The sequence below is a fragment of the Streptomyces spinoverrucosus genome, from assembly GCF_006539505.1.
GTDB classification, from domain to species: Bacteria; Actinomycetota; Actinomycetes; order Streptomycetales; family Streptomycetaceae; genus Streptomyces; species Streptomyces spinoverrucosus.
Genome location: NZ_BJND01000012.1, coordinates 1 through 57,671 on the forward strand (window position 1 = coordinate 1; position 57,671 = coordinate 57,671).

General features: G+C 70.7%; 45 protein-coding genes and 2 pseudogenes. 31 read left to right on the plus strand and 16 right to left on the minus strand.

The genetic code is table 11. From position 1 onward, the window contains the following. The 3 genes and pseudogenes from SSP24_RS43940 to SSP24_RS08305 form a co-directional block, all read left to right on the plus strand. Nucleotides 1-98 (plus strand): annotated as a pseudogene (locus tag SSP24_RS43940) (thiamine phosphate synthase); the annotation flags it as partial. A gap of 124 nt (nucleotides 99-222) precedes the next feature. Beyond that, nucleotides 223-1,146: a methylenetetrahydrofolate reductase [NAD(P)H] gene (metF, locus tag SSP24_RS08300; RefSeq protein WP_141308430.1), complete on the plus strand. Its 924-nt coding sequence runs from the start codon at nucleotides 223-225 to the stop codon at nucleotides 1,144-1,146. Between the two features lie 56 nt (nucleotides 1,147-1,202). Continuing rightward, a complete protein-coding gene (locus SSP24_RS08305; protein WP_141308433.1) occupies nucleotides 1,203-2,141 on the plus strand; it encodes an SCO2102 family sporulation regulator in 939 nt (312 codons plus the stop codon). Between the two features lie 36 nt (nucleotides 2,142-2,177). On the opposite strand, the gene SSP24_RS08310 is transcribed toward SSP24_RS08305, so the two are convergent. The 5 genes from SSP24_RS08310 to SSP24_RS08330 form a co-directional block, all read right to left on the minus strand. Then, on the minus strand, nucleotides 2,178-3,668 hold the full coding sequence (locus SSP24_RS08310) for a phytoene desaturase family protein (RefSeq protein WP_141308435.1): 1,491 nt from the start codon (nucleotides 3,666-3,668) through the stop codon (nucleotides 2,178-2,180). A 102-nt stretch (nucleotides 3,669-3,770) separates the two neighbouring features. After that, a complete protein-coding gene (locus SSP24_RS08315; RefSeq protein WP_141308437.1) occupies nucleotides 3,771-4,388 on the minus strand; it encodes a DUF4126 domain-containing protein in 618 nt (205 codons plus the stop codon). A gap of 441 nt (nucleotides 4,389-4,829) precedes the next feature. Then, on the minus strand, nucleotides 4,830-5,459 hold the full coding sequence (locus SSP24_RS08320) for a TetR/AcrR family transcriptional regulator (RefSeq protein WP_141308439.1): 630 nt from the start codon (nucleotides 5,457-5,459) through the stop codon (nucleotides 4,830-4,832). A 49-nt stretch (nucleotides 5,460-5,508) separates the two neighbouring features. Beyond that, complete coding sequence (locus SSP24_RS08325) at nucleotides 5,509-7,593, minus strand: YhgE/Pip domain-containing protein (protein WP_141308441.1); 2,085 nt, start codon at nucleotides 7,591-7,593, stop codon at nucleotides 5,509-5,511. Next, complete coding sequence (locus SSP24_RS08330; protein ID WP_141308443.1) at nucleotides 7,565-8,431, minus strand: ABC transporter ATP-binding protein; 867 nt, start codon at nucleotides 8,429-8,431, stop codon at nucleotides 7,565-7,567. Before SSP24_RS08330 ends, SSP24_RS08325 begins: the two co-directional genes overlap by 29 nt. Before the next feature lie 195 nt (nucleotides 8,432-8,626). Between SSP24_RS08330 and SSP24_RS08335 the strand changes: the two genes are divergently transcribed. The 3 genes from SSP24_RS08335 to SSP24_RS08345 all read left to right on the plus strand — a co-directional run bounded on the left by SSP24_RS08335 (nucleotide 8,627) and on the right by SSP24_RS08345 (nucleotide 10,894). Beyond that, the gene (locus SSP24_RS08335; RefSeq protein WP_141308445.1) at nucleotides 8,627-9,202 is read left to right on the plus strand and encodes an SAV_6107 family HEPN domain-containing protein; all 576 of its coding nucleotides are present in this window, start codon (nucleotides 8,627-8,629) and stop codon (nucleotides 9,200-9,202) included. Between the two features lie 249 nt (nucleotides 9,203-9,451). Then, nucleotides 9,452-10,222 carry a methyltransferase gene (locus SSP24_RS08340; protein WP_141308447.1) on the plus strand — a complete coding sequence of 257 codons (771 nt, stop codon included), beginning with the start codon at nucleotides 9,452-9,454 and terminating at the stop codon, nucleotides 10,220-10,222. Nucleotides 10,223-10,498: 276 nt separating this feature from the next. Then, complete coding sequence (locus SSP24_RS08345; RefSeq protein WP_141308449.1) at nucleotides 10,499-10,894, plus strand: SCO2097 family morphological protein; 396 nt, start codon at nucleotides 10,499-10,501, stop codon at nucleotides 10,892-10,894. An 88-nt stretch (nucleotides 10,895-10,982) separates the two neighbouring features. On the opposite strand, the gene SSP24_RS08350 is transcribed toward SSP24_RS08345, so the two are convergent. The 4 genes from SSP24_RS08350 to SSP24_RS08365 all read right to left on the minus strand — a co-directional run bounded on the left by SSP24_RS08350 (nucleotide 10,983) and on the right by SSP24_RS08365 (nucleotide 16,675). Continuing rightward, nucleotides 10,983-13,481, minus strand: a complete 2,499-nt coding sequence (locus tag SSP24_RS08350) for a transglutaminase TgpA family protein (RefSeq protein ID WP_141308451.1) — start codon at nucleotides 13,479-13,481, stop codon at nucleotides 10,983-10,985. Next, complete coding sequence (locus SSP24_RS08355; RefSeq protein ID WP_141308453.1) at nucleotides 13,478-14,854, minus strand: DUF58 domain-containing protein; 1,377 nt, start codon at nucleotides 14,852-14,854, stop codon at nucleotides 13,478-13,480. Before SSP24_RS08355 ends, SSP24_RS08350 begins: the two co-directional genes overlap by 4 nt. Then, a complete protein-coding gene (locus tag SSP24_RS08360) occupies nucleotides 14,854-15,891 on the minus strand; it encodes an AAA family ATPase (RefSeq protein WP_141308455.1) in 1,038 nt (345 codons plus the stop codon). The genes SSP24_RS08355 and SSP24_RS08360 overlap by 1 nt, the downstream gene beginning before the upstream one ends. 235 nt (nucleotides 15,892-16,126) lie before the next feature. Then, entirely contained in the window at nucleotides 16,127-16,675 is a 549-nt protein-coding gene (locus tag SSP24_RS08365; protein WP_141308457.1) for a beta-class carbonic anhydrase, read from the minus strand. Nucleotides 16,676-17,092: 417 nt separating this feature from the next. Here SSP24_RS08365 and rsmH point away from each other — a divergent pair, with 417 nt between their 5' ends. From rsmH to SSP24_RS08445, 16 genes are all read left to right on the plus strand, one after another. After that, nucleotides 17,093-18,049: a 16S rRNA (cytosine(1402)-N(4))-methyltransferase RsmH gene (gene rsmH / locus SSP24_RS08370; RefSeq protein ID WP_141308459.1), complete on the plus strand. Its 957-nt coding sequence runs from the start codon at nucleotides 17,093-17,095 to the stop codon at nucleotides 18,047-18,049. A 65-nt stretch (nucleotides 18,050-18,114) separates the two neighbouring features. Further along, a complete protein-coding gene (ftsL, locus tag SSP24_RS08375; protein WP_141308461.1) occupies nucleotides 18,115-18,735 on the plus strand; it encodes a cell division protein FtsL in 621 nt (206 codons plus the stop codon). Further along, the gene (locus SSP24_RS08380) at nucleotides 18,732-20,699 is read left to right on the plus strand and encodes a peptidoglycan D,D-transpeptidase FtsI family protein (RefSeq protein WP_141308463.1); all 1,968 of its coding nucleotides are present in this window, start codon (nucleotides 18,732-18,734) and stop codon (nucleotides 20,697-20,699) included. The genes ftsL and SSP24_RS08380 overlap by 4 nt, the downstream gene beginning before the upstream one ends. Before the next feature lie 242 nt (nucleotides 20,700-20,941). After that, nucleotides 20,942-22,462: a UDP-N-acetylmuramoyl-L-alanyl-D-glutamate--2,6-diaminopimelate ligase gene (locus SSP24_RS08385; protein ID WP_141308940.1), complete on the plus strand. Its 1,521-nt coding sequence runs from the start codon at nucleotides 20,942-20,944 to the stop codon at nucleotides 22,460-22,462. 29 nt (nucleotides 22,463-22,491) lie between these two features. Further along, nucleotides 22,492-23,898, plus strand: a complete 1,407-nt coding sequence (locus SSP24_RS08390) for a UDP-N-acetylmuramoyl-tripeptide--D-alanyl-D-alanine ligase (protein WP_141308465.1) — start codon at nucleotides 22,492-22,494, stop codon at nucleotides 23,896-23,898. Continuing rightward, nucleotides 23,898-24,989 (plus strand): phospho-N-acetylmuramoyl-pentapeptide-transferase, encoded by a 1,092-nt coding sequence (gene mraY, locus SSP24_RS08395; RefSeq protein WP_141308942.1) that lies wholly within the window; start codon nucleotides 23,898-23,900, stop codon nucleotides 24,987-24,989. Before SSP24_RS08390 ends, mraY begins: the two co-directional genes overlap by 1 nt. After that, nucleotides 24,971-26,410, plus strand: a complete 1,440-nt coding sequence (gene murD, locus SSP24_RS08400) for a UDP-N-acetylmuramoyl-L-alanine--D-glutamate ligase (protein WP_141308467.1) — start codon at nucleotides 24,971-24,973, stop codon at nucleotides 26,408-26,410. Before mraY ends, murD begins: the two co-directional genes overlap by 19 nt. Nucleotides 26,411-26,514: 104 nt before the next feature. Further along, nucleotides 26,515-27,873 carry a putative lipid II flippase FtsW gene (ftsW, locus tag SSP24_RS08405; protein ID WP_141308469.1) on the plus strand — a complete coding sequence of 453 codons (1,359 nt, stop codon included), beginning with the start codon at nucleotides 26,515-26,517 and terminating at the stop codon, nucleotides 27,871-27,873. A gap of 6 nt (nucleotides 27,874-27,879) precedes the next feature. Continuing rightward, on the plus strand, nucleotides 27,880-28,977 hold the full coding sequence (gene murG, locus SSP24_RS08410; RefSeq protein ID WP_141308471.1) for an undecaprenyldiphospho-muramoylpentapeptide beta-N-acetylglucosaminyltransferase: 1,098 nt from the start codon (nucleotides 27,880-27,882) through the stop codon (nucleotides 28,975-28,977). 26 nt (nucleotides 28,978-29,003) lie between these two features. Beyond that, nucleotides 29,004-29,798, plus strand: a complete 795-nt coding sequence (locus tag SSP24_RS08415; RefSeq protein ID WP_141308473.1) for a cell division protein FtsQ/DivIB — start codon at nucleotides 29,004-29,006, stop codon at nucleotides 29,796-29,798. 278 nt (nucleotides 29,799-30,076) lie between these two features. Next, nucleotides 30,077-31,267: a cell division protein FtsZ gene (gene ftsZ / locus SSP24_RS08420; RefSeq protein WP_141308475.1), complete on the plus strand. Its 1,191-nt coding sequence runs from the start codon at nucleotides 30,077-30,079 to the stop codon at nucleotides 31,265-31,267. Beyond that, the gene (pgeF, locus tag SSP24_RS08425) at nucleotides 31,264-31,995 is read left to right on the plus strand and encodes a peptidoglycan editing factor PgeF (RefSeq protein ID WP_141308477.1); all 732 of its coding nucleotides are present in this window, start codon (nucleotides 31,264-31,266) and stop codon (nucleotides 31,993-31,995) included. The genes ftsZ and pgeF overlap by 4 nt, the downstream gene beginning before the upstream one ends. A gap of 6 nt (nucleotides 31,996-32,001) precedes the next feature. Beyond that, nucleotides 32,002-32,721, plus strand: coding sequence for a YggS family pyridoxal phosphate-dependent enzyme (locus tag SSP24_RS08430; protein ID WP_141308479.1), 720 nt, complete (start codon nucleotides 32,002-32,004; stop codon nucleotides 32,719-32,721). A 125-nt stretch (nucleotides 32,722-32,846) separates the two neighbouring features. Further along, nucleotides 32,847-33,488 (plus strand): cell division protein SepF, encoded by a 642-nt coding sequence (locus SSP24_RS08435; protein WP_141308481.1) that lies wholly within the window; start codon nucleotides 32,847-32,849, stop codon nucleotides 33,486-33,488. An 80-nt stretch (nucleotides 33,489-33,568) separates the two neighbouring features. After that, entirely contained in the window at nucleotides 33,569-33,853 is a 285-nt protein-coding gene (locus SSP24_RS08440) for a YggT family protein (protein ID WP_007448661.1), read from the plus strand. Between the two features lie 53 nt (nucleotides 33,854-33,906). After that, the gene (locus SSP24_RS08445) at nucleotides 33,907-35,043 is read left to right on the plus strand and encodes a DivIVA domain-containing protein (RefSeq protein ID WP_141308483.1); all 1,137 of its coding nucleotides are present in this window, start codon (nucleotides 33,907-33,909) and stop codon (nucleotides 35,041-35,043) included. Between the two features lie 203 nt (nucleotides 35,044-35,246). Here SSP24_RS08445 and ileS read toward each other — a convergent pair whose 3' ends face one another. After that, on the minus strand, nucleotides 35,247-38,384 hold the full coding sequence (gene ileS / locus SSP24_RS08450) for an isoleucine--tRNA ligase (RefSeq protein ID WP_141308485.1): 3,138 nt from the start codon (nucleotides 38,382-38,384) through the stop codon (nucleotides 35,247-35,249). Between the two features lie 712 nt (nucleotides 38,385-39,096). Between ileS and SSP24_RS45555 the strand changes: the two are divergent. From SSP24_RS45555 to SSP24_RS08485, 6 genes and pseudogenes are all read left to right on the plus strand, one after another. Then, nucleotides 39,097-40,128, plus strand: a pseudogene (locus SSP24_RS45555) (hypothetical protein); the annotation flags it as partial. Between the two features lie 306 nt (nucleotides 40,129-40,434). Beyond that, the gene (locus SSP24_RS45560) at nucleotides 40,435-41,529 is read left to right on the plus strand and encodes a TraR/DksA family transcriptional regulator (protein ID WP_141308944.1); all 1,095 of its coding nucleotides are present in this window, start codon (nucleotides 40,435-40,437) and stop codon (nucleotides 41,527-41,529) included. A gap of 76 nt (nucleotides 41,530-41,605) precedes the next feature. Continuing rightward, nucleotides 41,606-42,268 carry a signal peptidase II gene (gene lspA, locus SSP24_RS08470; protein WP_141308487.1) on the plus strand — a complete coding sequence of 221 codons (663 nt, stop codon included), beginning with the start codon at nucleotides 41,606-41,608 and terminating at the stop codon, nucleotides 42,266-42,268. Nucleotides 42,269-42,343: 75 nt separating this feature from the next. Beyond that, complete coding sequence (locus tag SSP24_RS08475) at nucleotides 42,344-43,288, plus strand: RluA family pseudouridine synthase (protein WP_141308488.1); 945 nt, start codon at nucleotides 42,344-42,346, stop codon at nucleotides 43,286-43,288. Then, complete coding sequence (locus SSP24_RS08480) at nucleotides 43,285-43,752, plus strand: GNAT family N-acetyltransferase (protein ID WP_141308491.1); 468 nt, start codon at nucleotides 43,285-43,287, stop codon at nucleotides 43,750-43,752. The genes SSP24_RS08475 and SSP24_RS08480 overlap by 4 nt, the downstream gene beginning before the upstream one ends. A 62-nt stretch (nucleotides 43,753-43,814) precedes the next feature. Then, on the plus strand, nucleotides 43,815-45,401 hold the full coding sequence (locus tag SSP24_RS08485; protein ID WP_141308493.1) for a Na+/H+ antiporter: 1,587 nt from the start codon (nucleotides 43,815-43,817) through the stop codon (nucleotides 45,399-45,401). A 108-nt stretch (nucleotides 45,402-45,509) separates the two neighbouring features. On the opposite strand, the gene SSP24_RS08490 is transcribed toward SSP24_RS08485, so the two are convergent. Continuing rightward, nucleotides 45,510-46,628 carry a mechanosensitive ion channel family protein gene (locus SSP24_RS08490; RefSeq protein ID WP_141308495.1) on the minus strand — a complete coding sequence of 373 codons (1,119 nt, stop codon included), beginning with the start codon at nucleotides 46,626-46,628 and terminating at the stop codon, nucleotides 45,510-45,512. Nucleotides 46,629-46,736: 108 nt separating this feature from the next. On the opposite strand from SSP24_RS08490, the gene SSP24_RS08495 reads away from it, so the two are divergent. Continuing rightward, nucleotides 46,737-47,306, plus strand: coding sequence for a dienelactone hydrolase family protein (locus SSP24_RS08495; RefSeq protein ID WP_141308497.1), 570 nt, complete (start codon nucleotides 46,737-46,739; stop codon nucleotides 47,304-47,306). Nucleotides 47,307-47,313: 7 nt separating this feature from the next. On the opposite strand, the gene SSP24_RS08500 is transcribed toward SSP24_RS08495, so the two are convergent. The 4 genes from SSP24_RS08500 to SSP24_RS08515 all read right to left on the minus strand — a co-directional run bounded on the left by SSP24_RS08500 (nucleotide 47,314) and on the right by SSP24_RS08515 (nucleotide 52,112). Then, entirely contained in the window at nucleotides 47,314-48,975 is a 1,662-nt protein-coding gene (locus tag SSP24_RS08500; RefSeq protein WP_141308499.1) for an alkaline phosphatase D family protein, read from the minus strand. Between the two features lie 126 nt (nucleotides 48,976-49,101). After that, nucleotides 49,102-49,902, minus strand: coding sequence for a DsbA family protein (locus SSP24_RS08505; protein WP_141308501.1), 801 nt, complete (start codon nucleotides 49,900-49,902; stop codon nucleotides 49,102-49,104). A gap of 85 nt (nucleotides 49,903-49,987) precedes the next feature. Continuing rightward, nucleotides 49,988-50,680, minus strand: coding sequence for a hypothetical protein (locus SSP24_RS08510; RefSeq protein ID WP_141308503.1), 693 nt, complete (start codon nucleotides 50,678-50,680; stop codon nucleotides 49,988-49,990). Between the two features lie 79 nt (nucleotides 50,681-50,759). Beyond that, nucleotides 50,760-52,112 carry a DUF2252 domain-containing protein gene (locus tag SSP24_RS08515; protein WP_141308505.1) on the minus strand — a complete coding sequence of 451 codons (1,353 nt, stop codon included), beginning with the start codon at nucleotides 52,110-52,112 and terminating at the stop codon, nucleotides 50,760-50,762. Nucleotides 52,113-52,328: 216 nt separating this feature from the next. Between SSP24_RS08515 and dnaE the strand changes: the two genes are divergently transcribed. Further along, nucleotides 52,329-55,868, plus strand: coding sequence for a DNA polymerase III subunit alpha (gene dnaE, locus SSP24_RS08520; RefSeq protein ID WP_141308507.1), 3,540 nt, complete (start codon nucleotides 52,329-52,331; stop codon nucleotides 55,866-55,868). A gap of 92 nt (nucleotides 55,869-55,960) precedes the next feature. On the opposite strand, the gene SSP24_RS42780 is transcribed toward dnaE, so the two are convergent. Continuing rightward, nucleotides 55,961-56,125 (minus strand): hypothetical protein, encoded by a 165-nt coding sequence (locus SSP24_RS42780; RefSeq protein ID WP_167529541.1) that lies wholly within the window; start codon nucleotides 56,123-56,125, stop codon nucleotides 55,961-55,963. Nucleotides 56,126-56,360: 235 nt separating this feature from the next. Between SSP24_RS42780 and SSP24_RS08525 the strand changes: the two genes are divergently transcribed. Beyond that, nucleotides 56,361-57,578, plus strand: coding sequence for an NYN domain-containing protein (locus tag SSP24_RS08525; protein WP_141308509.1), 1,218 nt, complete (start codon nucleotides 56,361-56,363; stop codon nucleotides 57,576-57,578). Nucleotides 57,579-57,671: the final 93 nt, after the last annotated feature.

The following is a 57,671-nucleotide window of genomic DNA, read 5'->3' on the forward strand; positions in this document are numbered from 1 at the left end:
CGGGCGCCCGCCGGGTGGTCGTCGTCCGCGCGATCACGGAGGCGGACGACCCGGGCGCGGCGGCGGCGGAGTTCGCGAAGCGGCTGCGGGGGGTGTGAGGCCCGTCTGGGCCAAGGGTTGTCCAAGGGATGGATTGTCCAAGGGATGGACAGCAACCCGACAATTCGGGCAAATTTCCGGCATCCGGTTGGGGGACCGACAGCCCCTGGCTAACCTGCCCGTATGGCCCTCGGAACCGCATCCACCAGGACTGATCGCGCACGCACCGTGCGCGACATGCTCGCCACCGGCAAGACGACGTACTCGTTCGAGTTCTACGCGCCGAAGACCGCCAAGGGCGAGCGCAGCCTGTGGAACGCGCTGCGCAGGGTCGAGGCGGTGGCCCCCGACTTCGTCTCCGTGACCTATGGCGCCGGCGGCTCCACGCGCGCCAGCACGGTCAAGGAGACGCAGCAGATCGTCGCCGACACCACACTCACCCCGGTCGCCCACCTCACCGCCGTCGACCACTCGATCGGCGAGCTGCGCAATGTGATCGGCCAGTTCGCCGACGCCGGCATCCGCAACATGCTCGCCCTGCGCGGCGACCCGCCCGGCGACCCCATGGGCGAGTGGGTGCCGCACCCCAAGGGCCTGACCTATGCCGCCGAGCTCGTCCGGCTCATCAAGGAGTCGGGCGACTTCTGCGTCGGCGTCGCGGCCTTCCCCGAGATGCACCCGCGCTCCGCCGACTGGGACACGGACGTCGAGCACTTCGTCGACAAGTGCCGGGCCGGCGCCGACTACGCGATCACACAAATGTTCTTCCAGCCGGAGTCCTACCTTCGACTGCGTGACCGAGTGGCCGCCGCGGGCTGCGAGACCCCGGTCATCCCCGAGGTCATGCCTGTGACCAGCGTCCGGATGCTGGAGCGGCTGCCGCAGCTCAGCAACGCTCACATTCCGTCCACCTTGAAAGAGCGGATCCTCACAGCGAAAGACAATCCGTCCGCTGTACGCTCCATTGGGATCGAGTTCGCCACGGAGTTCTGCGCACGGCTGCTGGCGGAGGGAGTGCCGGGTCTGCACTTCATCACGCTGAACAACTCCACGGCGACCCTGGAAATCTACGAGAACCTGGGTCTGCACCACCCACCGCGGGCCTAGACCGGTCGCACGCTCATACGACACACTGCGTAGCGGCCACTGGGAGAGGGGCGTACATGGGCTGGACGGTCCTCTACATCGCGTTCGGCATCGTCGCGCTGTGGCTGCTCGGTGAGGTGCTGCTGCAGTACAAGGCACGGCTTCGCTGGCGGCTGCTGGCGTTCGTCGGCTTCCTCGGTGTCGTCGTCGGTGTACTGATCCCGTCCGTCATCGTGATCGGACTGGGCGCGGCCGCCTTCGCGGTCGGGCAGACATACGTGACGCTGTCGTTCCGCCGTGGCTTCGCCGAGGGCTGGGCGGTGACCGGCCGTCCGAGCCTGGGCGGCAGCAAGCGCCGCCGCGGTGAGCCGGACCGCCAGGACCCGACCCTGGAGATCTCCGACCTCGAAGCGGCCGACCACGGCGACGGCGGCGCCGCCCACGGCCAGGACGACTACGACCGCGACGACGTCTTCACGCCCGCCCGCCCCGCCCCCGCGGCCGCCGAGACCACCGCCGTGTACGCACCGCAGCCCATGCCCGACGACACCGGCTCGTACGGCGTGTACGGCGACACCGGCGCCTACGCCACCCAGGGCCAGGCCCAGGACCAGTACGCGGCGGCCGCCCAGACCGCCGACCAGAACTACGCCTACGACGGCTACTCCGCCTACGGCCAGCAGCAGTACGGCTACGACACCACCGGTCAGCAGCAGTACGCCGCCTACTCCGACCCGTACATCGGCACCCAGACCTACAGCGGTGGGTCGTACGACACCGGCTATGACCAGCAGTACGGTCAGCAGGGCTACGGCCAGGACCAGTACGGCACCGGTGCCACAGCTGCCACCGGCGGCTACGGCGGCGAGACCCCGGCCGGGGGTGTGTGGGTGCCGCAGCAGCGCAACGCCGACGATCCCTACGGCGCCGAGCTGCCGCCGGAGCAGCCGTATCCCTATCAGGGGGACGGCCAAGGGCAGCAGGGGAACGAGTACGACGAGCGGTACCGGTTCTGAGCGCCCGCTCTCACTGAGAGGCCGCGGAACTCGGGCTCACTGAGAGCCGCGGAAGTCCGGACCCTCCACGATCAGCCCCGCGACCAGGGTGCCCGACATGCCCGCGTGCGGGAGGCCGCCGCCCGGATGGGACCAGCCGCCGACGGTGAACAGGCCGGGCAGTGCCGTGCTGTTGGACGGGTGCAGCAGCCTGCCCTCGGCCGCCGCCAGTGCCGGGGCGGGGACCGCTCCGCCCTGCGCGCCGGTCGCCTCGGCGATGTCCGCCGGGGTGTACGGCTCGTGCCAAAGGAGGCGGGCGCGGAGGTCGGGTATCGCGCGTTCGGCGGCGGTGAGCATGGCTTCGGCGCGGTCGGCGCAGGTCTCCGAGGTGGTCGAGGCCGGGACGGTGGTCGTGAGGGTGACCGCCTCGTGGTCGGCGTCCGGGACCAGTCGTGGGTCGTCGGGGCGCAGGACGGTGACCGTGGGGTGCGGTGTCGTCGTCCCGGTCCCGCCACCGAACAGCGACTCCAACTCCCCGTCCCGGTCCTCGGTGTGCACGACTGTCCGGTGCGGTGTCCCCTTCGGGCGGGGGCCGCGCAGGGCCAGCAGCACCGTCAGGCGGCTGGGCAGCCCGCGCTGGGGCGGGACCTCGCCGGTGGCGCGTGGCGGCATGTCCGGCAGTGCGCCGGGCGCGACACCGGCGACCACGAAGTCCGCCTCCGCCACTGTGCCGTCGGCGAGCTCAACGCCCGCCGCGCGGCCGTCCTTCTCCAGCAGCCCGGTGACCTCGGCGCCGAAGATGAACTCGACCCGGCGGGAGAGGCAACGCTCGTACACCGCCCGGGCCAGCTCCCGGATGCCGCCGCGCACGTACCAGGTGCCGAAGGCGTGCTCCATGTACGGCAGTACGGCCGCGCTCGCCGGGGCGACGCGCGGGTCCAGGCCGTACGCCAGCGCGTGGCTCTCCAGAAGGGCGATCAGCCGGGGCTCGCGCAGCTCCCAGGCGCCGACCTCGGCGAGCGTGCCGGCCCGACGGGTGCGCAGCAGCCGTTTGTGCGGGACGGCCGGGTAGGGCTCGCGCTCGCCCAGCACCGGCCAGTTGGGCCACAGCGGCTCCTCCAGGAGCGGCCGGCGAGTCCGGTCCCAGGCCTCACGGGCCCGCACCAGGAAGTCGCCCCAGCGGGCGCCCGCACCCGCGCCCAGCGCGTCGTCGAGGGCGGCGACCACGCCCGCGCGCGAGGCGTTCGGCAGGGACACTTCGGTGCCGTCCGCGAAGACATGCCGCGCCGACGGATCGACCTGCGTCAGCTCGACACACGCCTCCAGCGGCTCCTTGCCGGTCTTGAGGAACAGGTCCCGCCAGACCGCGGGCAACGGCAGCACACGGGGACCGGTGTCGAAGGCGAACCCGTCCCGCTCCCGCCGCCGCACCGCCCCGCCGTACGTCTCCGTACGCTCGTACACCACCACCCGGTGCCCCGCCACGGCCAGCCGCGCAGCAGCCGCCATGGCACCCATCCCCGCACCGATCACCGCAATCCGTCCCATGCGTGCGACTTTATCGGCAGCCACTGACAGCCCGTGCCCGGGCCTGTGACCAGCGCGGTTGGGCGCGGGAGGGGAGGTAGTCTCGCGCCGCACAGGCAGACCTCAGCCCGGCGGCGGCGACCCCGTTCGCCCCGCCAGTCGTCGTTCCTCGCGGCGTTGGGCTCTGCGGCGCAGGAAGCGGCGGATGCGGGAGGCTAGGAAGTACAAGGCGGCCAGGCCCATGACCAGCAGGGTCGCCGCGATGATCGCCGCTGCCTCCGGGTGGAAGATCGCGAACGTCACCAGTCCCCCGACGCCCAGATCCTCGGCCAGGCTGATGATCACGTTGCTGAAGGGCTCGGGCGACGAGTTGACCGCCATCCGCGTGCCCGCCTTGACCGCATGGCTGGCCAGCGCCGTCGAACCCCCGATCGCGCCCGCCGCCAGATCGGAGAGCGAACCGCTCTGCCCGGCGAGCAGCGCCCCGACCCACGCGCCCGCGGCGGGCCGGATCACCGTGTGCACGGAGTCCCATACGGAGTCGACGTAGGGGATCTTGTCGGCGACCGCCTCGCACAGGAACAGCACGCCCGCCGGGATGAGCACCTCGGGCCGTTGCAGCGCCTCCGGGACCTCGTCGCTCAGTCCCGTCGCACCGAAGAAGCCGAGCAGCAGCACCACGGCGTACGCGTTGACGCCGCTGGCCCAGCCGCTGGTGAAGACGAGGGGGAGTACGGACACGGACGCGATCGTATCCAGGGCGCGGCTGAGCGGCCTGGGGGCGAGCGCGGACGGCTGAGTATCCGTACCTAGGCAGGGAGATGAGTACGCGCGCGGATGGGGCGCGACCTGCGCGAACGAGAGAGTGGAGGCACGGAAAGGGGCCCCGCGCCGGCACCGCCGACACGGGGCGGCGGAACGGCGCGGCCCTGGACCGCTCCTTCCGCCGGCTCAGGTCGGCGGGAGCGAGGCACGGGGGAACCCGGGGGAGGGACGACCGAACGGGGGCCCAATGGGGGATCCCAATGGGGGAATCCCACAGGGAATGGGGAAACGGGGGGCACGGGGGAGTACGGGGGAACGGGGGGTACGGGGAAACGGGGGAGCACAAGGAAGCGCCGGTCCGGCGTGGCCCGCGGGGGACGCGGCCACCATCCGGACCGGCGTTTTCCTTTTCCGGGCTCACGGACGCCCACTCACCCGCCCCTGCAACAACCGCGACAACGCCGCGTGCACATCGTCCAGCGAGCGCTCCGGCTGGAACGCCTGCCAGTCCAGCGCGGCCACCAGCACCATGCCGACCAGCGCCGCAGCCGTCAGCGGCACATCGATCTCCTCGCTGAACTCACCGTTCTCGATCCCCCCGCGCAGCACGTCCTCGACGACCGCCACCGCCTCCTGCCGGACCACCAGCAGCGTGGACTGCCAGGCCCGGTTGGTGCGCCACAGCTCGGCCACGTACAGCTGCGTGAAGGCCGGATATCGGTCGATGAACACGAGCCCGGCCCGGATCATCGCGTCCAGCGCGGCCACCTTGGTGCCGCCGTCCTTCTCCGTCCGCTCGGCCGCCTCCCTCAGGGAAGCGGTGAGGAGGCCCACGCCGTGCCGCAGCAGCTCCTCGAAGAGGACGGACTTGCTGGCGAAGTTGTAGTACACCGTGCCCTTGGCGACCCCGGCCCGCTCGGCGATCTCGTCCACTGTCGTGGCCGAGAAGCCCTGCTCCGCGATGAGCGTGACGGCCGCCTCGTAGAGCTTCTGCCGGGTCGCCTCGCGGCGCGTACTCGCCCCCGACGTGGCGCTGCTGCTTTCCATGGCCTTGATTGTCACAGGAACGGCACCACCGGAGGGCACCAGTGGGGGCTCACAGGCTCAGCTCGGGATGCAGCCGGTCCAGCGTCCACACCTGGCGGCGGCGGGCCGACACCGCGGTCAGCGCGAGAGCGCCCACCGTGAACGCGGCGAGCACCACGCACGCGTGCCACACGGGAGTGAGACCACCACCCGTGATGAGCCTCCTGAGCGCCTCGACGATGTAGCTCATCGGCAGGTAGGGGTGCAGCGCGTTGAAGAAGCCCGGGCTGGTCTGCACGGGGTACGTGCCGCCCGCGGACGTCAGTTGCAGCATCAGCAACGCGAGCACCAGGATCCGGCCGGCGGCGCCGAAGCGCGCGTTCAGCCACTGGACGATCGCCGCGAAGCACGCCGTCACCAGGAACAGGAAGCCCACCGTCCCGGCCGCCCGCGCCATCTGAAGGCCGACCGCCCAGTGCAGCACCGCCATCAGGGCCACCGTCTGGAGCACGCCGATCGCCAGCACCGGCAACCAGCCCGCCAGCGCGATCCGCCAGGCCGACGCACCGGCGGCCAGCGCCCGCCGGTTGAGCGGCGGAACCAGCATGTACGCCACCATCGCGCCCACCCACAGGGACAGCGGGATGAAGTACGGGGCGAAGCCGGTGCCGTAATTGGGCGCCTTGTGCAGGGACTTGGACGCCAGCTGGACCGGGTCCGCCATGACCTCCGTACGCGCGTCGCGCTCCTGCTTGTCGTAGTCGGGAATCTGCTCGGCGCCGTCGTGCAGCCCGTCCGCGAGCCTCACGGAGCCGTCGACGAGCTTGTACATGCCCCCACTGAGGTCGTCCGCGCCGGTCTTGAGCTCACCGACGCCCTCGTCGAGGTCCACCGCACCCGTCCGGGCGGTGCCCAGCCCCGAGTGCAGTGCCTTGGCGCCTTGGGCGACCTTCCCGGCACCCTCGTTCAGTTTGTTGATCTTCGTGACGGCCTCGTCGAGGTCCTCCGAGAGGTGCGGCGCGTCCTGGGCGAGCGCCCGGGCCTGCTCCTCCAGGGTGGCGAGATGCCCGTCGAGCTTGTCCATGTCGCCGTCGTAGTTGCTGAGCACCGTGTTGAGGTCGTCCGCGATCGTCGCCACGTCGGCGGCCGAGTCCCTGGCCTTCTCCAGGTCGGAGCAGACCGCGTCGGGCAGTACGGGGGTCTCGCAGCGCCTCTTGTGGATGTCGGTCAGCGCGTCGGAGGCCAGGTGGGCTCCCTCGGCGGCGGCCGGGGCCCGCTTCACCAGCGCGTCGAGGTTGTCGCGGATCGCCGCCGACGAGTCGGCGACCAGCCGCGCCGTGTCACCGATGGTCTTCTCGTTGTCATCGAGGAAGGGCCCCAGCTTGTCCGCGATCCCGTTGACCTGGTCGGCGAGCGCCTGCGTACCCTCCGCGACCCGCGCCGAACCGTCCTCCAGATCACTCGCGCCCTTGGTGAGCTTCGTCAGCCCCGAGGACAGGTCCCCGCTGCCGTCCTTGGCGTCCTTCAGCCCGTCGGCGAGGTCCTTGGAGCCCTTCTCGGCCGTACCGATGCCGCTCTTGAGCTTGTCCGCCCCGTCGGCCGCCTTCACCGTCTCGCCGTGGATGTCGGAGAACGAGATGAAGATCCGGTCCAGGAACGACCGCGACGCCTTGGTGGACGCCGCCGTACGCACCTCGCTGAACACCGTCCGCGAGATCTGCCCGACGATGTAGTTGTTCGCGTCGTTCGTACGGACCTGAAGGGCGCCCGTCTCGGGGGAGTCGCCCGAGCTGGAGGCGATGCGCTCGCTGAAGTCGGCGGGCATGGTCAGGGACAGGTAGTACGTGCCGTCCTCGACCCCCGCGCGCGCCTCCTCGGCGCTCACCTCGTGCCAGTCGAAGACCTCACTGTCCCGCAGCCCCGCCACGATGTCGTCGCCCGCCTCGACCCTCTTCCCGTCGGCGGTCGCGCCCTTGTCGTCGTTCACCAGCGCCACGGGGAGCCGGTCGAGGCGGCCGTACGGGTCCCAGAAGGACCACAGGTACAGCGCGCCGTACAGCAGCGGCAGCAGCAGAAGCGCCACCAGGGCGGCCCGGGGCAGCTTCCCCCGGCCGAACCGCCGCAGCTCAAGCGCGGCCAGCCTCGGCGAACGCATCCGCCGCCTCCTTCGCATCGTCACGGGCCGCCTGACCGTCCCGGCCGTCCCGCTCATCCGGTACGTCGCTGTCGGCGCCCTCAGGGTCTTCGGGTACGTCGTCGGCGGCACCGTCGCCGCCGGGCTCGGGCGCCTCGGGTACGTCGCCGCCGCCCCGCTCGGTGGACACCACCACGGCGTCCCCGGGAGCCTCGCTGCACACCGCCACCACCGTCGTCCCGCCCTCGGTGAGCGACCTCAGCAGCGCCCACACCTCGGCCCGCTCGGCGTCGGAGAGCTTGAGGTCGGTGTCGTCGACCCCGAGCAGCCGCGGGCGCCCGACGAGCGCCAGCGCGATGGACAGCCGCAGCGCCTCGACGCGCTCCAGATCGCGTACGGAGGTCCGCGAGCCCTTGGGCAGGGCCTGACGGTCCAGTCCGGCGGCGGTCAGGGCGGCGTCGATCCGCAGCCGCGCCTCCCGCGCGCGTTCGGCGCGCGGACGCAGCAGCCCCCGCAGCGAGACGCCGAACCGGCGCTCCAGCAGCGCCCGTTCGCGCAGATGCTCCCCGACGGTCAGGGCCGGATCGAGGTCGGTGACACCGGGCACGTGGGCGAGCGCGCTGACCCGGCGCAGGGCCGCCATCTGCTTCGGCAGCCGGGCGTCGCCGACCACCGCCGTCCCCTCGGTCGCCTTCATCCGCCCGGTGAGCGCGAGCAGCAGGCTCGTACGGCCCGACCCCGACGGGCCCTCGACGGCGATCAGCGAGCCGGGCTCCGCGGCGAAGGAAATGCCGCGGAAGGCCCAGCCGCGGGGTCCCTCCAGCCCGAAGTCGCGGGCGGTGACGGCGAGTCCCGCCACGGTTCCCCCCACAGTGCCCCCAGGTGTTTCCGAACCGAACTATTTGAACTGACTGGTCAGTGCAAAAACTAGCCCGAACTCGCGATCGAAGCAAAGTCGCAGGTCAGAACGGATTGTCAGTGCCATACCTCACGATGGGCACATACGGCACCCCGTGTGAGGGCGTGCCGTCACACAGACGACAGGAGGTTCGTCATGGCCAACTCATCCGCAGCCGCCGCCCGTCGGCGCCGCGCCACCGGCCCTGCCCCCTCACTGACCGGTCCGGCGGGCGACGTGCACCCCGTGCTCCGCCGGGCCACGGCCCCGCCCGCCGCCCTCGACCTGCTCGCCCAGGCACGTGCCGGGCTCGACGAGGCAGCAGTCCTCGAAACGCCGAACGAGCGCTACGCCACCGCCCACCTCGCCGCCCTGCGCACCGCCGCCGCCGTGCTGGCCGCTCGGGGCCGCCCGGAGCCCAACCCCCGGCGCCGGGCCCGGATCCGCAGCGCCTGGGAAGTGCTCCCCGAAATCGCGCCCGAGCTCACCGAGTGGAGCGCCCTGTTCGCCTCCGGTGCCCGGCGCCGCGCCCGGGCCGAGGCGGGCATCCAGGGCGCGGCCAGCCGCCGGGACGCCGACGACCTGATACGCGATGTGGCGATGTTCATCCGCCTCGTCGAGCGGATGCTGGTGCTCCAGCCGGTCCTCCCACAGCCCCGCCCGGACGCGGACGAGGCGGAGGACCGCGGCCCCGGCGCGGGCCACGACCGCGAGATGCCCGACGCGGGCTGACGCACACGACGCGCATGACCTGGCGTGCCTGACGCACCTGAGGTGCCTGACGCGTCTGACGCCGAAACCACCCATGGTCAGGAGGGAATGGTCAGCAGGGATACGCAGTCACCGCAATGACCGGTCGGCGCACCGGAGGCAATAGGGTGGAGAGCGCCTGAAGCCTTCCACCCGTATCCCCGGGCCGGGGAGGCACCCCGTTCGCTCCGCCCCGCATAGGGGCGGTGCCGCGCCGAGGAGTCAACTGCCGTGTCGGACCCGTCGAGCCCCCGCGCCGCTCTCCGTACCGCCGTGGTGTGGGAGGTCCTCCGGGACGCCCTGGACCGCCGGGTCAAGGCCACGGGCCGGGAGTCGCTGGACGTCCTCGACACCGGAGGCGGCAGCGGCAAGTTCGCCGTGCCCGTCGCCGGCCTCGGCCACCGGGTCACCGTCGTCGACCCCAGCCCGAACGCGCTCTTCGCCCTGGAGCGCCGCGCAGCCGAGGCCGGCGTCGCCGACCGGGTGAAGGGCGTGCAGGGCGACGCCCACGGCCTGTTCGACGTGGTCGAGCGCGGCGGCTACGACGCGGTGCTGTGCCATGGCGTCCTGGAGTACGTGGACGACCCGGCCGAGGGCATCCGCAACGCGGTGGCCGCCCTGCGGCCCGAGGGTGTCCTCAGCCTGCTCGCCGCCGGGCTCGGCGGTGCCGTGCTCGCGCGTGCTCTCGCGGGCCACTTCAAGGAGGCCAAGCAGGCCCTCGACGACCCGAACGGCCGCTGGGGCTCGGGTGACCCGATGCCGCGCCGTTTCACCGCCGAGCAGCTCACCGACCTGGTCGAGGGCGCCGGCCTCGCCGTCACGGCCGTGCACGGCGTCCGGGTCTTCGCCGACCTCGTGCCCGGCGTGCTGGTGGACACCGAGCCCGGCGCCATGGACGCCCTGCTCAAGCTGGAGGCCGCCGCGGCCGAGCTGCCCGCGTTCCACGCGGTGTCCACGCAGCTTCATGTGCTCGGTGAGACCGGAGCGTCTGCCGGGGCCTGAGCGACAGCAGTGGCGCGCCGCTGATCAGCGGCTTGGTGGCGGATGGAGTACGCCACAGGCCCCCCGATCGGGGGCTTCCCGCCGTATGATCGAGGGAGACCGCCCGGCATGACGGGTCGGCTGCCGGGGAATGTGATTCTCGGCGGACCGGTCCGGCCATGGCGGGTTCCGGTTGGCCAATTGGCGCAGAGGGGCGGGTTTCACGGGGGCGATTCCCTGCCTATCCTGAAGAGACCCCCCGGGTCGCCCCGGCGACTGCACGATGAGGAGGACTCCGTGCCGCTCTCAGAGCACGAGCAGCGCATGCTCGAGCAGATGGAGCGAGCGCTGTACGCCGAAGATCCCAAGTTCGCGACAGCGCTTGAGGGAAGCGGGCTGCGTACGTACACCCGGCGACGGGTCTACCAGGCGGTCGCGGGCTTCCTCGTAGGTATCGCGCTCCTCATGGCCGGAATGGTCGCCAAGCAGGTCTGGCTCAGCGTGGTGGGCTTCCTCGTCATGCTGGGGTGCGCGGTACTCGCCGTGACCGGTTGGCGCAAGGCCCCCAAGCCGGGCGAGCAGCCCGCCGCGGGTGGTCCCCCCGCCGGCCGTCAGGTACGTCAGCGGCGCTCGATGATGGACCGCATCGAACAGCGCTGGCAGCGACGCCGCGACGAGCAACAGGGCCACTGATTCCCACCCACAGCTCCCACCGACGTACGTGAGGGGTTACCGCCCGGCGGGCGGTAACCCCTCACGCATGCCCTGACCGACCCCGGCCTCAGCCGCTCTGCTGACCCGACGGTCGGCGCACCAGAGTCGCCCAGCCGCTCGCCGCGCGGGCCTTCGCTGCCGACCAGCGGTCATTGAGGTCCCACACGGCCCGGATGGCCGAGCGTGGTGCGACCACGGCCCGGATCCGGGTCCGCCAGCCCGCCCGGGAGCGCAGCGCCGCCCGCATCCGGCGTACGTCGTCGGCCAGCCCCGTCTCCGCGCGTGGGTTCGGTGCGAACAGCACCTGCTCCACGGCACCGGCCACCCGGTGCACCGACTGGGCCGTCGGCTCGTCCAGATGCCCCAGCCGCACGATCCGCTCGGCCGCCTTGCGCGGGGTCAGCGCGTCGTCCGGCACGATGCCGTAGTCCCAGGCGGTGTCGGTCAGTTCCCGCCAGACGGCCAGCACATGCCCGGCGGCCACCTCGGCGGCATACCGCTCGTCCAGCTGCACGTCGAGGGTGGTCACCTCGACGCCGTCGCTGCGGCCTTCACCGCCGCGTCCCCGGCCGAGCACACCCGGTGCCGCCGAGCCGGTGTGCCGGGCCGAGGCCAGCCGCACCGACCGCCGTCTGACCCGCCACAGCATGGGCAGCAGCGGCAGGAGGATCACCGCGACGGCGAGCAGCGTCCAGCCCGCCGTCTGGTACCAGGGCGGGCCCCCGTCGTCCGAGGCGCCCGGGTCCAGCGGCAGCGCCCCGCCGCACGCCTCGAGCCGCCTGTCCTGCGCCGAGCAGCTCGCGCTCGTGGACGGCTCGGCCGACGGAGCCGGTTCCGCCGGACGCGAGGCCTCCGGCAGCTCGGGGATGCTGCTGCCCGGCACCTCGGGCTGGGTGTACGTGGGCGCCGAGCCCCGGTTCGGGGTCGGCTCGAAACGGGTCCAGCCCACGCCCTCGAAGTACAGCTCGGGCCACGCGTGCGCGTCCCGGAGCCCCACCGTCACCGTGCCGTCCCCCTGCGCCGTACCGGGCGCGAAGCCCACCGCGACCCGGGCCGGTATGCCGAGCGTGCGGGCCATCGACGCCATCGCGAAGGAGAAGTGCACACAGAAGCCCCGCTTGTCCCGCAGGAAGCGGGCGATCGCCTGGGAGCCGCCACCGACCTCCACCTCGGTGTCGTACTGGAACCCGCCGGTCAGGGCGAAGTACTCCTGGAGCTTGACCGCCTGCTCGTACGGGTTCCTCGCGCCTGCCGTGATCTCGCGGGCCTGCCGCGACACCACCTGCGGCAGTGAGTCAGGTACCTCGGTGAACTCGCGCTCGATCGCGGCGGGCGGCTCCGGCGCCGAGGCGAGCTGATCCGCCGTCGGCTGCACATCGAGGCTGGTCACCTCGTAGGTGGCGTCGCGGGTGGTCTGGCCGTGATCGCCGACGAGTGTCATGCCGACCGGTTCGTACCGCCAGTTGCCGTCGATCCGCACGTCGCTCGGCGGGTACGGCATGGGCAGCCAGTCCTGCGCGTACCAGTCCGCCGCGGCGATCCGGGTGCGGACCTCGGCGCGCCGGACCTCCGGGCCCAGTCCGACGGGTGTCGGGAACTCGTCCGGCACCGCGACGATGTTCCGCCGGGAGGGCTTCCACGTGGTGCCGTCGAAGTCGTCCAGGGACACGATGCGCAGGTACATGTTCGACAGGTCGTCCGTGCTGCTGCGCAGCGTCATGACCGTGCGGTCCTCGTCCACGTTCAGGCTGTCGCGCAGCGACACCAGCGGGTTCACCGCGGAGATCGTGCCGCCGCCCCCGCTGCCCGTGCCGACGCCCGTCCCGGCGCCGTCCAGCAGGCCGCCGTTCATCGCGGGCAGGGTCAGCGGCACGACCAGGGCTATGCCCAGCGCGACCACGCCGATCCGCCGCCCCGTGCGCACCGGCGCCACTGGACCGCGGCCGGGCTCGCCGCCCGGGCCGCGTGGCGTCCCGCCGAACACCCGGCCCCACTGCGACAGCCGGTCCCGTCCCTCGGCGAGCAGCAGCATCAGATAGCCGACCGCCGCTATCAGGAACCACACCCAGCCACCGCTGCCGTCGGACAGGCCCGCGGCGACCGAGTACAGCGCGAGCAGCGGCAGCCCGGCCGGGGCCGCGCTGCGGAAGGTCACCGCGATCAGGTCGACCGCCAGCCCGATCACCAGGACACCGCCGATGAGCATCAGCTTGATGCCGGGGGACAGGGGCGCCGGGATCGCGTACCGCCCGACGTCCTGGGTGCCCTGCTGGAGCAGGTCGGCGAAGTGCAGGAAAGCCTCGGGGCCGGGGATCAGCCCGATGAACGCGTACTCCCGGGCGAAGACCAGGGTCAGCAGTATCAGCGTGACCAGGGCCTGCACGGTCACCGTCAGCGGACGGGCCAGCGGCACCCGCCGGGCCGCCGTGCCCACCCCCGTCTGGATGGCCAGCAGGATGGCCGCCTGCAGAAACCATGTGGCCGGGTCGACCAGCGGCAGCAGGGCGCACGCGGCCATCAGCGTCGCCGCAGTGGCGCACAGAGCCATCCGCGCCTGTCCGCTCATGACCGCCCCTCCCCGCCCGTCGTGCCCCCCGCCGCCACGACACCCGTGCGCTCATGCTCCGCCTGGCGCCACAGGTCGTGCAGCGAGGCGCCCCGCGGCACGCGCACGACCGTCCAACCGGCCTCGCGCAGCATCCGCAGGCGCTCCTCCTTCCCGTCCAACGGCCGGGCCACATCGGTCGGTTCCCGCACCCAGTCCTCGCTGTCCAGGACGAAGGCGAGCGCGCCGCCGGTGCGCTGACGCATCCTCGCGGCCACCGCGCCCTGCTCCTCGTCGAGGTCGCCGAAGAAGGCCACCAGCAGCCCCTCGTGTCCGCCGCGCAGCACGTCGTACGCCCGCGACAGGCCCGTACCGTCGGAGTGGTCGATCACCGCGAGGGTGTCCATCATCAGCCCGGCCGCGTCCGCCGACTCCTGGCTGGCGCCGGCGAAGCCGTCCGCGCCCTCGCCGGGCACCGAGCTGCCGGTGTCCGTCAACAGCCGTACCGAAAAGCCACGTTCGAGCATGTGCACCAGCACGGAGGCGGTGCCCGCCACGGCCCACTCGAAGGCCGAGTCGGGGCCCGCGCCCTCGAAGGCGACGCCCCGGGTGTCGAGCAGCACCGTGCAGCGGGAGCGCTGCGGCTGCTCCTCGCGACGCACCATCAGCTCGCCGTAGCGCGCGGTGGAGCGCCAGTGGACACGGCGCAGGTCGTCGCCGTAGCGGTACCCGCGCGGGATGACGTCGTCCTCGCCGGCCAGCGCGAGCGAGCGCAGCCGCCCGTCGCCGTACCCCTTGGCCTCGCCGGTCAGCCGCACCGGCGGCAGCGGCTCCACGCGCGGGATCACCGTCAGGGTGTCGTACGTCGAGAAGGACCGGGTCAGCTCGCACATCCCGAACGGGTCGGTCAGGCGCAGCTGCAGCGGGCCCAGCGGATAGCGGCCGCGCAGGTCGGAGCGGACGCGGTAGGACACCTCGCGGCGGCCGCCCGGCTCGACGCGGTCGAGCACGAAGCGGGGGCGGGGGCCGAGCACGTACGGCACCCGGTCCTGGAGCATGAGCAGGCCGGTGGGCAGCCGCGAGACGTTGTCGATCCGCAGATGGACCCGGGCCTCCGCACCGGCGGGCACGCGCGCGGGGGAGAGCCTGCGGCTGCCGGCCACCCGGTACCGCGTGCGGTACAGCACGGTCGCGCACACCAGGGGCAGCACCGCCAGCAGCAGTCCGACCCGGAGCAGGTCGCTCTGGCCGAGGACGTAGGCGCAGACGGCGGCGGCGACTCCGGCGGCCAGGAACGAGCGACCGCGGGTGGTCAGACCGGCCAGGGCCGTACGCACGCCGCCCTTGTCGCCCCGGTCGGCGTCGGCGGGCGCGGGCCCCGCCGGAGTGGTCATCACAGCCTCCGGGGCGGCTGCTGGCCGAACGCCGGGGTGCCCTGGCCCAGTCCGCCGAAAGCGTTCTGCTGGGGCGTCGCAGGCACCGGCGTGTGCTGCAGGATCTCCTGGACGACCTGCTCCGCCGTACGGCGGTTGAGCTGGGCCTGGGCGGTGGGCAGCAGGCGGTGGGCCAGCACGGCCACGGCGAGGGCCTGCACGTCGTCCGGCAGGGCGTACTCCCGGCCGCTGAGGGCCGCTGCCGCCTTCGCCGCGCGCAGCAGGTGCAGCGTCGCGCGCGGGGAGGCGCCGAGTCTGAGATCGGGGTGGGTGCGGGTGGCGGCGACCAGGTCGACCGCGTACCGCCGGACGGTGTCGGCGACGTGGACGCCGCGCACCGCCTCGATCAACTTCACGATCTCGTGCGCGTGTGCCACCGGCTGGAGGTCGTCCAGCGGGCTCACCCCGCCGTGCACGTCGAGCATCTGCAGCTCGGCCTCCGGGCTCGGGTAGCCGATGGAGACGCGGGCCATGAAGCGGTCGCGTTGGGCCTCGGGGAGCGGGTAGGTGCCCTCCATTTCGACCGGGTTCTGCGTGGCGACCACCATGAAGGGGCTGGGCAGCTCGTAGGTCTGCCCGTCGATGGTGACCTGGCGCTCCTCCATCGACTCCAGCAGCGCGGACTGAGTCTTGGGCGAGGCTCGGTTGATCTCGTCGCCGATCACGATCTGGGCGAAGATCGCGCCCGGCTTGAACTCGAAGTCCCGGCGCTGCTGGTCCCAGATGGACACACCGGTGATGTCCGAGGGCAGCAGGTCGGGCGTGAACTGGATCCGCCGCACCGAACAGTCGATGGACCGCGCCAGCGTCTTGGCCAGCATTGTCTTGCCCACTCCGGGGACGTCCTCGATCAGGAGGTGTCCCTCGGCGAGCAGCACGGTCAGCGAAAGCCGCACGACCTCGGGCTTGCCCTCGATCACTTCTTCCACCGAACTGCGGACCCGCTCCACGGTGGCAGTCAGATCAGTAAGGCTCGCTCGATCGTCATAGGTCGTCACCCGGCCCTCCTCGGCCCGTTCTTTCATACGGGCCGACGCTCTGTGATGCGGACCGGCCCACCCCGAAACACGGACACCACGCGAGGTTCCGCGTGACGCCACCACCCGCATTCTTGCTGCCGTTACCGATTCGTGTCACTCGCCTGTGGACAACTGCCAGCGATATGTCGGCTTTAACGCTTTTCGCGGGCCTCGGTGCTCGAATTGATAGCGAAACGACAGCTCCACCGCCCGGTTACGCCGGGTCGATCTCACGCAGCAGACCGGTCCGCACGTCGAAGACGAAGCCGCGCACGTCATCCGTGTGCTGCAGGAACGGCGAGGTGCGCACGCGCTGCATCGACTGCCGTACGTCCTGGTCGACGTCCCGGAAGGACTCCACCGCCCAGGCCGGGCGCTGGCCCACTTCCAGCTCCAGTTCGGTGCGGAAGTCCTCGGTGAGGCTCTCCAGACCGCAGCCGGTGTGGTGGATCAGGACGATGCTGCGCGTGCCGAGCTTGCGCTGGCTGATGGTGAGCGAGCGGATCACGTCGTCGGTGACCACGCCGCCCGCGTTGCGGATGGTGTGACAGTCGCCGAGCTGCAGGCCGAGCGCGGCGTGCAGGTCGAGCCGGGCGTCCATGCAGGCCACGACGGCCACCTGGAGCACCGGACGGGCGTCCATGCCGGGGTCGGTGAAGGCGGCCGCGTACCGCTGGTTCGCCTCGACGAGGCGGTCGGTGACGGTGCCGACCCGGGCTATGGCGTCCTCGGAGCCGGCGGGAACCGATGCAGAAGTCGTCATGGTGACGACGGTACTGGTCACGGGCGCTCGGGTCCTGTTGTGAGGCAGGACAAAGAAGTCATCGGGCCGTGATGTGAGCTAACCCACAAGCGTGGCGCGTATACGCCCTTGCGGGTGATCCTCGCCGGTTCGCGGGTTGATTTCCGTACCCCGCCGCGACGCGCAGGCCGGTTGATTGACCGCGACTGAGGGTGGACTAAAGTGACGCGAAGCGGGAGGCGAGGCTCTCCCCGCTGCATCGAATTCCCCCAGGATCCCGGCCCAGACGCCGGGGATCCCCCACGTGCGCGGCGCGTACGTACGGCTCGGCCTCCACCCGCTCCGGCCGGCTGACGCTTCCGGCGCCGGCAGGCCTCCCCTTCACGAGCGGGCGGGGACCCGGCGGTGCGTACCGCCCGCCGGACCTGAGAGGGCCCCTTGAGCCAGAGTCGACACGTCCCGGTGATGCTCCAGCGGTGCCTGGACCTGTTGGCACCCGCGCTGGAGCGGCCCGGAGCCGTGGTCGTCGACTGCACGCTCGGCCTCGGCGGCCACAGCGAGGCACTGCTCGCGCGCTTCCCCGAGGCCCGCCTCGTCGCCCTCGACCGGGACAAGGAGGCGCTGCGCCTGTCCGGCGAGCGGCTCGCGCCGTACGGGGAGCGCGCCACCCTGGTGCACGCCGTGTACGACGAGCTGCCCGAGGTGCTGGACCGGCTCCGCATCGCGCGCGTGCAGGGCGTGCTGTTCGACCTCGGGGTCTCCTCCATGCAGCTCGACGAGGCCGACCGCGGCTTCGCCTACGCGCAGGACGCCCCGCTCGACATGCGTATGGACCAGACGACCGGCATCAGCGCCGCAGAGGTCCTCAACACCTACCCGGCCGGCGAGCTGGTGCGGATCCTGCGCGCGTACGGCGAGGAGAAGCAGGCCAAGCGGATCGTGGCCGCCATCGTGCGCGAGCGCGAGAAGGAGCCGTTCAGCAACAGCGCGCGGCTCGTGGAGCTGATCCGGGACGCGCTGCCGCAGGCCGCCAAGCGCACCGGCGGCAACCCGGCCAAGCGCACCTTCCAGGCCCTGCGTATCGAGGTCAACGGCGAGCTGTCCGTGCTGGAGCGGGCGATCCCGGCGGCGGTGAAGGCGCTGGACGTGGGCGGGCGGATCGCCGTGCTGTCGTACCACTCGCTGGAGGACCGGCTGGTCAAGCAGGTGTTCGCGGCGGGCGCCGCAAGCACCGCGCCGCCCGGGCTGCCGGTGGTGCCGGAGCAGTACCAGCCCCGGCTCAAGCTGCTCACCCGCGGTGCCGAACTTCCCACCGAGGAAGAGGTCGCCGAGAACCGCCGTGCGGCCCCGGCGCGCCTGCGCGGGGCGCAGCGGATCAGGGAGGACGTCGAGTGAGGCAGCCGACGGGGCGGGGGGCTCACAACACACGCGGGTTGGACATCCGGACTGGGGGAGGGTGAGTGAGTAGGAAACCCGAACTGAGGGGGAGGGCCGCACGGCTCGCGCAGCTCTTGCCGACCGGGCGGGCGCAGGCCGCCCGGACGCCCTTCGTCCTCCTCGTCGTCCTGCTCCTCGGCGGCGGACTCATCGGCCTGCTCGTGCTGAACTCGGCGCTCAGCGAAGGGTCGTTCCAACTCGACGACCTGCAGAAGGAGACCAAGAACCTCACCGACGAGGAACAGGCCCTCCAGCGCGACATCGACGCCTACTCCGCCCCCGGCGCCCTCCAGCGCCGCGCCCGCGAACTCGGCATGGTCCCCGGCTCGGACCCCGCCTTCCTCAACCCCGACGGCACCATCAACGGCGTCCCGTCCCCCGCCGACGCCGAACCGGCCTCCGCTCGCCGCCCCCTCGTCCTCGCCCCCGAGGCGATGTCCACCGCGCCCGTGCACATCCCCTCCGCGGCCATCCCGTCCGCGGCCCTCCACCCCATGCCGGCGCCCGTCACACCGGCCACCCCCACGGCAGCCCCGGCCACCCCCACGGCACCCCCGACCACCACGACCACCCCCACGGCCCCCGCTCCCCGCCCGCTCGCCAGCACGCCCGCCCCCCTCCCGACCACACCCTCCGGCAGGTGACGGAAGTGACCGACAGGGAATCGCCGCGTCGCCGCGTGCCCGGACCCGCGCGGCCCGATCGCTCCGGCGGCCAGCGGCGCCCCGGCCCCGGCGCTCGCCCGGCGCGCCGCTCCGCCCAGCCCCGTCCGGCGGCCCCGGGCGCGATCCGGCTCGGCAGCCCCCGCCCCCGGCTGCGCATGATCGGCTTCGCGCTGACCCTCGTCCTGCTGGTCTTCGTCGTACGACTGCTCCAGGTGCAGGCCGTCGACGCGAGCGCCTACGCCGCCAAGGCCGAGCGGAACCGCTACGTCGTGCACACCCTCGCCGCCCAGCGCGGCGAGATCACCGACCGCACCGGCGTGGCCCTGGCGACCAGTGTCGACGCGTACGACATCACCGCCGACCCCACGCTGTTCACCCGCGAGCAGCTGAAGATCGACGACGGGCCCGAGCAGGCGGCGGCGCTGCTCGCGCCGATCCTCGGCACGGACCAGCAAGAGCTCGTCGCCAAGCTCCGGCCCAAGGACAAGACGCTCCGCTACGTCAAGCTCGCCGGGCGGCAGACCCCGCAGGTCTGGAAGCAGATCAAGGACCTGAGGACCGCGCTCGTCACCAAGGCGAAGACCGACAAGAGCACCGTCAACGTCCTGGCCGGCGTCCTCGCCGAACCCAGCAGCAAACGCGTGTACCCCAACGGCGATCTGGCCGCCGGGATACTGGGCTGGGTCAACGCCGACGGCAAGGGCGGCGGCGGCATCGAGCAGCAGCTGAACGGGCAGCTGGCCGGCGAGGACGGCAAGATCCGCTACGCCCAGTCCGGCGGCATGCAGGTGCCGACCGTCGGCTCCACCGAGACGCCCGCGGTGCCCGGCTCCGACATCGAGCTGACCATCGACCGCGACATCCAGTGGGCCGCGCAGAACGCCATCACCGAGCAGGTGGAGAAGTCCGCGGCGGACCGCGGCTATGTGATCGTGCAGGACACCCGCACCGGCGAGATCCTCGCCATGGCCAACTCGCCCGGCTTCGACCCCAACGACCTCACCTCGGCCGACGCGGCGGCCATGGGCAACGCGGCCCTCCAGGACGCCTACGAGCCCGGCTCCACCGCCAAGGTCATGTCGATGGCCGCCGTGCTGGAGGAGAACGTCGCCACCCCGCTGACGCACGTCACCGTGCCCAACCGGCTGCACCGGGGCGACCGGCTCTTCCAGGACGACATCGACCACCCGACCTGGTACCTGACCCTCAACGGCGTGCTCGCCAAGTCCAGCAACATCGGCACCATCCTGGCCACCGGACAGCTCGGCAAGACGCAGGCCGAGGCCAACCGGGTGCTCTACACGTACCTGCGCAAGTTCGGGCTCGGCAGCTACACCGGGCTCGACTTCCCCGGCGAGACCAAGGGCATCCTCGCGCCGCCGGACCAGTGGTCGACATCGCAGCAGTACACGATTCCTTTCGGCCAGGGCGTGTCCATCAACGCGATGCAGGCGGCGTCCGTCTACTCGACCATCGCCAACGGCGGCGTACGCGTCGAGCCCACGCTGGTGCGCGGCACGCAGGGACCCGACGGCGTCTTCACGCCCGCCCCGAAGCCGAAGAAGACGCGGGTCGTGAGCGAGAAGACGGCCAGGACGCTCGCCCAGATGCTGGAGTCGGTCGTCGACGACCGGGAGGGCACCGGCACCAAGGCGCGCATCTCCGGCTACCGGGTCGCGGGCAAGACGGGCACCGCGAACCGCGTGGATCCGGACACCGGCAAGTACCGCGGCTACACGTCGTCGTTCGCCGGATTCGCACCCGCGGACAAGCCGCGCGTCACCGTCTACTGCGCCATCCAGAACGCCACCAAGGGCAGCTACTTCGGTGGCCAGATCTGCGGACCCGTCTACAAGCAGGTGATGGAGTTCGCCCTGAAGACCCTCCAGGTCCCGCCGACCGGAGCGAAGCCCGCGAACCTCCCGGTCACCTTCAAGCCCTGATCAGCAGCGAGCCGCCAGAGCCCCCATCCGCACAGCCCCCGACCCGCACCGAGCCGCCCGTACCCGATCCGCACGCCCGATCAGCACCGAGCACCCAGGAACCATCCGTGACAACGATCACCCCCCATCCCGGGAACCAGAGCACCCCCCGCCCCTCACTTCGCTCCGGAGCGGGTGCGCCCGGTACGCTCACCGCCGTGCCACACGCTGATCAGTCCCACATCACCCAGAAGGACGCTCCCGTGACATATCCGGGACCGCCCAGGCCGGAACGGGTCTCCGCCACACCCCTCGCGGACCTCGCCGACCAGCTGGGTGTCACCGCCCCGGAGGCGGCCACCGAGGTCACGGGCATCACCCATGACTCGCGCGCCGTCCGCCCCGGCGACCTGTACGCCGCCCTGCCCGGCGCCCGCGCGCACGGCGCCGACTTCGTCGCCCAGGCCGTCGGTCTCGGCGCCGCCGCCGTACTGACCGACCCGGCCGGCACCGAACGCGCCGCTGCCACGGGCCTGCCGGTGCTCACCGTCGACGACCCGCGCGCACGGATGGGCGAGCTGGCGGCGACGATCTACGGTCGGCCCGGCCGCGAGCTGCTCCAGATCGGCATCACCGGCACCTCCGGCAAGACCACCACCGCCTATCTCGTCGAGGGTGGCCTCCAGACAGCCCACAGCAGTGGTCTGATCGGCACGGTCGAGACCCGGATCGGCGACGAGCGCATCAAGTCCGAGCGCACCACACCCGAAGCCACCGACCTCCAGGCGCTGTTCGCGGTGATGCGCGAGCGCGGGGTCGAGGCGGTCGCCATGGAGGTCTCCAGCCACGCGCTGGTCCTCGGCCGGGTCGACGGCTGCGTCTTCGACGTCGCTGTGTTCACCAACCTCAGCCCGGAACACATGGAGTTCCACTCCGACATGGAGGACTACTTCCGGGCCAAGGCGCAGCTGTTCACGCCGAAACGCAGCAAACTCGGCGTGGTCAACGTCGACGACGAGTACGGCCGCAGGCTCGCCCGCGAGGCCACCGTCCCGGTCGTCACCTACTCCGCCGAGGGCCACCCGGACGCCGACTGGCGCGCCGAGGACGTCGAGGTCGGCCCGCTGGACTCGCCGTTCACCGTGCTCGGCCCCAAGGGCGAGCGGATCAGCGCCAGGTCGCCGCTGCCGGGCCCGTTCAACGTGGCGAACACCCTCGCCGCGATCGTCGCCCTCGCCGCCGCCGGCCTCGATGCGCAGACCGCCGCCGACGGCATCGCCGCCGTGCCGGGCGTGCCGGGCCGCCTGGAGCGCGTGGACGCCGGTCAGGACTATCTCGCGGTCGTCGACTACGCCCACAAGACGGACGCCGTCGAATCCGTCCTCAAGGCGCTGCGCAAGGTCACCAAGGGCCGGGTGCACGTCGTGCTCGGCTGCGGAGGTGACCGGGACACCACCAAGCGGGGCCCCATGGGCGCCGCCGCGGCCCGGCTCGCCGACACGGCCGTACTGACCTCCGACAACCCCCGCTCCGAGGACCCGCTCGCGATCCTCGCCACCATGCTGCAGGGCGCGGCGACGGTGCCCGCGCACGAACGCGGCGAGGTGCTGCTCTTCGAGGACCGCGCCGCCGCCATCGCCGCCGCCGTCGGCCGGGCGCGCCCCGGGGACACCGTGCTGGTCGCGGGCAAGGGCCATGAGCAGGGCCAGGACATCGCCGGGGTGGTCCGTCCGTTCGACGACCGCCAGGTGCTGCGCGAAGCAATCCAGAAAACCCAGGGATGAAAATCCGTAAAGACCCAGGGGATGAACTTGTGATCGCCCTCTCTCTCGCCGAGATCGCGGAAATCGTCGGCGGGCAGACGCACGACATACCGGATCCGTCGGCTCAGGTGACCGGACCGGTCGTCCGGGACTCCCGCGAGGTCGTGCCCGGCAGCCTGTTCGCCGCCTTCGTCGGCGAACGCGTGGACGGCCACGACTTCGCGGCACAGGTCGTCGAGGCGGGCGCGGTCGCGGTGCTCGCGTCGCGTCCCGTCGGCGTACCCGCGATCGTCGTGGACGACGTCCAGACGGCCCTCGGCGCCCTCGCCCGGCATGTCGTGGGCAAGCTCGGCACCACCCTCGTGGCGCTCACCGGCTCCGCGGGCAAGACCAGCACCAAGGACCTGATCGCGCAGGTGCTCCAGCGCAAGGGGCCGACGGTGTGGACGCCCGGATCGTTCAACAACGAGATCGGGCTGCCGCTGACCGCGCTCAGCGCCACCGCGGACACCAGGTTCCTGGTGCTGGAGATGGGCGCCCGCGGCATCGGCCACATCCGGTACCTCACCGACCTGACGCCCCCGAAGATCGGCCTGGTGCTCAACGTCGGTACCGCGCACATCGGCGAGTTCGGCGGCCGGGAGCAGATCGCGCAGGCCAAGGGCGAACTCGTAGAGGCCCTTCCGGAAGACGGCGCCGCGATCCTCAACGCCGACGATCCCCTCGTACGGGCCATGGCGTCCCGTACGAAGGCGAAGGTGATCCTTTTCGGAGAGTCCGACGAAGCGGACGTACGCGCCGACAACGTGCGACTCACGGACAGCGGACAGCCTTCCTTCATGCTTCACACACCCTCCGGGTGCAGCGATGTGACCATGCGCCTGTACGGTGAGCACCACGTGTCGAACGCGCTCGCCGCGGCCGCCGTCGCCCATGAGCTGGGCATGTCCGCGGAAGAGATCGCCACCGCGCTCTCCGAGGCGGGCTCCCTCTCCCGCTGGCGTATGGAGGTCACCGAGCGCCCGGACGGCGTGACGATCGTCAACGACGCCTACAACGCGAACCCCGAGTCCATGCGGGCCGCCCTGCGCGCTCTGGTGGCTATGGGCAAGGGGCGCCGTACGTGGGCGGTGCTCGGCAAGATGGCCGAGCTCGGGGACGAGGCGCTCGCCGAGCACGACGCGGTCGGACGGCTCGCCGTCCGGCTCAACGTCAGCAAGCTCGTCGCGGTCGGGGGCAGGGAAGCGTCCTGGCTGCAACTGGGCGCATATAACGAGGGTTCGTGGGGTGAGGAGTCGGTGCACGTGTCCGACGCACAGGCGGCGGTCGACCTGTTGCGCAGCGAGTTGCGCCCGGGAGACGTCGTACTCGTGAAGGCGTCCCGTTCGGTCGGACTCGAGAGCGTTGCCCAGGCGCTGCTCGAGACCGGTGCCGAGGGTGAGGTTGCCGCCCGATGATGAAGCAGATCCTGTTCGCAGGAGTCATTGGCCTCTTCCTGACGCTGATCGGCACCCCGTTGCTGATCAAGCTCCTGGCCCGCAAGGGCTACGGCCAGTACATCCGCGACGACGGCCCGCGCGAGCACCACAGCAAGCGCGGTACGCCGACCATGGGCGGTATCGCCTTCATCCTGGCGACGATCGCCGCGTACTTCCTGGCCAAGGTCGTCACGAGCGCCCTGGACGAGGAGGCCAACGCGGCCCCGACCTTCTCGGGCGTACTGGTCCTCGGGCTGATGGCCGGCATGGGTCTGGTCGGCTTCCTGGACGACTACATCAAGATCGTCAAGCGGCGTTCGCTGGGTCTGCGGGCCAAGGCCAAGATGGCCGGCCAGCTCATCGTCGGCATCGCCTTCGCGGTGCTCTCCCTGCAGTTCGCGGACAGCCGGGGCCAGACGCCGGCCTCCACCAAGCTGTCGTTCATCACCGACTTCGGCTGGACGATCGGCCCGGTGCTGTTCGTGGTCTGGGCGCTGTTCATGATCCTCGCGATGTCGAACGGCGTGAACCTCACCGACGGCCTCGACGGCCTCGCCACCGGCGCGTCCGTGCTGGTCTTCGGCGCCTACACGTTCATTGGCGTCTGGCAGTTCCAGGAGTCGTGCGCCAACGCGCTGGATCTGACCAACCCGGGCGCCTGTTACGAGGTGCGCGATCCGCTCGACCTCGCGGTGGTCGCCTCCGCGTTGATGGGCGCCTGCCTCGGCTTCCTGTGGTGGAACACCTCGCCGGCCAAGATCTTCATGGGTGACACCGGTTCGCTGGCGCTCGGCGGTGTGCTCGCCGGTCTGGCCATCTGCTCCCGTACGGAGCTGCTGCTGGCCATCCTCGGCGGCCTGTTCGTACTGATCACCATGTCGGTGGTCATCCAGGTCGGCTCCTTCCGGCTCACCGGCAAGCGCGTCTTCCGGATGGCACCACTGCAGCACCACTTCGAACTCAAGGGCTGGTCCGAAGTCCTTGTCGTGGTCCGCTTCTGGATCATTCAGGGCATCTGTGTGATTGTCGGACTGGGCCTCTTCTATGCGGGATGGGCAGCGGAAAAGTGACCTCCACGGTGTCCTCGATGGTCAAGGGCAAGCACATCACCGTCGCCGGGCTCGGCGTCTCCGGCGTCCCGGCGGCCAAGGTGCTGCACGGCCTCGGCGCACACGTCACCGTCGTCAACGACGGCGCCGACGAGCGCGCCCGGGCCCAGGCCGCCGAGCTGGAGGCGCTCGGGATCACCGTCCGCCTCGGCGACGGCGCGACGCTGCCCGAGGGCACCGAGCTGATCGTCACCGCGCCCGGCTGGAAGCCGGACAAGCCGCTGTTCACGGCGGCCCGTGAGGCAGGTGTGGAGATCTGGGGCGACGTCGAACTGGCCTGGAGGCTGCGCGGCCCGGACGCGGCCCCCTGGCTCGCCGTCACCGGCACCAACGGCAAGACGACCACCGTTCAGATGCTGGCCTCGATGCTGCGCGCGGCCGGTCTGCGCACCGCCGCCGTCGGCAATATCGGCGTCTCCCTGCTGGACGCGGTGCTCGGCGAGGAGCGCTACGACGTCCTCGCCGTAGAGCTGTCCAGCTACCAGCTCCACTGGGCGCCCTCCCTGCGCGCCCACTCCGCCGCCGTGCTGAACCTCGCCCCCGACCACCTCGACTGGCACGGCTCCATGGAGGCGTACGCCGCCGACAAGGGCCGTATCTACGAAGGAAATCGCGTCGCCTGCGTGTACAACGCGGCCGACAAGGCCACCGAGGACCTGGTGCGCGAGGCCGACGTCGAGGAGGGCTGCCGGGCCATCGGCTTCACACTGGGCACGCCGGCGCCGTCCCAACTCGGAGTGGTGGACGGCATCCTGGTCGACCGCGCCTTCGTCGAGGACCGGCACCAGAACGCCCAGGAACTCGCCGAGGTCTCCGACGTCAACCCGCCGGCCCCGCACAACATCGCCAACGCCCTTGCGGCAGCGGCCCTCGCGCGTGCCTTCGGCGTGCCCCCCACGGCCGTACGGGACGGGCTGCGGGCCTTCACTCCGGACGCCCACCGCATCGCGCACGTCGCCGACGTGGACGGGGTCGCCTACGTCAACGACTCCAAGGCCACCAACACCCATGCCGCCGAGGCCTCGTTGGCGGCGTACGACTCCATCGTGTGGATCGCGGGCGGACTGGCCAAGGGCGCGACCTTCGACGAACTGGTCGCCAAGTCGGCGAAGCGACTTCGCGGGGTCGTGCTCATCGGCGCCGACCGCGCCCTGATCCGGGACGCCCTTGCGCGACACGCCCCGGAAGTACCCGTCGTCGACCTCGACCGGACCGACACTGGGGCGATGCTCGCGGCTGTCCGCGAGGCACGGCGACTCGCCGTCACCGGAGACACGGTGCTCTTGGCACCTGCCTGTGCCTCTATGGACATGTTCGCCAACTACAACAAGCGAGGGGACGCGTTCACGGAGGCGGTGCGCGAACTCGGCGCGGGCGCCTGACGGCGGGTCTCGGCCACGGCGGGTGCTGTGGGACCCATGGAGGGACGGGTGACTCGGATGTGGCACGGGTTTGGTCGGCGGCTGCCCACCGAAGGTAGCCGCTGATGTCCGGCAGCCGTACCGGACGTCCTCCGGTTCCACGGACCGTCCGCGCGCCCGCCGCCCCCCGGCCGCCGCGCGAGAATCCCTTCGTACGGTTCTCCACGCGCGCGAAGAGGGCCTGGGACCGGCCGCTGACGGCGTACTACCTCATCCTCGGCGGCAGCCTGCTGATCACCGTGCTGGGCCTGGTGATGGTCTACTCGGCCTCGCAGATCACCGCCCTGCAGATGTCCCTGCCGGGGTCGTACTTCTTCCGCAAACAGATGCTGGCCGCCGTCATCGGCGCGGTGCTGCTGTACGTCGCCACCCGGATGCCCGTGAAGCTGCACCGGGCGCTGGCCTACCCTATCCTGGCGGGTGCCGTCTTCCTGATGGCCCTTGTGCAAGTGCCGGGGGTGGGGCTGGCCGTCAACGGCAACCAGAACTGGATCGCGCTCGGGGGCTCCTTCCAGATCCAGCCCAGCGAGTTCGGCAAGCTCGCCCTGGTGCTGTGGGGCGCCGATCTGCTCGCCCGCAAGCAGGAGCGGAACCTGCTCGCGCAGTGGAAGCACATGCTGGTCCCGCTGGTGCCGATGGCGTTCCTGCTGCTCGGCCTGATCATGCTCGGCGGCGACATGGGCACCGCGATCATCCTCACCGCGATCCTGTTCGGCCTGTTGTGGCTGGCGGGCGCCCCGACCCGGCTGTTCGTCGGGGTGCTGACGGTCGCCGCGGTGCTCGGCACGATCCTCATCCAGAGCAGCTCCAACCGGTTGGGCCGGTTCCGCTGCATCGGCGCCACCGAGATGGGCCCCGACGGCTCCTGCTGGCAGGCCGTGCACGGGATCTACGCCCTCGCCTCCGGCGGACTCTTCGGTTCCGGGCTCGGCGCGAGTGTGGAAAAATGGGGTCAACTCCCCGAAGCGCACACCGACTTCATCTTCGCCGTCACCGGTGAGGAACTGGGCCTGGCAGGGACGCTGTCGGTGCTCGCCCTCTTCGCCGCTCTAGGCTATGCGGGTATCCGCGTGGCCGGACGCACGGAGGACCCCTTCGTGAGGTATGCCGCGGGAGGCGTGACCACCTGGATCACGGCCCAGGCCGTGATCAACATCGGTGCGGTGCTCGGCCTGCTGCCGATCGCCGGTGTCCCCCTCCCGCTGTTCTCCTATGGGGGGTCCGCCCTGCTGCCGACCATGTTCGCCATCGGGTTGCTGATCGCCTTCGCGCGCGACGAGCCCGCTGCGCGGGCGGCGCTTGCGATGCGGCAACCCCGCTTTGGTAGAAAGCGGGGGGCTGGGGGTACTGCGTCGAATCGGAGTCCCCGGAGTTGGAACACGATGCGACGGCGCGCCACGGCGCGCTCGTCCGGAGAGCGGTGAATTTCGGTGCATGTCGTACTCGCTGGTGGGGGGACCGCCGGCCACATCGAGCCCGCGCTCGCCCTCGCGGACGCCCTGCGCAGGCAGGACCCGACGGTGGGGATCACGGCCCTGGGCACGGAGCGCGGCCTGGAGACCCGGCTCGTCCCGGAGCGGGGCTATGAGCTGGCGCTGATCCCCGCCGTACCGCTGCCGCGCAAGCCCACTCCCGAGCTGATCACCGTCCCGGGCCGGCTGCGCGGCACGATCAAGGCGGCCGAGCAGATCCTGGAGCGCACCAAGGCGGACGCGGTGGTCGGTTTCGGTGGCTATGTCGCCCTGCCCGGCTACCTCGCCGCCAAGCGGCTCGGCGTGCCGATCGTGATCCACGAGGCGAACGCCCGCCCCGGTCTCGCCAACAAGATCGGCTCCCGGTACGCCGCCCAGGTCGCCGTCTCCACCCCGGACAGCAAGCTCCGCGGCGCCCGCTACATCGGCATCCCGCTGCGCCGCTCCATCGCCACCCTCGACCGGGCCGCCGCCCGCCCCGAGGCCCGGCACATGTTCGGCCTCGACCCCAACCTGCCCACGCTGCTGGTCTCCGGCGGCTCGCAGGGCGCCCGCCGCCTCAACGAGGTGGTCCAGCAGGTTGCGCCCTACCTCCAGCAGGCCGGGATCCAGATCCTGCACGCGGTCGGCCCGAAGAACGAACTGCCGCAGGTGCACCAGATGCCGGGAATGCCCCCCTATATCCCGGTAAGTTACCTGGACCGGATGGACCTCGCGTACGCCGCGGCCGACATGATGCTCTGCCGCGCGGGCGCGATGACCGTCGCCGAACTCTCCGCCGTCGGGCTCCCGGCCGCCTACGTCCCGCTGCCCATCGGCAACGGCGAACAGCGGCTGAACGCCCAGCCGGTGGTCAAGGCCGGCGGCGGACTGCTGGTCGACGACGCGGAACTCACCCCTGAGTGGGTGCAGCAGAACGTCCTGCCCGTGCTCGCCGACCCGCACAGGCTGTACGAGATGTCCCGCGCCGCCAGTGAGTTCGGCCGCCGGGACGCCGACGAACTCCTCGTCGGCATGGTGTACGAGGCGATCGCCGCCCACCGTGCACAGCGTTAGGCACGTTTGAACGGAAGGCAGGGAGCGTGGCCGGACCGACCACCGCCGAGCGCGGTGCACGCCAGCAGGAGTCGTCCGGCCCGCCCCTCGTCCGGAGGTTGAGGCGGCCCCGGCTTCGTACGATCATCATCCTTGCGATTGTCCTGATTCTTCTCGGCACCGGTGTCGGCTGGCTGTTGTACGGCTCGCAGTGGACGCGCGTGGAGCGCGTGACCGTCTCCGGAACCCGTGTTCTGACGTCCGCGCAGGTGCGCGAGGCCGCCGATGTGCCGGTCGGATCGCCGCTGATTTCCGTCGACACCGACGGGATTGAGGCACGACTGCGTCGGAAATTGCCCCGAATTGATGCGGTTCAGGTAGTCCGTTCCTGGCCTCATGGAATCGGCCTGAAAGTGACCGAGCGGACCCCGGTTCTGCTCGTCGAAAAGGGCACGAAGTTTGTGGAAGTGGACGACGAAGGTGTCCGGTTCGCCACGGTTTCTGAGGCCCCGAAAGGCGTTCCGCTCCTCGAATTGACGGTGTCCCGGACGGGTTCGGCGGCGCCCAGCCACCGCCGCTTCGGCGAGAGCCGACTGGTGCGAGAGGCGGTCCGGGTCGCCGGTGCCGTTCCGGCCGCCGTCGCCGGCCAGACCCGGGTCGTCAAAGTCCGTTCCTACGACGACATCTCACTGGAGTTGAGCGGCGGACGCACCGTCGCGTGGGGGAGCAGTGAGAAGGGGCGTGCGAAGGCCCGTACGCTCACCGCTCTCATGAAAGCCGCCCCCGGCGCCCGGCACTTCGATGTCAGCGTTCCCACCGCGCCTGCGTCATCAGGGAGTTGACGCACATCCGCGCAGGCCAGCACCCTGGTTGGGCAGCGCTACGCCTGATCACATAGGGTGAAAAGAAAAACGGGAGGTTCGGCGTGTTCGTTGAACGTGCGCCACTTGTCGACTTAGTGTCCTGTTCAGAAGACTCCAGGGAACAGACACACTGGTAACCCTAAACTTCAGCGTTAGGGTTCGGGTCGGCGATACGGACCGTCCCATTCGGCATCAGTCGTCGGACCGCGGGGCACCGCGAGACGACGGCACGTAATTCGAGGCGAGAGGCCTTCGACGTGGCAGCACCGCAGAACTACCTCGCAGTCATCAAGGTCATCGGTGTCGGCGGCGGTGGTGTCAATGCCATCAACCGGATGATCGAGGTCGGTCTCAAGGGTGTCGAGTTCATCGCCATCAACACCGACGCACAGGCGCTGTTGATGAGCGACGCCGACGTCAAGCTCGACGTGGGCCGCGAACTCACCCGCGGACTCGGCGCCGGAGCCAACCCGGCCGTCGGCCGCAAGGCCGCCGAGGACCACCGCGAGGAGATCGAGGAGGTCCTCAAGGGGGCCGACATGGTCTTCGTGACGGCCGGTGAAGGCGGCGGCACCGGCACCGGCGGCGCGCCCGTCGTGGCCAACATCGCACGCTCCCTCGGCGCGCTCACCATCGGCGTGGTGACGCGCCCGTTCACCTTCGAGGGACGGCGCCGCGCCAATCAGGCCGAGGACGGCATCGCCGAACTCCGCGAAGAGGTCGACACCCTCATCGTCATCCCGAACGACCGGCTGCTGTCCATCTCGGACCGCCAGGTCTCCGTCCTCGACGCCTTCAAGTCGGCCGACCAGGTCCTGCTCTCCGGTGTCCAGGGCATCACCGACCTCATCACCACCCCCGGCCTCATCAACCTCGACTTCGCCGACGTCAAGTCGGTCATGTCCGAGGCCGGTTCGGCCCTCATGGGCATCGGCTCGGCCCGCGGCGACGACCGTGCGGTGGCCGCGGCCGAGATGGCGATCTCCTCGCCGCTGCTCGAGGCGTCCATCGACGGCGCCCGGGGCGTGCTGCTCTCCATCTCCGGCGGCTCCGACCTCGGCCTGTTCGAGATCAACGAGGCCGCCCAGCTGGTCAGCGAGGCCGCCCACCCCGAGGCCAACATCATCTTCGGCGCGGTCATCGACGACGCGCTCGGCGACGAGGTCCGGGTCACCGTGATCGCCGCCGGCTTCGACGGGGGCCAGCCCCCGGCCCGCCGGGACAACGTCCTCGGCTCGTCCTCCGCCAAGCGCGAGGAGCCGGCTCCGGTACGGCAGACCGAGAGCCGCCCGTCCTTCGGCGCCCTCGGCAGCGTCAAGCCGAAGGAGGAGCCGGAGCCCGCGCCCGAGCCGGTGAGCGAGATCCAGGCGCCGCCGCCGGTCCCGCCGTCGCGCAGCTACGCGGACAGCGCGGCCGAGGAACTGGACGTACCGGACTTCCTGAAGTGATAGGACAGCGCGACACCGTGAACGGCGCGCACTTCGCCTTCACCGACCGGTGGGGCGGGGTGAGCGCCGTTCCGTACGAGGAGCTCAACCTCGGCGGGGCGGTCGGTGACGACCCCGGCGCGGTGCGGACCAATCGTGAGCTGGCCGCCAAGTCCCTGGGGCTGGACGCCGAGCGGGTCGTCTGGATGAACCAGGTGCACGGCGACGACGTGGCCGTGGTCGACGGACCCTGGGACTCCGCCGCGCCGATCCCATCGGTCGACGCGATCGTGACCCGGCGCCGCGGCCTCGCCCTCGCCGTCCTCACCGCCGACTGCGTGCCGGTCCTGCTCGCCGACCCCGTCGCCGGGGTCGCCGCCGCGGCGCACGCGGGCCGGCCCGGCATGGTCGCCGGCGTCGTTCCCGCCGCGCTACGCGCGATGATGGAACTGGGTGCCGAACCGGACCGGATCGTGGCCCGCACCGGACCCGCCGTGTGCGGCCGGTGCTACGAGGTGCCGGAGGCGATGCGCGCCGAGGTGGCCGCCGTCGAGCCGGAGGCGTACGCCGAGACGAGTTGGGGCACGCCCGCGGTCGACGTGGCCGCCGGCGTGCACGCGCAGCTCGCCCGGCTCGGGGTGCGCGACCTGGCGCAGTCGCCGGTGTGCACGCTGGAGTCGGGCGACCACTTCTCGTACCGCCGCGACCGCACCACCGGCCGGCTCGCGGGCTATGTGTGGCTGGACTGATGGGACATGACGGACCGTAAGGACGAACTCGCCAGGAATCTGGCACAGGTCGAGGAGCGCATCGCCGCCGCGTGCGCGGCCGCCGGGCGGCGGCGCGAGGAGGTGACCCTGATCGTGGTCACCAAGACCTATCCCGCGGCCGATGTGCGGATCCTGTCGGAGCTCGGTGTGCGTCATGTCGCCGAGAACCGCGACCAGGACGCGGCACCGAAGGCCACGGAGTGCTCGGATCTGCCCCTTACGTGGCACTTCGTCGGCCAGTTGCAGACCAACAAGGTGCGTTCCGTGGTCGGTTACGCGGATGTCGTACAGTCCGTTGATCGTTCCAGGCTTGTCACGGCTCTGTCCAAGGAGGCCGTGCGCGCCGGGCGCGAGGTGGGATGCCTGATCCAGGTCGCGCTCGACGCGGGCGAGAGCGCGAGAGGGGAGCGGGGTGGCGTGTCGCCGAGCGGAATCGGTGAGTTGGCGGATCTCGTGGCCGGCGCTCCGGGGCTGCGGCTGGACGGGCTGATGACCGTCGCGCCGCTCACCGGGGAGTACGCGGGACGCGAACTGGCGGCGTTCGAGCGGATGATGGATTTGTCGACTGACCTGCGCAGGACCCATCCGGCTGCCACCATGGTCTCGGCAGGGATGAGCGCGGACCTCGAACAGGCCGTGGCCGCCGGAGCGACACATGTGCGCGTCGGCACTGCGGTACTCGGAGTCCGCCCCAGGCTCGGGTAACGTCGCCAAGAAGTCGGACTACAGCAGAAAATATGGTCATTGCCGTCGAAGGGCGGGCGTAACGACCTCGTGGATCGCGGGCACTTGGCAGTCGTCGATCCACCACAGAGCGGAGGACTCAGAGCATGGCCGGCGCGATGCGCAAGATGGCGGTCTACCTCGGCCTCGTGGAGGACGATGGGTACGACGGCCGGGGATTCGACCCCGACGACGACTTCGAACCCGAACTCGACCCGGAACCCGAACGGGACCACCGGCGGCACGACTCGTCGCACCAGTCCCACGGTGCACATCAGTCCCAAAGGGACGAACCGGTACGAGTGGTGCAGCCTCCGGCGCCCCGCGAGCCGGTCGGTCACTCCGCTTCGCTACCCGCGGAATCCGGACGTCCGGCGCGCATCGCGCCCGTGGCATCCATCACACAAGAACGCGCAAGCCTGGAGAAGAACGCACCGGTGATCATGCCCAAGGTTGTGTCGGAACGAGAGCCGTACCGGATCACCACACTTCACCCGCGGACCTACAACGAGGCCCGTACCATCGGGGAACACTTCCGTGAAGGCACTCCGGTGATCATGAACTTGACTGAGATGGATGACACAGATGCCAAGCGACTTGTCGACTTTGCGGCGGGTTTGGTGTTTGGTCTTCACGGCAGTATCGAGCGGGTGACGCAGAAGGTGTTCCTGTTGTCTCCTGCTAACGTCGATGTCACGGCGGAGGACAAGGCCCGCATCGCAGAGGGCGGGTTCTTCAACCAGAGCTGAGACGCACGACCGGAAACAGCAGTACAAGCATCACCGAGCAGTACCCAGAGCACGGATCAGGGGAGAGGGAAGCAAGGGTCATGAGCGTGGTCCTGGACGTCGTTTACATCGCGCTGATGTGCTTCCTCATCGTGCTCATCTTCCGGTTGGTCATGGACTACGTCTTCCAGTTCGCCCGCTCATGGCAACCCGGCAAGGCGATGGTGGTCGTTCTGGAGGCCACCTACACTGTCACTGATCCACCGCTCAAGCTTCTGCGGCGGTTCATCCCGCCGCTGCGTCTCGGGGGCGTGGCGCTCGACCTGTCCTTCTTCGTACTGATGATCATCGTCTACATCCTGATCTCGATCGTGAGCCGGCTGTGAGCGATGTGAACTACGGTCTTGCCGAATGCCGACGACTACGTTGAGGTGAAGAGATGCCGTTGACCCCCGAGGACGTGCGGAACAAGCAGTTCACGACCGTCCGCCTCCGAGAAGGCTATGACGAGGACGAGGTCGATGCCTTCCTCGATGAGGTCGAAGCCGAGCTGACCCGCCTCCTCCGCGAGAACGAGGACCTGCGCGCCAAGCTGGCCGCGGCCACCCGCGCCGCCGCCCAGAACCAGCAGAACATGCGCAAGCCCCCGGAGGGACAGGACCAGCAGCAGGGTATGCCCCAGCAAGGTGGTATGCCCCAGCAGGGCATGCCGCAGCAGGGCATGCGCGGTCCCGGCGCTCCCGTACCCGCCGGCATATCGGGCCCGCCGCAGCAGCAGATGGGTGGCCCCATGGGTGGCCCGCCCCAGCTGCCGAGCGGTGCGCCGCAGCTGCCCGCCGGTCCCGGCGGTCAGGGTCCGCAGGGTCCCGGCCCGATGGGTCAGGGTCCGATGGGCCAGGGGCCGATGCAGGGCCAGATGGGCCCCGGTCCCATGGGCGGTCCGATGGGTGGTCCCGGTATGCCCGGTCAGGGCCCCGGGGGCGACAGCGCCGCGCGCGTTCTGTCGCTGGCCCAGCAGACCGCCGACCAGGCGATCGCGGAGGCCCGTTCCGAGGCCAACAAGATCGTCGGTGAGGCTCGTTCGCGCGCCGAGGGCCTGGAGCGGGACGCCCGCGCCAAGGCCGACGCGCTGGAGCGGGACGCCCAGGAGAAGCACCGCGTCGCGATGGGCTCGCTGGAGTCCGCCCGCGCCACGCTGGAGCGCAAGGTCGAGGACCTGCGCGGCTTCGAGCGGGAGTACCGCACGCGCCTGAAGTCCTACCTGGAGTCGCAGCTGCGTCAGCTGGAGACCCAGGCGGACGACTCGCTCGCCCCGCCGCGCACTCCGGCGACCGCGTCCCTCCCGCCGTCCCCGGCGCCCTCCATGGCCCCGGCCGGCGCGAGCGCCCCGTCGTACGGCGGCGGCCAGACGATGGGTGGCGGCCCCTCGCCGTCCGGCCCGTCCTACGGCAGCCAGCAGCAGATGTCCCCGGCGATGACCCAGCCGATGGCTCCGGTACGGCCGCAGGGCCCGTCGCCGATGGGTCAGGCTCCCTCGCCCATGCGTGGGTTCCTCATCGACGAGGACGACAACTGACGGTCCGTAGTACGGCGTAGACGTCGGCAGCGTTCATAGGGCGGGGCCCCGGATTTCGAGTCCGGGGCCCCGCCCTTTTGCTACGCGTGTTCACGGCTTTTGCCGCGTGCGTTCGGGTGTGGGCGCAGTTGTGTGGGTGTACGCAACGCCGAAGGCCCGGGTCCACCAAGATTTTTTGGTGAACCCGGGCCTTCGGGCGGGTGTTACGCCTTGCGCAGGCGGAACGTCAGCGTCAGAGGCTCGTCCGCGAACGGGGAGCCGTAGCTGTCGTCCGCCTCGCCCTGGGCGAAGTCCGTTGCCAGGACCTCGTCGGCGATCAGCGTGGCGTGGTCGCTGAGGGCGGCGATCGTCGCCGGGTCCGTCGCCGTCCAGCGCAGCGCGATGCGGTCGGCGACGTCGAGGCCGCTGTTCTTGCGGGCCTCCTGGATCAGACGGATCGCGTCACGGGCGAGGCCCGCGCGGCGCAGTTCCTCCGTGATCTCCAGGTCCAGGGCGACCGTGGCACCCGAGTCCGAGGCCACCGACCAGCCCTCACGCGGGGTTTCCGTGATGATGACCTCGTCCGGGGCCAGGGTGATCGTCTCGCCGTCGACCTCCACCGACGCCGTGCCCTCGCGCAGGGCGAGGGACAGTGCGGCCGCGTCGGCGTTCGCGATGGCCTTGGCGACGTCCTGGACGCGCTTGCCGAACCGCTTGCCCAGCGCACGGAAGTTGGCCTTGGCCGTCGTGTCGACCAGAGAGCCGCCGACCTCGCTCAGCGACGCGAGCGACTCGACGTTCAACTCCTCCGTGATCTGCGTGTGCAGTTCCGGGGAGAGGACGTCGAACCCGGTCGCGGCGATCAGCGCCCGCTTGAGCGGCTGACGCGTCTTGACGCCCGACTCCGCGCGCGTGGCCCGGCCCAGCTCCACCAGGCGGCGCACCAGCACCATCTGCTTCGACAGCTCCGGGTCGATGGCGGTCAGATCCGCCTCCGGCCAGGAGGACAGATGCACCGACTCCGGCGCCCCGGGCGTGACCGGCACGATCAGGTCCTGCCAGACCCGCTCGGTGATGAACGGGGTGAGCGGGGCCATCAGCTTCGTGACCGTCTCGACGACCTCGTGCAGGGTGCGCAGCGCCGCCTTGTCGCCCTGCCAGAAGCGGCGCCGGGAGCGGCGTACGTACCAGTTCGACAGATCGTCGACGAACGCCGACAGCAGCTTTCCGGCGCGCTGGGTGTCGTACGCCTCCAGGGACTGGGTCACCTGGTCGGTCAGCGCGTGCAGTTCGGACAGCAGCCAGCGGTCGAGCAGCGGGCGCTCGGCCGGGGCCGGGTCGGCCTCGGACGGGGCCCAGTTCGACGTGCGCGCGTACAGGGCCTGGAAGGCGACCGTGTTCCAGTAGGTCAGGAGCGTCTTGCGGACGACCTCCTGGATGGTGCCGTGGCCGACGCGGCGGGCCGCCCACGGGGAGCCGCCGGCCGCCATGAACCAGCGGACCGCGTCGGCGCCGTGCTGGTCCATGAGCGGGATCGGCTGGAGGATGTTGCCCAGGTGCTTGGACATCTTCCGGCCGTCCTCGGCGAGGATGTGGCCGAGGCAGACCACGTTCTCGTACGACGACTTGTCGAAGACGAGGGTGCCGACGGCCATCAGCGTGTAGAACCAGCCGCGGGTCTGGTCGATGGCCTCGCTGATGAACTGCGCGGGGTAGCGGGACTCGAAGAGTTCCTTGTTCTTGTACGGGTAGCCCCACTGCGCGAACGGCATCGAACCCGAGTCGTACCAGGCGTCGATGACCTCCGGCACGCGCGTGGCCGTCTTCTGGCACTGCGGGCAGGCGAAGGTGACCTCGTCGATGAACGGGCGGTGCGGGTCGAGGCCGGACTGGTCCGTGCCGGTCAGCTCGGTGAGCTCGGCGCGGGAGCCGACGACCGTGAGGTGGTCGTCCTCGCAGCGCCAGATCGGCAGCGGGGTGCCCCAGTAGCGGTTGCGGGACAGGGCCCAGTCGATGTTGTTGTTGAGCCAGTCGCCGTAGCGGCCGTGCTTGACCGTGTCCGGGTACCAGTTGGTCCGCTCGTTCTCCTGAAGGAGGCGGTCCTTGATGGCCGTCGTGCGGATGTACCAGGACGGCTGCGCGTAGTAGAGCAGCGCCGTGTGGCAGCGCCAGCAGTGCGGGTAGCTGTGCTCGTACGGCAGGTGCTTGAAGAGCAGGCCGCGGTTGCCGAGGTCCTCGGTGAGCTTTTCGTCGGCCTTCTTGAAGAAGGCGCCGCCGACGAGGGGGAGGTCCTCCTCGAAGGTGCCGTCCGGGCGGACCGGGTTCACGACCGGCAGGCCGTACGCGCGGCAGACCTTCAGGTCGTCCTCACCGAAGGCGGGGGACTGGTGGACCAGGCCGGTGCCGTCCTCGGTGGTGACGTAGTCGGCGTTGACGATGAAATGGGCCGGGGCCGGGAACTCGACCAGCTCGAAGGGGCGCTGGTACGTCCAGCGCTCCATCTCGGCGCCGGTGAAGGTCTGGCCGGTGGTCGTCCAGCCCTCGCCGAGCGCCTTCTCGACCAGCGGTTCGGCGACGACGAGCTTCTCCTCGCCGTTGGTCGCGACGACGTAGGTGACCTCGGGGTGGGCGGCGACGGCCGTGTTCGAGACCAGGGTCCACGGGGTGGTCGTCCACACCAGGAGGGCGGCCTCGCCGGCGAGGGGGCCGGAGGTGAGGGGGAAGCGGACGTAGACGGAAGGGTCGACGACCGTCTCGTAGCCCTGGGCCAGCTCGTGGTCGGACAGGCCGGTGCCGCAGCGGGGGCACCAGGGGGCGACGCGGTGGTCCTGGACGAGGAGGCCCTTGTTGAAGATCTCCTTCAGTGACCACCAGACCGACTCGATGTACTCGGGCTCCATGGTCACGTACGCCTCGTCGAGGTCGACCCAGTAGCCCATGCGGGTCGTCAGCTCGGAGAAGGCGTCGGTGTGGCGGAGCACGGACTCGCGGCACTTGGCGTTGAACTCGGCGATGCCGTACGCCTCGATGTCCTTCTTGCCGGAGAAGCCCAGCTCCTTCTCCACCGCCAGCTCCACGGGGAGGCCGTGGCAGTCCCAGCCGGCCTTGCGGGCCACGTGGTAGCCACGCATGGTGCGGAAGCGGGGGAAGACGTCCTTGAAGACGCGGGCCTCGATGTGGTGGGCGCCCGGCATGCCGTTCGCGGTGGGCGGGCCCTCGTAGAACACCCACTCCGGGCGGCCCTCGGACTGCTCCAGGCTCTTGGCGAAGATCTTCTGCTCGCGCCAGAAGTCGAGCACGGCGTGCTCAAGGGCGGGCAGGTCGACCTGGGCGGGCACCTGGCGGTACGTCGGCGTTGTCATCTGCGAGCTTCCTCCGGCGGACTTGCTGCCTTCCGTCCGGAGGGACGAGAGCTTCGTCTTTCTTTACGCCGCTTTCGGCGCGCTCCCGCGGTACCACCCTCCTTGGCTCGCCGACGCACTGTGGTGCCTCGATGAGCCCCCTCATTGGGGTCGCGATGCCGGTTCTACTCACCCGGGATCTTGCGCTGGGCTTTCTTCCGGCGGCTCCGGGGTGATCTTCACGTCGCGCTCGCCCCCGGGCTTCCACCGTCCCCGGGTCGCTCTGGGCTGCGTACGCCGCTACTCGTCCCCATCCACGCTTCTCGCTCCGCCCAGTGTACGGCGCCGGGCGGACAGGGGCCGACCGGATTTCTGCGGACCGGATTTCTGGCGGGGGCTGGGGGTGGTGGGGGTGGGTGTGATATGACCCGATTGGTCAGCTATATGACTTCGGATCCTATGATGTCGGGCTCGACGGATTACCTGGCGGGGAGCTGGGCACAACGCATGCATGCCGGCCGCGTGGCGGCCGCGGGGCGGGCGATTCGGGCGGCGTGCCCCGTTGCCGCGGGACTCGAGTCGATTTATCGTCCCAGCACGATTCGCGTGCAAGATCACAATATGTGAAGGGGCCGCGGCCATGGTGGCGAAGAAGACCGCCGTACAGCAGTCGGCGTCCGGCAGGTCCACGAGCGCCTCGGGCGGGGCGGCGAGCGCGTCCGGTGGGGCGGCCATGGGGGCGGGTGGGGAGACGAGCGCGCGGGGGGTGGTGGCGGGCGTGAGTGGCTCCGGTGGGGCGGCTGAGGGTGCGGGTGGGAAGAAGAACGCGCAGGCGGTGGCGGCGGGCGTGAGTGGCTCCGGTGGGGCGGCTAAGGGTGGGGGCGGGAAGAAGAGCACGCAGGGGGCGGCGGCGGGCGCGAGCGCCTCCGGCGGGGTGGCGAGCCAGTCCGGTGGTGCGGCTAAGGGTGCGGGCGGGAAGAAGAGCGCGCAGGGGGTGGCGTCGGCCGCGAAGCGTGCGGTGGGCAAGGCCGTGAAGCGGGTGCGGGGGGCGACCGCCGAGAAGGCGGGTGGGGCGCGGGCGGCGCCTGCGGAGACGGAGGCGGCCAGGGGGCGGGTTTCCGCGGGGGTGGGGGGTGGGAAGGGTACGGCTTCGGCGGGGGCGGCCGGTGAGAAGGGTACGGCTTCGGCGGGGGCGGCCGGTGAGAAGGGGGCCGCGGGGAAGGGTGCGACCAAGAAGGGGGCGGGGAAGAAGGCGGCGGCCAAGGAGGCGGGCGGCGGGAGGACTGCCGTGAAGGCGGCGGCTAAGGAGGCTGCGGCTAAGGAGAGGGGCGGCGGGAAGATCGCCGTGAAGGCTGCGGCCAAGGAGAGGGGCGGCGGGAAGACTGCCGTGAAGGCTGCGGCCAAGGAGGTTGCGGCCAAGAAGGCGCCGGGTGCCGGTGTGGCTGCCAAGAAGGCGGCTGCCAAGAAGTCCGCCGTCAAGGAGGAGGCTGCCGGGAAGAGGGCGGTGAAAAAGGTGCCGGGCAAGACGGGGGCACCGGAGGCAGCGCTACCCGAGAAAGTTGCCGCTGGGAAGGAGGCCACCGAGAAGCGGGCCGTGAAGAAAGCGCCGGCCAAGAAAGCGCCGGTCAAGCAGGCGCCGGTCGAGAAGACGGTGGCGGGAGAGGCGGCGGCTGGCAAGCGGGCGGCGAAGAAGGCTGCGGCCAGGAAGTCCGCCGCCAAGAAGACGGCTGCGGCCAAGCCGGCGGTGGCCGAGGAGACGGTGGGGCCCAAGGAAGCGGTGGCCAAGAAGACCGCTGCTGAGAAGGCTGCCGCCAAGAAGACAGCCGCCAAGAAGGCTGCGGCATCGAAGGAAGCCGTGGCAAAGAAGGCTGCGGCCAAGAAGGCTGCGGCCAAAGAGGCGGCGGTACCTGCGCAGGCGGGGGTTGAGGAGACCAGCGCTGAGGAGGCGGCGCCGGCCAAGAAGGCTGTGGCTAAGAAGGCTGTGGCTAAGAAGGCGGCGGCCAAGAAGGCTGCGGCCAAGGAGACGGCGGTACCTGAGCAGGCGGGGGTTGAGGAGACCGTCGCCGAGGAGATGGCGCCGGCCAAGAAGACAGCGTCGGCCACGAAGGCCGCGGCCAAGAAGACGGCCGCAGCCGAGCACGCGGAGGTTGAGGAGCCCGCCGCCGAGGAGATGGCGCTGGCCAAGAAGACTGCGTCGGCCAAGAAGGTCGCGGCCAAAAAGACGGCCGCAGCCGAGCGCGCGGTGGTTCAGGAGACCGTCGCCGAGCAGACGGCGTCGGCCACGAAGGCCGCGGCCAAGAAGACTGCGTCGGCCAAGAAAGCCGCGGCCAAAAAGACGGCCGCAGCCGAGCGTGCGGCGGCTGAGGAGACCGTCGCCGAGGAGACGGCGTCGGCCACGAAGGCCGCCGCCAAGGAGATGGCAGTGGCCGAGCGCGCGGCGGATGAGGAGACCGTCGTCAAGAAGGCCGCCTCCAGGAAGACGGCGGCATCCAAGCGAGGCGCGGGTGAGGAGGCCGTTGCCAAGGAGACGGCGGGCGTCGAAGCGGGCGTCGGTGAGGAAGCCGTGGGCGTCGGGGCGGCGGCGGTCGTTGTTGGGGAGCGGGAGCGCGCCCTGGAGGGGGCGGGCCGGCGGAGTACGGGCAAGAAGGTGGGCGCGGCGCAGGCCGCGAAGCAGACGGGAGCCACGACGGTGGTTGCGAAGAAGACCCCTGGGCAGGCCACGGCGGCGAAGACCGCCGTCCCCAAGGCACGGGTCGCCGCGGCGGAGCCGGGCGATCTCGCGGTGCGCCCCGGTGAGGACCCCTGGACCCCGGAAGAGGTCGCGGAGGCCCGCGGGGAGCTGACGTCCGAGATGGAGCGGCTCAGCGCCGAGATCGCCAACGCGGAGACGTCCCTCGCCGGCCTCATGCGGGACTCCGGCGACGGCGCGGGCGACGACCAGGCCGACACCGGCGCCAAGAACATCACCCGCGAGCACGAGCTGGCCCTCGCCGCCAACGCCCGCGAGATGCTCACCCAGACCGAGCACGCCCTGCAACGCCTGGACGCCGGCACGTACGGCCTCTGCGAGAACTGCGGCAACCCCATCGGCAAGGCCCGTATGCAGGCCTTCCCCCGCGCCACCCTCTGCGTCGAGTGCAAGCAGAAGCAGGAGCGCCGTTACTGACCCGGCCGAGCAGGTGCGCGGTCCCCGGCGTGCCGTACCCTCGTGCTCAGTCAGGCACCTAGGTTGAGGGACTCACGTGGCAGAGGCGGAGCGCATCATCGGTATGCCGGGCACCCCGGACGCGGCGCGGGCCGAGCAGGAGCGGCCCGGCGACGACGCCGCGCCGCAGGAACGGTCCGGCGCCGAGGCGGCACAGACCCCGGCCGACGGCCCCGGCACGGACGAGCCGGACGCCCCGGCCGAGCGGCCCCGGGGCAAGCGCCGGATCGCCGTGCTGTTCGCGGTCGCCGGTTTCGCGTACGCCCTCGACCTGATCAGCAAGATGATCGTGGTCGCCAAGCTGGAGCACCACGAGCCGATCGAGGTCATCGGGGACTGGCTGCGCTTCGAGGCGATCCGCAACGCGGGCGCCGCCTTCGGCTTCGGCGAGGCCTTCACCGTGATCTTCACGGTGATCGCCGCTGCGGTGATCGTGGTGATCGCCCGGCTCGCCCGCAAGCTGTACAGCCTGCCCTGGGCGATCGCCCTCGGCCTGCTGCTCGGCGGTGCGCTCGGCAACCTCACCGACCGGATCTTCCGCTCCCCGGGCGTCTTCGAGGGCGCGGTCGTCGACTTCATCGCGCCCAAGCACTTCGCCGTGTTCAACCTCGCCGACTCGGCGATCGTGTGCGGCGGCATCCTGATCGTGCTGCTGTCCTTCAAGGGCCTCGACCCGGACGGGACCGTCCACAAGGACTGATCACAGCGACTGATCACAAGGGCTGATCAACAGCCTCCGGTCAGTGGTGTCGGACCCGTCCGGCATACTCGACGGGTGAGCACGATTCCCGAGATCCGTACCCTGCCCGTGCCGGACGGCCTGGAGGGCGAGCGCGTCGACGCCGCCATCTCCCGCATGTTCGGCTTCTCCCGTACCAAGGCCGCGGAGCTCGCCGCGGCGGGCAAGGTGCTGGTCGACGGCACGACGGTCGGCAAGTCCGAGCGGGTGCGCGGCGGCGCCTGGCTGGAGGTCGAGATGCCGCAGGCGGCCCCGCCGGTGCAGGTGGTGGCCGAGCCGGTCGAGGGCATGGAGATCGTGCACGACGACGAGGACGTGGTCGTCATCGTCAAGCCGGTCGGCGTGGCCGCACACCCGAGTCCGGGATGGACCGGACCGACGGTCATCGGCGGCCTGGCGGCGGCCGGGTACCGGATCTCCACGTCCGGCGCCGCCGAGCGCCAGGGCATCGTGCACCGGCTCGACGTCGGTACGTCGGGTCTGATGGTGGTCGCCAAGTCCGAGCGCGCGTACACCTCGCTCAAGCGGCAGTTCAAGCAGCGCACGGTCGACAAGCGGTACCACACCCTCGTCCAGGGCCACCCCGACCCCACCAGCGGCACCATCGACGCGCCCATCGGCCGCCACCCCAACCACGACTACAAGTGGGCGGTCACGGCCGACGGCAAGCCGTCCGTCACGCACTACGACCTGATCGAGGCGTTCCGCGCGGCCTCCCTCCTCGACGTCAAGCTGGAGACGGGCCGCACCCACCAGATCCGCGTCCACATGGCCGCCCACCGCCACCCCTGCGTGGGCGACCTGACGTACGGCGCCGACCCGACCCTCGCCAAGCGGCTCCGCCTGACCCGGCAGTGGCTGCACGCCGTACGGCTGGGCTTCGAGCACCCCGGCGACGGTGAGTGGGTGGAGTTCGCCTGCGACTACCCGGACGATCTGCAGAGCGCGTTGGACAAGGTGCGCGAGGAGACCTACGGATGAGCCCCGGGTACGTCGTGCGGGTCGCCGAGGAGACGGCCGACCGCGAGGCGTGTTTCGCCGTACGCAAGGAGGTCTTCGTCGCCGAGCAGGGCGTACCGGAGGATGTCGAGTACGACGCGTACGACGCCGGCGCGCTGCATGTGCTGGCCGTGCGGGATGACGGCGTGCCGCTCGGGACCGGGCGGCTGCTGTACGGCGCCGCGGCGGCCGGCAAGACCGGGGGTGATCCGTCGGTCGGGTCGCTCGGGCGCCTCGCGGTGACCCGGGAGGCGCGCGGACTCGGTGTCGGGGGCGCGCTGGTGCGGGCCATCGAGGACGCGGCACGCGCGCGTGGGCTGTCGGCGGTCGATCTGCACGCGCAGACGCATGCGCTGGGGTTCTACGAGCGGTTGGGGTACGTGGCGTACGGGCCGGAGTTCCCCGACGCGGGGATACCGCACAGGGCGATGCGGCGTTCGCTCTAGCGGGGGGGGGGTGACCGTTCAGCGGGTGGCTCGCAGACCGTCCAGAGCTCGGAGCGCTGACCGTGGATCAGTTGGCCCTGTTGTTCGTGCTGTTGCTCGGGGCCGTGGTGAGTGTCCCGGTCGGGGATCGGCTGCGGTTGCCGGCGCCGGTGTTGATGACGTTGCTGGGCATCGTACTCGCGCTGCTCGACTTCGTACCGAATGTCGGTATTCCGCCTGACCTGATCCTGCCGCTGCTGTTGCCGCCGCTGCTCTATGCCGCCGTACGGCGCACGTCCTGGCGGCAGTTCGCGGCCAATGTCCGGCCGATCTTTCTGCTGGCCGTGGCGTTGGTGTTCGTCACCATGGTGTGTGTGGCCGCCGTCGCCCACGCGATCGTGCCGGGGTTGCCGATCGCCGCCGCCGTGGCGCTGGGGGCGCTGGTCGCGCCGCCCGATCCGGTCGCGGCGACCGCCGTCGCGGGGCAGTTGGGGCTGCCGCGGCGGCTGGTGTCGATCCTGGAGGGCGAGGGGCTCTTCAACGACGTGACGGCCATCGTGCTGTACCACGTGGCGATCGCGGCGGCGGTGAGCGGGACGTTCTCGCCGTGGGAGGCCGGTGGCGAGCTGGTGTTGTCCGCCGTGGTCGCGGTGGCCGTGGGGCTCGCGCTCGGCTGGGGTGCGAACAGGCTGATGGACGTGCTCGGGGACGCGACGCTGCAGATCAGTCTGACGCTGCTGGTGCCGTACGCCTCCTATGTGCTGGCCGAGGAACTGCACGGGTCCGGGGTGCTCGCCGTGCTCACCACGGCGTTGTTCCTCGCCGAGTACGCGAGTGATCCCGACGACGTGATGACGCGGCTCGCCGGACACACCTTCTGGGACATCGTCGACACGCTGGTCACCGGGGTCGCGTTCGGGCTGATCGGGCTGGAGCTGCACAACGCGATCCGGACGGCGTCCGGGCGGTGGGGTGAGCTGCTGGGGTGGTCGGCGGCGATCGTGGGGGTCGTCGTAGTGGTGCGGCTGGTGTGGTTGATGCCGGCCACATGGCTCACCAAGCGGTTGCATGCCAGGCGGGACTACGACGAGGAGATCCCGACGAGCTGGCGCGAGACCGTGGTGATGTGGTGGTCGGGGATGCGGGGGGTCGCGTCCGTGGCGCTGGCGTTGGCGATTCCGCTGGAGACGGCGGGCGGGGAGGCCTTTCCGCACCGGGACGAGATCGTGTTCGTGGCGTTCGGAGTGATCATGGCGACGCTGGTGGTGCAGGGGCTGAGCCTGCCGTGGCTGGTACGGCGGTTGGGGGTGCGGGCGGACACTGCGCGGGAGAAGGAGTTCGAGCGGGCGCTGGCGGTGCGGGCCGCGAAGGCGGCCAAGCGGAGGTTGCGGGAGATCGAGGAGGTGGAGGAGTTGCCGGACGAGGTGTCCGAGCGGATGTTGCGGAGGGCGTTCGACATTGGGTGGCGGATCAGTCCGGAGCTGGCGGAGGGTGAGCGGCGGGAGGGGCATCGGGAGCGGGTGCGGCGGGTGCGTCGGTTGCGGCGGATCGAGGGGGAGATGCTGAGTGCGGCGCGGCATGAGGTGTTGGCCGCGCGGAGTGAGGTGGGGGCTGATCCGGAGGTGGTGGATCGGGTGTTGCGGCAGCTGGATGTGCGCAGCTTGCGGTGAGTGGGGGTTGGTTCTCCCACCCGCGCACCGCCCGTTTCCAGTTGGGCAAGAAATGGGCGTCGTCCGTGGTGTGGTCTCGCCGTTGGAGGCTGTCCCTTCGTGGCTGCCTCAGCCTCGGTCCGGCCGTGGGGTGTCCACCGCTCGGCGTTGGGGGGTGCCGTCGGGGGACGGGCGGTGGGTGGAACCGGGGGGAAGGGTCGCGTCTGCTGTGTTGACTCGGGGGAGGGCGTACGGGTGTTCGCGGATCAACCAGGTGATCATCCGCTCGCGGACCGTGACCCGTACCGTCCAGACGTCGTCCGCGTCCTTCGCCGTCACCAGGGCCCGTACCTCCATCGTGTTGGGCGTGGTGTCCGTGACGTCCAGGCCGTAGTGGCGGCCGTCCCAGGCGGGGCACTCGCGCAGGATGTCGCGGAGCTGCTCGCGCATCGCCTCCACGGGGGCGGTGTGATCGAGGTGCCAGTAGACGATGCCGGTCATCTGCGGGGTGCCGCGCGACCAGTTCTCGAACGGCTTGGACGTGAAGTACGACACCGGCATCGTGATCCGGCGTTCGTCCCACGTGCGGACGGTGAGGTAGGTCAGCGTGATCTCCTCCACGGTGCCCCACTCGCCGTCCACCACGACCGTGTCCCCTATGCGCACCATGTCGCCGAACGCGATCTGCAGCCCCGCGAACATGTTGCTCAGCGTGGACTGCGCCGCCACACCGGCGACGATGCCGAGGACGCCGGCCGAGGCCAGCAGCGAGGCGCCCGCCGCGCGGAACGCCGGGAACGTCAGCAGCATCGCCGCGATGGCCACCACACCGACGACCGCCGCCACCACCCGCATGATCAGCGTCACCTGGGTGCGCACCCGGCGGACCCGCGCCGGGTCGCGCTGGGCGCGGGAGCTGGCGTAGCGCGTGTACGACGTCTCGACGATGGCCGCCGCGATCCGGATCACCAGCCACGCCGCCGACCCGATCATCACCAGCGTGAGCGTCTGGCCGACGCCGACCCGGTGGTCCTGGAGCAGCTGCGCCTCGTCGTACGACACTCTCAGCAGCGCTGCGCACAGCACGAGCTGGTAGGGGATGCGGCCCCGGCGCAGCAGACCCCACAGCGGGGTCTCCGGGTGCCGCTCGTCGGCCTTGCGCAGCAGCCGGTCGGTGGCCCAGCCGATGAGCAGGCCGAGCACGACCGCGCCGCCGATCACGATGAGGGGGCGGAGCAGGTTCTCCATGCCCTCGAACGTAACCAGTACCGCGGGGCAGTGAACATGTGACTTCGCGGCGGATCGGGGTAGGGGCGCCCGACCTGCGTTGTCGTACCCGGCTGGCACCATGGCCTCATGAACATCATGCTGTTTCACTCGACCTACGGCCTCAGACCCGCGGTGCGCGCCGCGGCGGACCGGCTGCGCACGGCCGGTCACGAGGTGTGGACGCCCGACCTCTTCGAGGGGCGCACGTTCGAGACGGCCGAGGAGGGCATGGCGTTCAAGGAGGAGGTCGGCAAGGACGAGCTGCTGAAGCGGGCCGTGCTGGCCGCCGCGCCCTACTCGGAGCGGGGGCTGGTGTACGCCGGGTTCTCGTTCGGCGCCTCGGTCGCGCAGACCCTCGCGCTGGGCGACGAGAAGGCGCGCGGACTGCTGCTCCTGCACGGCACGTCGGACCTGGCGCCGAACGTCTCGGTGGACGACCTGCCGGTGCAACTGCATGTCGCCGAGCCCGACCCGTTCGAGACGGACGACTGGCTGAGCGCCTGGTATCTGCAGATGCGCCGGGCCGGCGCGGACGTGGAAATCTACCGGTACGCCGGGGCCGGGCACCTGTACACCGACCCCGACCTGCCGGACTACGACGAGGAGGCCGCCGAGGCCACCTGGCGGGTGGCGCTCGGCTTCCTCGACAATCTCTAGCCTGCGATTACACCGGGTCGTACGTCCGCTCGACCTTCTGCGTGCCGCTGCGCGTGCGGTAGGAGCGGCTCCAGGAGGCCGTCGCGTCGGCCTTGGTGCGGTTGGAGAGGACGTAGTAGTCCATCTGTGCGCGCTCGGCGGTGATGTCCAGGACGCCGTAGCCGTGGCGGTCGGTGTCGACCCAGTGGACATGCCGGTTGGCCGCGCGGATGATCGGCGAGGCGACGGCGGAGACGGTGCCCTCGGGGACCTTCACCATGTCGTCGAGGTTGTCGGACGTGACCGAGGTGACGACGAACTCCGTGGCGGCGGACGCCGACAGCGGGTACGTACCGGCGTTCACCGGCACGTCGTTGGCCCACGCCATGTGGATGTCGCCGGTGAGGAAGACCGTGTTGCGGATCGCGTTCGAGCGCAGGTGGGCGAGGAGCTCACGGCGGTCGTCGGTGTAGCCGTCCCACTGGTCGGTGTTGATGGCGAGGCCCTCCTGCGGCAGGCCCAGCAGCTTGGCCAGCGGCTTCAGCAGCTCCGCGGAGAGCGACCCGATGGCGAACGGCGAGATCATCACCGAGTTGCCGACCAGCCGCCACGTCGTGTCGGAGGACTTCAGGCCCGCCTTCAGCCAGTCGAGTTGGGCGCGCCCGGTGAGCGTGCGGTCCGGGTCGTCGACGTCGCCGTTGCCGAAGGCGGCCTGCTGGGAGCGGAAGGAGCGCAGGTCGAGCAGGGAGAGGTCGGCGAGCTTGCCGAAGCGCAGCCGGCGGTAGGTGGTGCCGGCGATGGCCGGGCGGACCGGCATCCACTCGAAGTAGGCCTGCTTGGCGGCGGCCTGGCGGGCGGCCCAGGTGCCCTCGGCGCCCTCGGTGTGGTTCTCGGCACCGCCGGACCAGGTGTCGTTGGCGATCTCGTGGTCGTCCCAGATCGCCACGACCGGGGCGGCCGCGTGCAGCGCCTGCAGGTCGGGGTCGGTCTTGTAACGGCCGTGCCGGATGCGGTAGTCGGCGAGGGTGAGGATCTCGTGCGCGGGGGCGTGCGCGCGGACGGAGGTGCCCCGGGTGCCGTACTCACCGGCGCCGTACTCGTAGATGTAGTCGCCGAGGTGCAGCCAGGCGTCCAGGTCGCCGCGGGCGGCGAGGTGGCGGTACGCCGCGAAGTAGCCGGCCTCCCAGTTGGCGCAGGAGACCACGCCGAAGCGGAGGCCCGCGACGGCCGCGTCGGTGGCCGGGGCGGTGCGGGCGCGGCCGGCCGGGGAGTCGGTGCCGCCGGCCGAGAAGCGGAACCAGTAGTCGGTGGCGGGCGCGAGGCCGCGTATGTCGGCCTTGACCGTGTGGTCGGAGGCGGCGGTCGCGGTGGTGGAGCCCTTGGCGACGATGTTCGTGAAGGCCTTGTCCCGGGCCACGATCCAGCTGACCTCGGTGTCCGGGCCGAGTCCGGAACCGGGTGTCGCCTCGCCGGTGGGCGTCACCCGGGTCCACAGCAGGATGCCGTCCGGGAGCGGGTCCCCGGAGGCGACGCCGTGCAGGAAGGCGGGGGTCTCGGTGGCCGCGCGGGCGGGCAGGGCGCCGGTGAGCGGGGCGGCGAGGACGGCTCCGGCGGCGGCCGCCTTGACGACCGTACGGCGGTGCGGAGCGGGGGAGTTGAGGCCCGTGGTGGGTCTGTGTCGACTGGTCACGGGCGATCAGATTACTGATCGGTAGCGCTTTCGGTAAGGCGCGGGTATGCGAAGAGCGGGCGAACCGGGAAGAGTTCGCCCGCTCGTTCTTCGTGCTTCCGTACGGCGTTACCGCCTGACGGTGTGTTACTTGGTGACGCCGGCGCCCTTGAGTGCCGTCTCCCACTCGGCGACGGTGCTCGGGTTCTCGATCACCTTGTCGTTGATCTTGATGGTCGGGGTCGACTTGACGTCCTTGGTGTCGTCGAAGGTCTTGCTCATCTTCATCGCCCAGGCGTCGTAGGTGCCCTGCTCGACGGCGTCCTGGAACTTCTTGTTGTTCTTCAGCGCGTCGACCGTGTTCGCCACCTCGATCAGGTAGCTGTCCTTGGAGAACTCGTCCGTGGACTCCTGCGGGTGGTACTTCGCCGAGTACAGCGCGGTCTTGTAGTCCAGGAACGCCTCGGGGCTGACGTTCAGCGCGGCGCCGAGGGCGCTCAGCGCGTTCTTGGAGCCCTCGCCGCCGAGGTTGCCGTCGAGGAAGGTGCCGAGGGTGAAGGACAGCTTGTAGTCGCCGTCCTCCATGCCCTTGTTGACGGTCTCGCCGACGGTCTGCTCGAAGGAGGCGCAGGCCGGGCAGCGCGGGTCCTCGTAGAGGTGGACCACGTTGTCGGACTTGGAGTCGCCGATCAGGACCGTGGTGCCGTTCTTGCCGGAGGTGTTGGCCGGGGCGACGACCTTGGCGTCGGCGGCCTCCTCCCACTTGCTCGGCTGGTTGGTCTGGACGACGGCGTAACCGATGCCGCCGGCCACCGCGAGGACGCCGACGACCGAGCAGGCGACGATGATCTGCCGCCTGACCTTGGCCCGCTTGGCCTCGCGCTCACGTTCGATGCGCAGCCGCTCGCGCGCCGCCGACTTCGCCGCCTGGCTGTTCCGCTTGCTCATGGTGATGATCTCCGTGTGGGACGCGCACATGTCGTACGCGGGATACGTGTGAGGGGGTGGTCGTGCTCTTGCGGTGCCGCTCGGTTCAGCCGAGGGCCAGGGAGCACGGCGGGCCACGTCGTCCCAGTGAGTGGGTGAGGAGCAGGTCGCGCGCCGGGGCCGTACGGTGCGCGGGGCGGGGGAGCCGGGGGGTCGTTGCGGCGGGTCGTGCCGTGCCGGCGGCGACCGCCAGGAGCAGTGGCCGGAACGTGGTCGCGGCCATCGCGCTGAGCAGCTGGGCCAGGGCCCGCTCGCCGCGGCGCAGCCAGGCCGCCGCCAGCAGGCCGACGCCGACGTGGGCGCCGAGCAGCAGCCAGGCGGTGGAGGGGTGCGCGTGCGCGAGGACGGCGGCGATCCGGTCGGTGCCGCTGGTCCCCGCCATCCGCGCCAGCGGCGTGCCCACCTCGCCGCCGCCGCACAGCACATCCAGGCCGACCGAGCGCAGCGGGCCCGCGACCGGGCCGCCCGCCCGGCCGTAACAGGCGTGCTGGCCCGTGGTGAACACCGTGTCGGCGGCCAGCTCCAGCGGGATCAGCAGCGCCGCGATCCGGCCGAAGCCGCGCTCACGGCCGGCCAAGGCGTACGCGATGACGAACACGGCGGCGGCGATCGCCGCCACCGTGCCCAGCGGCAGCGGGGCCCGGGACAGCAGCACGTGCGACGCGGTGCTGAGCGTCACGACGATCGCCGTGAACAGCGCCGCGCGTACGGCTCTGAGTTGTGTCCCGGATATGTCCATAGCGGGGAGAGTGTGTCACGGACTCCGGTAAGGGACTCCTAAAGGGTCCCTGAGAAGTCCTGGGGCGGTCGGTGGGCGGTCACAGGCCGGGGATCCGGCCGTTGCGGAAGAGGTCGACGAAGATCTGGTGGTCGGCACGCGCGCGTGCGCCGTAAACGTGGGCGAAGTCGACCAGGAGCGGCGCGAGGCCCTCCTCGTCGCCCGCGATGGCCGCGTCGATGGCCCGCTCCGTGGAGAACGGCACCAGGTCCGAGTGGCCGCTGTCGTCGTCCGCCGCCGAGTGCATCGTGGCCGTCGCCCGGCCCAGGTCGGCGACGACCGCCGCGATCTCCTCCGGGTCGTCGATATCGCCCCAGTCGAGGTCCACGGCGTACGGCGACACCTCGGCGACCAGCTGGCCCGCGCCGTCCAGCTCGGTCCAGCCCAGCCACGGGTCGGCGTGCGCCTGGAGGGCGCGCTGGGAGATCACCGTGCGGTGGCCCTCGTGCTGGAAGTACTCCCGGATCGCCGGGTCCGTGATGTGCCGGGAGACGGCCGGGGTCTGGGCCTGCTTGACGTAGATCACCACGTCGTTCTCCAGGGCGTCGCTGTTGCCCTCCAGCAGGATGTTGTACGACGGCAGACCGGCCGAGCCGATGCCGATGCCACGGCGGCCGACGACGTCCTTCACCCGGTACGAGTCGGGGCGGGCCAGCGAGGACTCCGGGAGCGTCTCCAAGTAGCCGTCGAAGGCCGCGAGCACCTTGTAGCGCGTGGCCGCGTCCAGCTCGATGGAGCCGCCGCCCGGGGCGAACCGGCGTTCGAAGTCGCGGATCTCGGTCATCGAGTCCAGCAGCCCGAACCGGGTCAGCGACCGGGCGTCACGCAGCGCGTCCAGCAGCGGGCCCTCGGCGGTGTCCAGGGTGAACGGCGGCACCTCGTCGCTCTTGGCGCCGGTGGCCAGCGCGTGCACGCGCTCGCGGTACGCGACCGCGTAGATCGTCACCAGCTCGGTGATCTGCTCGTCGCTGAGCGCCTTCGCGTACCCGATGAGGGCGATGGAGGCGGCGAAGCGCTTGAGGTCCCAGGTGAAGGGGCCGACGTACGCCTCGTCGAAGTCGTTGACGTTGAAGATCAGCCGGCCGTTCGAATCCATGTACGTGCCGAAGTTCTCCGCGTGCAGGTCGCCGTGGATCCACACGCGCGAGGTGCGCTCGTCCAGGAACGGGCCCCGGTCTATGTTCCCGCCACCGCGCCCGGCGTTCTCCGCGTCCAGGTCGTGGTAGAAGAGGCACGCCGTGCCCCGGTAGAAGGCGAAGGCCGAGGCCGCCATCTTCCGGAACTTCACGCGGAACGCGGCCGGGTCGGCGGCGAGCAGCTCGCCGAAGGCGGTGCCGAAGACGGCGAGGATCTCCTCGCCGCGTTGCTCGTCATTGAGCTGCGGGAACGACATCGCTGGGTGCCTCCTGGTGCGGCGGTGGTGCGTGACCTGTGGGACGGATGGTCCATGCCACCGGCAAGGACCCGTCCGTCACTTTCCAACGTCCGAAGGTACGCGTGAGTGCCCGCGGAGTGTCAGTCCCGAGGCATAGACTTCGACGCTGTCCCCCAGACTGTCCGCAGTCTGACGGGCCCCCGTCGACGTACGTTTTCCTTGGAGGCCGCAGCCGTGTCAAAGCCGCCGTTCACGCACCTGCACGTCCACACCCAGTACTCGCTGCTGGACGGTGCCGCGCGGCTGAAGGACATGTTCAACGCCTGCAACGAGATGGGCATGACGCACATCGCCATGTCCGACCACGGCAACCTCCACGGGGCGTACGACTTCTTCCACTCCGCGAAGAAGGCCGGAATCACCCCGATCATCGGCATCGAGGCCTATATCGCCCCCGAGTCCCGGCGCAACAAGCGCAAGATCCTCTGGGGCCAGCCGCACCAGAAGCGGGACGACATCTCCGGTTCCGGTGGTTACACCCACAAGACGATGTGGGCCGTGAACAGGACCGGCCTGCACAACCTCTTCCGGCTCTCCTCGGACGCCTACGCCGAGGGCTGGCTGCAGAAGTGGCCCCGGATGGACAAGGAGACCATCGCCCAGTGGTCCGAGGGCATCGTCGCCTCCACCGGCTGCCCCTCCGGCGAGGTCCAGACCCGGCTGCGTCTCGGCCACTTCGACGAGGCCCTGAAGGCGGCCGCCGACTACCAGGACATCTTCGGCAAGGACCGCTACTTCCTGGAGCTGATGGACCACGGCATCGAGATCGAGCGCCGGGTCCGCGACGGACTCCTGGAGATCGGCAAGAAGCTCGGCATCCCGCCGCTGGTCACCAACGACTCGCACTACACGTACGCGCACGAGGCGGGCGCCCATGACGCCCTGCTGTGCATCCAGACCGGCAAGAACCTCTCCGACCCGGACCGCTTCAAGTTCGACGGCACCGGCTACTACCTGAAGTCCACGGACGAGATGTACGCCATCGACTCCTCGGACGCCTGGCAGGAGGGCTGCGCAAACACCCGGCTGATCGCCGAGATGGTCGACACGACCGGCATGTTCGAAAAGCGCGACCTGATGCCCAAGTTCGACATCCCGGAGGGCTACACCGAGGTCACCTGGTTCCAGGAGGAGGTCCGCCGCGGCATGGAGCGCCGCTTCCCCGGCGGGGTCCCCGAGGACCGCCAGCGGCAGGCCGAGTACGAGATGGACGTCATCATCCAGATGGGGTTCCCGGGCTACTTCCTCGTGGTCGCCGACTTCATCATGTGGGCCAAGAAGAACGGCATCGCCGTCGGCCCCGGCCGAGGCTCCGCGGCCGGCTCGATCGTGGCGTACGCCATGGGCATCACCGACCTCGACCCGATCCCGCACGGTCTGATCTTCGAGCGGTTCCTCAACCCCGAGCGCGTCTCGATGCCCGACGTCGACATCGACTTCGACGAGCGCAGGCGCGTCGAGGTGATCAGGTACGTGACGGAGAAATACGGCGCCGACAAGGTCGCCATGATCGGCACCTACGGCACTATTAAGGCGAAGAACGCCATCAAGGACTCCGCGCGCGTGCTGGGCTACCCGTACGCGATGGGCGACCGCCTCACCAAGGCCATGCCGCCGGATGTCCTCGGCAAGGGCATCCCGCTCTCCGGCATCACCGACCCGCAGCACCCCCGCTACTCGGAGGCGGGCGAGATCCGGGCGATGTACGAGAACGAGCCCGACGTCAAGAAGGTGATCGACACCGCCAAGGGCGTCGAGGGCCTGGTCCGGCAGATGGGTGTGCACGCGGCCGGCGTGATCATGTCCAGTGAGACCATCACCGACCACGTCCCGGTCTGGGTCAGGCACACCGACGGCGTGACCATCACGCAGTGGGACTACCCGAGCTGTGAGTCGCTCGGCCTGCTGAAGATGGACTTCCTGGGCCTGCGCAACCTGACGATCATGGACGACGCCGTCAAGATGGTGAAGTCCAACAAGGGCATCGACATCGACCTGCTGTCGCTGCCGCTGGACGACCCCACGACCTTCGAACTGCTCCAGCGCGGCGACACCCTCGGCGTCTTCCAGTTCGACGGCGGCCCCATGCGCTCGCTGCTCCGGCTGATGAAGCCGGACAACTTCGAAGACATCTCCGCCGTCTCGGCCCTGTACCGCCCGGGCCCGATGGGCATGAACTCCCACACGAACTACGCCCTGCGCAAGAACGGCCAGCAGGAGATCACACCGATCCACCCCGAGCTGGAGGAGCCGCTCAAGGAGGTCCTGGACGTCACCTACGGCCTGATCGTCTATCAGGAGCAGGTGCAGAAGGCCGCCCAGATCATCGCGGGCTACTCGCTCGGCGAGGCCGACATCCTCCGCCGCGTGATGGGCAAGAAGAAGCCCGAGGAGCTGGAGAAGAACTTCGTCATCTTCCAGGGCGGCGCCCGCAAGAACGGCTACAGCGACGAAGCCATCCAGGCGCTGTGGGACGTGCTGGTCCCGTTCGCCGGCTACGCGTTCAACAAGGCGCACTCGGCGGCGTACGGACTGGTCTCGTACTGGACCGCGTACCTGAAGGCGAACCACCCCGCCGAGTACATGGCCGCGCTGCTCACCTCGGTCAAGGACGACAAGGACAAGTCGGCGGTCTACCTCAACGAGTGCCGCCGCATGGGCATCCGGGTGCTGCCGCCGAACGTCAACGAGTCCGAGTCGAACTTCGCCGCACAGGGTGACGACGTGATCCTGTTCGGCCTGTCCGCCGTGCGCAACGTCGGTACGAACGTGGTCGACTCGATCATCAAGTGCCGCAAGGCGAAGGGGAAGTACGCCTCCTTCCCCGACTACCTCGACAAGGTCGACGCGGTCGTCTGCAACAAGCGCACCACGGAGTCGCTGATCAAGGCGGGCGCGTTCGACACCATGGGCCACACCCGCAAGGGCCTGACGGCGCAGTACGAGCCGATGATCGACAATGTGGTCGCGGTCAAGCGCAAGGAGGCGGAGGGGCAGTTCGACCTCTTCGGCGGCATGGGCGAGGAGACGAGCAGCGAGCCGGGCTTCGGCCTGGACGTGGAGTTCTCGCCCGACGAGTGGGACAAGACCTATCTGCTCGCCCAGGAGCGGGAGATGCTCGGTCTATACGTCTCCGACCACCCGCTCTTCGGCCTGGAGCACGTGCTGTCCGACAAGGCCGACGCGGGCATCGCCCAGCTCACCGGCGGTGACTTCGGCGACGGCGCGGTCGTCACCATCGGCGGCATCATCTCGGGCCTGCAGCGCAAAATGACCAAGCAGGGCAACGCCTGGGCGATCGCCACGGTCGAGGACCTCGCCGGTTCCATCGAGTGCATGTTCTTCCCGGCGACGTACCAGCTGGTGTCGACCCAACTCGTCGAGGACGCCGTGGTCTTCGTCAAGGGACGGCTCGACAAGCGCGAGGACGTGCCGCGGCTGGTCGCGATGGAACTGATGGTCCCCGACCTGTCCAACGCGGGCACCAACGCGCCCGTGGTGCTCACCATCCCGGCGGTGAAGGTCACTCCGCCCATGGTCAGCCGGCTCGGTGAGATCCTCACCCACCACAAGGGCGACAGCGAGGTGCGGATCAAGCTCCAGGGGCCGACGAAGACGACCGTCCTGCGGCTGGACCGGCACCGGGTGAAGCCCGACCCGGCGTTGTTCGGTGATCTGAAGGTGCTGCTCGGGCCGTCCTGTCTGGCGGGCTGAGGCCCGGCTTCCCGATGCACGCAAGGGGCGCATCCGATCCGGGATGCGCCCCTCGTCATGTGCCTGGGCCGCGACGGCCCGTCATACGGATGTCAGTTGTGGCCGAAGCGCTTCTGCCGGCCCTTGCGGGCCACGTCTATGGGCGACGGCTGCGCGGCATGTTGCTCCGACATCGGCTCCGCCGACGACTGCTCCGGCTGCTGCTGCGCGCGGCTGGTCTGCTGCTGCTTACGGTCACGGTTCTTGTTCTTGGCCATGGTGATCTGCCTCCTGTGGGGGATCTAGGGGCCAGGGCCGGGACCAGATTCACATAGGCTGACAACAAACGCATGTCGGACAATTACCGTCTGTAACAGGGCTTGTCGGAGTCGGAACGGAGCGCGAATCCCACAAACGCCACGCCGAAGATCGAGTTCGGGCCGTTAACCCCCGCGTGGTCGGGCAGACTCGAAGCAAGCCCGAAGCAAACCTCCCGGGAAGAGGGTGAGTCGCGTGGACCGCTGCGTCGTCCTGGTGGACGCCGGGTATCTGCTGGGGGCCGCCGCCAGTCTCCTCGCCGGGGAGCCGTCGCGGTCCCGCATCACCGTCGACCACACCGCCCTCATCCAAGGGCTGCGCGAACGCGCCGAGGCCGACACGGAACGGCCGCTGCTGCGCATCTACTGGTTCGACGGCGCCCCCGACCGAGTCCCGCAGCCCGAGCACCGCAGGCTGCGCGTGATGCCCCGCGTCACGGTCCGGCTCGGCGCGCTCACCCGCAGCGACGGCCGCTGGAACCAGAAGGGCGTCGACGCCGCGATGCACGCCGAGCTCACCGAGCTGGCCCGCAACCGCGCCTGCTCCGACATTGTCCTGGTGACCGGCGACGGCGATCTGCTGCCGGGCATGATGGCCGCCAAGGAGCACGGGGTCGCCGTACACCTGTGGGCCGTGCAGGCCGCCGACGGTGACTACAACCAGTCCGAGGACCTGGTCGCCGAGGCCGACGAGCGGCGCGTGCTCGACCGGACGTGGATCACCAAGGCCGTACGCGCCAAGGAGCTGGGTGGGATCTGCGCGCCGCCGCCCGCGCCACGGCCGGAGATCGCCGCGATCCTGTCCGCGCCGCTGCCCGACGCCACGCTCGCCCCGGCGGCCGAGCGGCCCACCGAGGAGCCGCCGCGCACCGTGCCCGCCGCCGCGCAGAACGGCGCCGAGGAGCGGGTGCCGGCGCCGAAGGGCGTGCCGACGCCCAAGGACCTCGCCGCGCTCCGGGCGCATGGCCCGCAGCCCCCGCAACCCGCCACCGCCACCCTGCGCTGGTCCTCCGACAAGGGCTGGGTGGACCGGCCCGGCGTCGCCGCGGAGCCGCCCGAGGTCGCCTCGATGCCGACGCTGGCGCAGCTGACCACGGCGGAACAGCGCTGGGCCGACCGCGAGGAGGACATCACGACCGTCGGCGGGGACCCGTACGAGGTCGGACAGGTGTTCGCGCGGCGGTGGATGTCCCGGCTCGGCGACCAGAGCCACCTGCAGAAGCTGTCCGGCATGTATCCGCGCATCCCGCACCGGATCGACGGGGAGCTGCTGCGGTACGCCGCCCGCTTCGGGCTGCTCGCCCACAAGGACGACCAGATCGACGAGCACGACCGGTACGCGATCCGGGCCGGGTTCTGGCGGGAGATCGACGTACGGACGGCGGCGGAACCGGCTCCTGCCGGCGAGCAGTGAACCTTCTGGGCCCAGTGGCGGTTTTCGCGGCGTAGGCCGACCCGGGAGCGTGCCGGGGGTGTGGACCCCGTAGGCTCGTCCCTTGTGAGTACG

What these genes read in the sequence shown, in the direction of transcription:
- metF (WP_141308430.1), top strand. Translation starts at nt 223, where the DNA reads ATGGCCCTCGGAACCGCATCCACCAGGACTGATCGCGCACGCACCGTG.
- SSP24_RS08305 (WP_141308433.1), top strand. Translation starts at nt 1,203, where the DNA reads ATGGGCTGGACGGTCCTCTACATCGCGTTCGGCATCGTCGCGCTGTGG.
- SSP24_RS08310 (WP_141308435.1), bottom strand. Translation starts at nt 3,668, where the DNA reads ATGGGACGGATTGCGGTGATCGGTGCGGGGATGGGTGCCATGGCGGCT.
- SSP24_RS08320 (WP_141308439.1), bottom strand. Translation starts at nt 5,459, where the DNA reads ATGGAAAGCAGCAGCGCCACGTCGGGGGCGAGTACGCGCCGCGAGGCG.
- SSP24_RS08325 (WP_141308441.1), bottom strand. Translation starts at nt 7,593, where the DNA reads ATGCGTTCGCCGAGGCTGGCCGCGCTTGAGCTGCGGCGGTTCGGCCGG.
- SSP24_RS08335 (WP_141308445.1), top strand. Translation starts at nt 8,627, where the DNA reads ATGGCCAACTCATCCGCAGCCGCCGCCCGTCGGCGCCGCGCCACCGGC.
- SSP24_RS08350 (WP_141308451.1), bottom strand. Translation starts at nt 13,481, where the DNA reads ATGAGCGGACAGGCGCGGATGGCTCTGTGCGCCACTGCGGCGACGCTG.
- SSP24_RS08355 (WP_141308453.1), bottom strand. Translation starts at nt 14,854, where the DNA reads ATGACCACTCCGGCGGGGCCCGCGCCCGCCGACGCCGACCGGGGCGAC.
- SSP24_RS08365 (WP_141308457.1), bottom strand. Translation starts at nt 16,675, where the DNA reads ATGACGACTTCTGCATCGGTTCCCGCCGGCTCCGAGGACGCCATAGCC.
- mraY (WP_141308942.1), top strand. Translation starts at nt 23,898, where the DNA reads ATGAAGCAGATCCTGTTCGCAGGAGTCATTGGCCTCTTCCTGACGCTG.
- murD (WP_141308467.1), top strand. Translation starts at nt 24,971, where the DNA reads ATGGGCAGCGGAAAAGTGACCTCCACGGTGTCCTCGATGGTCAAGGGC.
- ftsW (WP_141308469.1), top strand. Translation starts at nt 26,515, where the DNA reads ATGTCCGGCAGCCGTACCGGACGTCCTCCGGTTCCACGGACCGTCCGC.
- SSP24_RS08430 (WP_141308479.1), top strand. Translation starts at nt 32,002, where the DNA reads ATGACGGACCGTAAGGACGAACTCGCCAGGAATCTGGCACAGGTCGAG.
- SSP24_RS08435 (WP_141308481.1), top strand. Translation starts at nt 32,847, where the DNA reads ATGGCCGGCGCGATGCGCAAGATGGCGGTCTACCTCGGCCTCGTGGAG.
- SSP24_RS08440 (WP_007448661.1), top strand. Translation starts at nt 33,569, where the DNA reads ATGAGCGTGGTCCTGGACGTCGTTTACATCGCGCTGATGTGCTTCCTC.
- SSP24_RS08445 (WP_141308483.1), top strand. Translation starts at nt 33,907, where the DNA reads ATGCCGTTGACCCCCGAGGACGTGCGGAACAAGCAGTTCACGACCGTC.
- ileS (WP_141308485.1), bottom strand. Translation starts at nt 38,384, where the DNA reads ATGACAACGCCGACGTACCGCCAGGTGCCCGCCCAGGTCGACCTGCCC.
- SSP24_RS45560 (WP_141308944.1), top strand. Translation starts at nt 40,435, where the DNA reads ATGGCGCCGGCCAAGAAGACAGCGTCGGCCACGAAGGCCGCGGCCAAG.
- SSP24_RS08480 (WP_141308491.1), top strand. Translation starts at nt 43,285, where the DNA reads ATGAGCCCCGGGTACGTCGTGCGGGTCGCCGAGGAGACGGCCGACCGC.
- SSP24_RS08490 (WP_141308495.1), bottom strand. Translation starts at nt 46,628, where the DNA reads ATGGAGAACCTGCTCCGCCCCCTCATCGTGATCGGCGGCGCGGTCGTG.
- SSP24_RS08495 (WP_141308497.1), top strand. Translation starts at nt 46,737, where the DNA reads ATGAACATCATGCTGTTTCACTCGACCTACGGCCTCAGACCCGCGGTG.
- SSP24_RS08505 (WP_141308501.1), bottom strand. Translation starts at nt 49,902, where the DNA reads ATGAGCAAGCGGAACAGCCAGGCGGCGAAGTCGGCGGCGCGCGAGCGG.
- SSP24_RS08510 (WP_141308503.1), bottom strand. Translation starts at nt 50,680, where the DNA reads ATGGACATATCCGGGACACAACTCAGAGCCGTACGCGCGGCGCTGTTC.
- SSP24_RS08515 (WP_141308505.1), bottom strand. Translation starts at nt 52,112, where the DNA reads ATGTCGTTCCCGCAGCTCAATGACGAGCAACGCGGCGAGGAGATCCTC.
- SSP24_RS42780 (WP_167529541.1), bottom strand. Translation starts at nt 56,125, where the DNA reads ATGGCCAAGAACAAGAACCGTGACCGTAAGCAGCAGCAGACCAGCCGC.